This window comes from Sporosarcina sp. G11-34 (genome assembly GCF_026931025.1).
On record NZ_JAHNZW010000009.1, the window covers coordinates 115,343 to 173,013 of the forward strand.

The window sequence follows — 57,671 nt, forward strand, 5'->3', positions numbered from 1 at the left end:
ATCAAGTGGTTAATTTTATGTTATTTTGTAGCCAATTAAATTTGTCTCATTTGTGTCCTTTCAGGAATTAAAAGTCTATATAGAAAATGAACCACCCAAGGCCTAACCAAAAGCTTTCGAGCTAATAAATGAAAACCCCGATTGAGATCAGGGGGGTATTCATATTTATATCAGTGAGAGGAGATTGAACACGACCACTATGTTTCCACAATTCCGCTTCAAATTACCCTTCTTTAACAATGTGTGGGCAGTGAATGAAAGGATTTCCAAAACGTATGAAAAGTACCTGTCCTGGTGGGGTGATAAATTTAAAAGTAGGGTTCGTTGGCTGAAATTCAAAGGGGATATTCTTTCCACTGCTTAGTGTAAACTTATGAAAATAAACAAGAAAAAATATGACCGGATTGAGGATTTGTCTTTGCACGTCCTGACAGTGCAAAATGCCCGGACAAGTGTAGCAAATTCTGCTGAAGGAGAAACGCAAACTTCCCTCTCTACAGAAGGTAATTTGCCCCTACCAATAACCTAAGAGGATAAGAGTATTAAGAATATATAGATTGAGAAGGATCTCGACGTTGTATCTGTCATTCTGGTTAAAGTTATTTCGTGGGGTAAGTAATTGAATAAGTCTTTATCTAGGTGGAAAAGTTTGTGAAATGCCACAAAGGGTATGTAAAAGTAATTGAAATAAAGGTGGGTGAGTGAGATTGGGTAAGGTTAGAAAAAGGCGAATGACAAAGAGAAAACGAATGATTATGTGGACAGCTATAGGCGTATATTTTACTGTGTATATCGGCGTTATTATATATCATACATATAAGCAGTTACCGAAAGGCATTAGTTATGAAGGAGAACTTCGGAAGACGGAAGACATCGAGGTTTTTACGGATTTGACGTATGCCAAGAACCAAGATGGAGACGGTACGGTCCACGAGAATTATATATTCGATGAGGTTTATTCGATGATTGAAGCGGCAGAGGAATTTGTTGTATTGGATTTATTTTTAATGGATCATTATGTGGATCAAGATATAGAATTTCCAAAGATTGCGGAGACATTAACAACAAAGCTTCTTGATAAAAAGAAAGAAAATCCTAAGATGAAAATCGTGTTTATAACAGACCCACTTAATACGGGGTATGGATCCTATGAGTCTAAGTGGTTTAAGAAGTTAGTAGACGCAGGTGTAGAAGTTGTGTATACAGATCTTGACCAATTAAGAGATTCAATGCCACTTTATTCTGGTTTGTACAGGACATTATTCCGTTGGGGAGATATTGGTGGTAAGAGCTGGATACCAAATGCGATGTCGTCTGAAGCGCCAAAGCTTAGGCTGGCTTCTTACGTTACACTAATGAATGTTAAAGCTAACCATCGGAAAGTGATTGTGACGGAACAGGCGGGCCTTGTGAGTTCGTCCAACCCTCATGATGCCAGTGGCTTCCATGGTAATGTTGCGCTGAAAGTATCGGGGACGATTATTAATGATTTACTAGAAGCGGAAGAAGCTGTTTTTAACTATTCAACAGGTCAAACAGGTCAGACGCTTCCTCGTATTGAAGTACAAGAAACAAATGAAGGTCAATACAGAGTTCAATATGTAACTGAACAGAAGATTAAAGACGTACTTTTAAAAAATCTAACATCCGCTGAAAAAGGGGACCGGGTTCGGATTGGGATGTATTTTATTGCTGAGCCTGATGTTGTGAAAGCATTAACTAAAGCAGCAAAGCGCGGGGTTGAAATAAAACTCATTTTAGATCCAAATGAGAATTCTTTTGGGAATGACAAATCAGGTCTTCCGAATCGTCCTGTTGTTCAGAAGCTATTAGAAGACAGTGAAGAAACAATCGAAGTTCGTTGGTATAACACAGTAGTTGGCCAGTACCATACGAAGCTGATCATGATTGAAAAAGGAGAGACAGTCAATATTTTAAACGGTTCTGCAAATTTAACAGAGCGAACGCTAGATAATTATAATCTTGAAAGTGATCTACATGTGATTGCACCTAAGGATAGTGAACTAGTAAAAGAATTAGATGCCTATTTTGAACGTCTATGGAAAAATGAAGATGCCCTTTATACGCTTGATGTAAACGAATACCAAAGTGCGATGACGCGCCCACAACGTGTGATTTATGCATTGCAAGAGTGGTTAAAATTGACGTCTTATTAAGAAGTTAAATAGGAAATAAGAAATAAGAAAGACACCCTTCATGAAATATTGTGAAGGGTGTCTTTTGCTAAAAAGATAGAGATTAAGTTAGGGCGTTGTGTTATTTTTTGTTAAATTAAGTGCAAATAATAATCCCAATATGTAGCCGTAAATTATGTGACCTATCATCCAATATGAAAATGAAGGAATACTAGTAAATTCAGGTGTTCTGTCAGAAAATGTAGTTGTAGGAAATAATGCGATGCCTATTATAAAACAGACGAAGGTACTTAGGAAAATTATTTTCTTATGAGAGGAAATTTTTCGATAAACAATTAGTATGTACAAACAAACTGCTAAAGCAATCGAGACAATTTGATGGAAGCCGACTTCAATGAGTTCAGGAAAGACAAACGTCTTGACGTAAGGTATATAATCGACGTTTAATAAGAGCGTGTAAACTTTGTAATGAGTGAAGTACTCTACAACTTTTAAAAATAAAGCTAAGAATAAACCTGAAATCAGTCCATATAAAACGGCTATTTGTAACCCTTTCTTTGTTAAATGCATTCTATCACTCCTAGTGCATATTTAATTCCATTTAAGTACATGATGTTTAGATACCTTCATAATATAGGAAAGCTATAGCAGGGTAAAAAAAAGGAGTAGATACTGATGAATGAAAAAAAGATAGCACTGAAAATCCTGAAAGAGAGCGCTGTTGGAACAATGGCAACGATTCAGCAAAACAAGCCTCACACAAGGTATATGACGTTTTTCAGTGACGAGTTTACACTTTATACCGCAACATCAAAACATACTGAGAAAGTGGACGAGCTTGAAGTAAATCCGCACACACATATCTTAATCGGATACGAAGGAAAAGGTATGGGTGACGAATATCTTGAAATAGAAGGTACTGTCGCTATTTCCGACGATGAAAGTGTAAAAGAGAAAGTATGGAATAAGCATTTGGAGCCGTGGTTCAGTGGTCCTGAGGATCCCAATCTTGTCATATTGAAAGTTTCACCCGATTCAATTCGGTTGATGAATAAAAAAGGGGAGGATCCAATAGAAATTACATCGTGAGCATGGGGTCAAAGCGTTAGGGTCTAGTATATTTTAAAATTAAACACCTTACAATAATTATTGTAAGGTGTTTAATTTGTCTTCTGATTCAATTGTTATTCGGATTGTAAATTGTTGAATTCGTCGATTGCACGCAACCAATTATCCCTCATTACAGAGGAAACTGTTGCTGTGTTTCCTTCTTTCATTAAGTCAATGATCTGGTCGTGTTCTTTGATAGACTGTTGGGTCAAGACAATCGAGTTGTGGAAGAATAATCTACTCACATGAGCTTGTAGCGAAGCAATCATTGAAATAATATAGGGATTATTTGCTGTATCGACAATGATCTGATGAAATTCTTCATCTATTTTTATCGCAGAAAAATAATCTTGTGCGTGCACCGCTTCACTAAAGCGTTTATTCGTACTTTCTAGTAGTGAAATCGTCTCGTCACTGAGAAGCGGGATTGCAAGTTCTGCAGACAATGCCTGTAGTGCCGCCAGCGGAGGTAGAAGTTCAGTAATCGATTCCTTTTCTACAGCCGTTACTTGCGTCGCTTTCCCAGGGAACATTTCTACAAATCCTTGAACTTCAAGTAGTTGCAAAGATTCGCGGATAGGTGTTCTACTTACACCCAGGGCTTTTGCAAGTTCTATGTCGTTCAGTTTTTCACCAGGAAGCAACGTTCCGTCAATAATCCATTGTTGAATTTGGATGAACGCGCTTTCTTTAGCAGTTTTACGAATTGGCTTCGCATGGTCATTAGGTACTGGCATTTTTCATCACCATCCATTATAAGACATTAACTATAGTATACAGGAAAACGGGTACTGATGATATATTGCATTTCACTATTAATTTGTTAGTGAGGAATGATCTTCAGAAATAGTTATATTGCCGTCGAAATCGACTATGATTCGATTATGATTAAACAACTCTATTTCGAGTGGACATGTTATGCTCATATTTCGGGAAAAGTACCATCTTCTGTTGGGTGGTACGAGAATAATATACCAATCCTCTGCTCCTAAAAAGTTAAGTGATTCTGACTTAATGGGATTATCATTACGACTTTGTATCCCAAGCTTTGCTATCTTTTTAGCAGTATTCATTACAAACGGGGTAGTAATGCTAATTTCGCTAATATCTAAGATAGAAGAAGTACTAAAATCACCGATAACTTTCCGATATCTCCGCCCTATGAATTCAACGACATTTCCCGCAGGATCCTCGAAATAAATGGCATCTGCATCAAAGCTCTTATAATAATGTTCGTCTCTTCCATCTTCAAGGTTTAAAAATACTCGACCATCCAACCAGTTTTTTGCAGACTCCATCTGATTACCATATATGTTAAACGCAAAATGATAAGCAGCAGGCTCGTCGCTATGAATAAATGTAAGGGTAGACTCACCGCCTTGGATTGTGAAACTATTCATTGTAGATTCGAGAAGCGGAAATTCTAGATCATTCAAATAAAAGTGCTGAACTTTTTTTAGTTTGTTGGTGTACAGTATGATGGATTTAAAAATCACCTTCACCTCCTGAACTATTCTATTGAAAGGGAAGTGCCAACTCTTAATGAGGAGAGCCTTCCAAAAACGATTAAGTCGCTACCTAACATAGCTAGAAATGGTCGTCATATCTTAATTAGCTTTAAAATTATAAATTGGTTTGATAATCTCGAGTACATCGACAGTCTCGCCGATATTGCGAATAATGTCCTCCATCTTTTTGTAAGCGAAAGGGGACTCGTCAACGGTAGCTTTTGTTACGGATGTGCTCCATACATCTTTCATCGTATCTTCAAATTCAGCCACAGTTACTTCTCGCTTAGCTTGTGAGCGACTCATAGTTCTACCTGCACCGTGTGGACCTGAGTAGTTCCAATCAGGATTACCTTTTCCGCGGCAAATCAGGGAGCCGTCTCGCATGTTCATAGGGATTATTACGATTTCACCAGCTTGTGCTGAAATAGCGCCTTTACGAAGGATCATATTGTCGAGGTCCACGTAATTATGAATTGTATCGAATTCAGAAATCGTCTTCCAGCCCATAGATTCAATAATTACTTCCGCCATTGTTTTTCTGTTCAGCGCTGCATATTGTTGAGCAATATTCACATCATGCAAATAATTTTGCATGTTTTCACCTTCGACATAGGCCATATCTTTGGTCATTGCTGGCTTCTCTTTCTTTTTGAAAAGTGAATCGACCGCAACTTTTTGGTAATGGTCAGATACTAATTTTCCTGGATTACGGCTTCCAGAGTGAATGACAAGATAAATACTCCCATCTTCTCCTTCATTAAGTTCTATGAAGTGATTTCCGCCGCCTAGCGTACCAATACTTACCCGGGCTCTGTTTTCATTAATAGGTGCAATAAACTTATCAAAAGGAATACTGGCTGCGTTTATATGCGCTTTCTTACGTACGTTCATACCGCTAGGGACATTTCTTCGAATGATTTGATCGAGGTTATTGAAATTAATTTGCTCTTTATCTACATCTAATTTAACGCAAATCATGCCACAACCCAAATCTACTCCTACAAAGTTAGGGACAATTTTGTCTGTAATGGTCATAGTTGTCCCGATGGTGCAGCCCTTTCCAGCGTGAAGGTCGGGCATCATTCGAATTTTTGAGTCATTTAAAAACTCCAGATTACACAGCTCATACACTTGTTGTTTTGCTGTTTCTTCTATTTCATCTGAGAAAACAACTGCTTCATTATACTTACCTTTAATTTTAATCAATAATATCCCTCTTTCATTATATTTTACGTTTATACATAAGTGATATGTCATTATCTTTTACGGTGGACCCGTAAGATAGCACTTCAGATTGGAAAATAAAGCCGCGAGCTTCATAAAACGGTATTGCGTAATTATTTCCTTTGGCCACGGCAACCCATTGTTCTTTAGCGCCGTATTTGTGCTTTTGTATTTTCGTGAAGAAGTTGAGAAGTCTTGTGCCAATACCGGCCCCGCGCATGTCAGGATCTAAATAAAACACGTATACTTCGCCGCTATCTACCGTTATCATGCCGCCACCAATAACACCGACAATAGTGTTTCCGATTTCAGCTACCAAATATCCGTGCCATTTCTTATCAATTGAGACGATTTCCAGTTCAATGCGTTGCAAGTTGTAATATTGCTCTATTAGTTCTTGAATATAGTCTTCTGAGAACAATTTTCCATACGTAAACCACTGGCTCGCTACTAGTACGTCCGAAATTCCTTGCACGTCTCTTATAGTAGATTGCCTAATTACTATCGAATCCAAGCTGTTCACCCCGTGTCTGTAATATAACGACGATGTTCTGTAACATAAAGTGAAGATTTTTGTAATCTCCCTGTAACATGAACCTGTTATGCTCATTATAGTCTAAAAAACGTGAGGAGTAATGTATTTGAAAAAAGTATTCACAGCACTTCTAGTTGCATCAGCGGTTTTAATTGGTGGAGCAGCAGAAAGTTCAGCAGCCTCAGAGCACTCAGTAAAAAAAGGTGATTCATTATATAAGATATCAGGGATACACGGGGTTTCCGTTTCAAACTTAATGAACTGGAATAACTTGAAGTCAACTGTAATTTATCCAAATCAAAAATTGGTTGTTGGAAGTAAGACGGTTAAATCTAGTGCTAGTAAGACAACTAAGTCTAGTGCATCTGCTACAGTTTACAAGGTTAAAAGAGGAGATTCGCTCTCTAAAATAGCCAAGATGTACAAGGTATCCGTCTCAAATCTAAAATCATGGAACAACTTAACTTCAACGATTATTTATCCAAATCAAGCGTTGAGCGTTAAGGGTAGTGCAAGCGCAGCTCAGAAATCAACAGTTGCACCAAAAGCCGCTGCTAAGTCAGCACCGAAAGCAGCTGCGAAGGCTAAACCAAAAGCAACACAAAAAACACCGTCACGATCAAACGAACCTGAGGGGAAGAAATCATTTACGGTAAGTGCCACAGCATATACTGCTAGTTGTACTGGATGTTCTGGAATAACGAAAACAGGTATTAACTTAAAGAAAAATCCTGGTATGAAAGTTATTGCAGTAGATCCAAGTGTCATCAAACTAGGAACGAAAGTACATGTTGAAGGTTACGGATATGCAGTCGCAGGTGATATCGGCGGGGCAATTAAAGGAAATAAAATCGATGTATTCATTCCAACGAAAAACGCTGCCTATAAATGGGGACGTAAAAACGTGAAAATAACGATTCTAGATTAATAGTAAGAGTTAAGAGAGTTTGCTAGCCATTCAATGGTTAGCAAACTCTTTTTTTGAAATGTAATGTGTTAGGCTTATTTGTAATATAAGCGGCTTTTTGAATTACACTTATAATTTACTAGTAATCAAGCAATCTTCAGTCGAAGCGTTGATATTCAGTGAGAATTAAGCGTAATGTGTTAAATAATATTTCTTTTTTGTATTCTAACTGATACAATTGTAATAATTGAAACAAACCTCAAAAAGAAAGTGTGAAGTAGTTGAATAAAAGAAGACTTATGATAACCATCGTTGTATTAATAGGCGTTCCATTATTTATTTGGATCCAATTTTTCGAGGTTCCAAATAAAGTGAAAATTGGGGAGGCTATAACACAACAAGATCCAGAAACGCACCAGTTCCAAGATGTGACTTCATTTGAAGATCCTTATATGGGCGATAGTTCGAATATAGGGGGGCTCTTTCAGGCGTTGCCTTTAAATCAAGATAGAGGGACTTTGGAAATGGATTCCGAGTCATTCTCACTTATTGTAAATTATAATACAACGACTGCTGATCTTGGGATTAAAGCAGAGCAAGGCGTAATCTATAACACAACTGCAGCCTTTACACTTATCGGAAATCTACAAACAGTCGAGATGCGTTTTGAAGACAAGTCATATACTGTAACGCGAGAGAATGTTGAAAAGTGGTTCGGGACAACTCTTGTAGACTTTAAGGATCCTGAAATGTTTAAGGAGAAGGTTCAAGACAAACTTAAACAAGCAAGTATTGATGATTGGATAATGGTTTATACAGAAGGAGAATCATAATTGGATATCGTTATTGTGACAGGTGCTTCGAAAGGGATTGGGTTTGAAATTTCGCAACAGTTGGAAGCAAAAGGAAAGAAAGTGATTGGGATTGCAAGGACTATGCCGGAAGATAGGGCTGGTTTTGTTAGTGCGGACCTTTCTGATACGGATTGTCTTGAAAATCTAATTACATCAATAATTGATGAGCATATTGAAATTGCCACTTCGTTTACACTTATTAATAACGCAGGAATCGTCGATCCAATTGGATTGATAGGTTCTGTTCAAGCGGAAGTAATTGCAAAAGCAATTGCAGTTAATTTAACCGCACCAATGCTAATTACCAATGCGTTTATTTCAAGACTCGAGAACTTCGAGAACAAGAAGCGAATCGTTAACATTTCCTCAGGAGCAGGACGTAACGCATATGAAGGTTGGGGAACTTATTGCACAACGAAAGCAGGGCTAGACCATTTTAGCCGTGTGGTCGCACTCGAACAAGCAACTGCAAAGTATCCAATTGAAATCGTTGCAATCGCACCCGGTATTATAGACACAGGTATGCAAGAAACGATTCGTGCAAGTGGTGCAGATGCATTCCCACTTCTAGACCGGTTTATTGACTATAAAGAAAAAGGTCTACTAAGTAGTGCAGAAGAAACGGCACAGAAACTCATTGCATTTATGGAAAATGAAGACTTCAAAGCGGTAGGACCAATTGTTGATATTAGAGATTATTAAAAACGTATGGGCAATAGAATGATAGAAATCGTTTATTTAATATTAAAATAAAAAACAGACAGCCAATTCAACTGGAATTGGCTGTTTGTTTTCGTATATTTATTTGAATTTATTTTTTAAAATAAAATCAAGACTGGGACACCATTGAGTTTTTACATAAAGTCTACCTATTTCGTTAGCCTTGGCTCTTCGAATGCTCTCATCTTTTCAAGTGCAATAAGAAATGGAGGGTTATTTTGTTGATTTAGAACTTCATATTTAGCGACGTTAACATCTGCTTGATGAAGGGTTTTTACATAGTCAAGAAGTGCGTCTCCTTCAGTTTTTCCACCATCATGTCCAGTGTACACTGAAATTGCGATGGTGCCACTTTTTCTCAACATACCTAGTAGTGTATGTACGGCTTTAATGGTTGTTTCTGGTTTGGTGACGATTGATGAATCAATACCATGTGGTAAATAGCCAAGATTGAAAATTGCGCCGCTGATTGGTTTGTTTACATATTTTTGAACGTTATCATGGCTGTCCAAAATCAGTGACACGCGGCTTGTTAATTCGCCAAGACGTTCTGCCGTCGATTCGAGCGCAGCCTTTTGAATGTCAAAAGCATAAACATGACCTTTTTCACCGACATGTTCTGCTAAGAAAAGTGTATCGACACCATTACCTGCAGTCGCATCGACTACAAGTTCACCGGGTTTTATTGTTTCCGCAAGTACTTGTCTTGCGAAAGGGAGGACTCTCAAAATTTTCATGTTAAACTTGCTGCTCCTTTAAAGTATTTTCCTTGCCAGCTGTTGCGTCGTTCTAGTTCTTTATCAATCCCGTTTAATACTTCCCACTTTGTGACACTCCACATAGGGCCAATCATGAGTTCAATTGGACCATCGCCTGTAATTCGGTGAACAATCATATCGGGTGGAAGTATTTCGAGTTGATCTGCAACTAGGCTAATGTACTCGTCTTTTTCAAGAAATTCTAGCACGCCTTTTTCGTATTGCTTTACCATTGGCGTCCCTTTTAATAAGTGAAGTAAATGGATTTTAATCCCTTGCACATCAAGTTTCGCAACTTCGCGTGCGGTTTCCATCATCATGTCATGATCTTCCATTGGAAGTCCATTAATAATATGGCTACAAACGCGAATCCCATGTTTTCGAAGTTTATTGACGCCTTCAACATAAGTTGGATAGTCATGTGCTCGATTTATTAGATTGGCTGTTTTTTCGTGTACGGTTTGTAGGCCAAGTTCAACCCATAAATATGTACGCTCATTTAATTCTGCTAAATATTCAACGACATCATCTGGTAAACAGTCGGGTCGTGTGGCAATCGAAATGCCGATAACATCATCTTGCGCAAGGGCAGCTTCAAATTTCTCTTTTAATTTAGCAAGTGGTGCATGTGTATTTGTGTAAGCTTGGAAATAGGCCATTGGTTTACCGTCTTTCCATTTCTTATGCATCCGCTCACGAATTTCCGCAAACTGTACATCAATGGGGTCTACTCGGTCTCCCGCGAAATCTCCAGATCCTGCAACACTACAAAATGTACAACCACCAAATGCGACAGTACCGTCACGATTCGGGCAGTCAAAACCTGCATCTAATGCGACTTTGAAAACCTTGAAACCAAATTCATCTTTTAAATAACGTGACCATGTATAATATCGTTTTCCTTCAGTTGGAAATGGCAGATTTAACTTGTCCAATTTATTCACTCCTCTAAAGGGACATTGTATCATGTTTAATGATGGGTATACCATTAGATTGGTGTTTTAAGACTCCTGAACTGAATTGAAAGTTGTTCAGAGTTTTGAGTAAAATATTCAGATGTGTTCCTTTCATTGCAAGATTGAGAGAACTTTGTTTTAATTGAGTAGAGAATAGTAAGAAAAAAGATTCGAGGGGGGCATTACTAATGAAACCAATATATACATCTGCAAAGGAAGCGATTGCAGAAATTCAGGATGGCGCGACAATAATGGTTGGAGGATTCGGGCTCGTTGGGATTCCGGAACAGCTTATATTGGCGTTAGTTGAAAAAGGTGTGAAAGACCTAACCGTAATATCTAATAATTGTGGAGTCGATGAGTGGGGACTTGGACTTCTATTAAAAGAAAAACAAATTAAAAAAATGATAGGTTCTTATGTTGGTGAAAACAAAGAGTTTGAGCGGCAAGTCCTTTCGGGCGAAATCGAAGTCGACTTAACACCACAAGGGACGCTTGCTGAAAAAATTCGTGCAGGTGGAGCTGGAATACCAGCATTTTATACGCCCGCGGGTGTTGGAACGACAGTTGCAGATGGGAAAGAAATCCGTGTGTTTGACGGGAAAGAATATGTTCTTGAAGAAGCACTTCGAGCGGAATTTTCATTAATTCGCGCGGCAAAGGCTGATAAGTTCGGAAACCTAATTTATAATAAAACAGCACAAAACTTTAACCCGATGATGGCTGCGGCGGGGGCTATTACCATTGCAGAAGTTGAGGAGATTGTCGAAACCGGCGATCTAGATCCACAAACGATTCATACACCAAGTATTTACGTTCAAGGGCTTTTACAAGCGAAGCAAGAAAAACGAATTGAGCGTCTAACGACTCGAAAGTGAATGGAAAGGGGACTGCTTACAATGGGACAAGTTAATTTTAGGGAACGAATCGCAAAGCGCGCGGAAAAAGAAATTGAAGATGGGAACTATGTCAACCTCGGAATTGGTATGCCGACGCTTGTCGCGAATTATATTTCTGATGATAAAACGGTGGTACTTCAGTCGGAAAATGGGCTTCTAGGAATTGGGCCATTCCCGACAGAAGATGAAGTGGACCCTGATTTAATAAATGCGGGGAAAGAAACAGTCACATCCATTCCTGGTTCAGCATTCTTTACTAGTGCTGAATCATTTGCGATGATTCGCGGGGGACATGTTGACGTTGCAATTCTTGGCGCAATGGAAGTATCCGAAAAGGGTGACCTTGCGAACTGGATGATTCCGGGGAAGATGATAAAAGGTATGGGCGGCGCGATGGACCTTGTTCACGGTGCTAAAAAAATCATCGTAATTATGGATCATGTTGCAAGAGATGGATCTGCTAAAATTAAGAGAGAATGTGAACTGCCGTTAACAGGGAAAGGGGTCGTGCACAAGATTATTACGGAACGTGCATCGATTGAAATCACTCCTGAGGGAATGATACTAAAAGAAGTGTTTGAAGGATTCACTGTGCAAGATGTGATTGATTCGACAGATGTCGATTTAATTACGAAGGATGTTGTTGAAAACGTTAAGTTGTAGTTGTGAAATGTCGTATATTCGGGTAAGCTAGAATAAATAGTAATGGCAGTGATGAGGAGTAGTAATCTATAGGCGTCACATTTAGAGAGTCGGCGGGTGGTGCAAGCCGATTGTGACGTATTGAGATGAACTCACCTCAGAGCCTGTATGAGTGAAATTTAGTAGCTTATACCGTTTTCCGCGTTAAGGTTACAAGTTGGACGGTTTACCGTCAATTTGGGTGGCACCGCGGGAGTTTGTAGACAAATCTCGTCCCTTAGATTATTAAGGGACGGGATTTTTTCTTTATAACGTCCCAAATTGTAAATTTAAGGATGACCTTATAAGCGCAACTACGGCTCTGCTGTCACCTAGAGGCTCGGCAATCACCGAGTTTTCTTTATTTTGAAGGAGGAGTTTTTGTTGGGTTATAATCATGGACAAATTGAGAAGAAATGGCAAAACTATTGGAAAGAAAATAAAACGTATAAAATGATTGATAATCCGTCACAACCAAAGTTTTATGCACTGGATATGTTCCCATACCCATCAGGTTCAGGACTACATGTTGGGCATCCGCTTGGTTACATCGCGACGGACATTATTAGTTCATTCAAAAGGAAACAAGGGTATAATGTGCTCCATCCAATGGGGTGGGATGCATTCGGTTTACCAGCGGAGCAGTACGCAATCGACACGGGTAATGACCCCGCTGAATTTACGGCTAAAAACATCGCAACATTTAAAAGACAAATGCAGGATCTCGGATTTTCCTATGACTGGGATCGTGAAATAAATACGACAGATCCATCTTATTATAAATGGACACAATGGATTTTCATTCAGCTTTATAATAAAGGGCTTGCGTATATTGATGAAGTTGATGTCAATTGGTGTCCGGCGCTCGGAACTGTACTTGCGAACGAAGAAATCATCGACGGTTTATCTGAACGGGGTGGACATCCAGTTGAACGCCGTCCGATGCGTCAATGGGTGTTGCGTATAACGAATTATGCAGATCGTCTACTTGAGGATTTAGAAGACCTTGATTGGCCTGAGAGTTTGAAGGATATGCAACGCAACTGGATTGGACGTTCTGAGGGGGCGCAGCTCACTTTTGAAGTAGAAGGTACAGATTATTCTTTTGAAGCGTTTACGACACGTCCAGACACGATTTTCGGCGCAACGTATGCAGTGCTTGCTCCTGAACATAAGTTAGTTGCTAAGATTACGACACCTGAGCAAAAAGAAGCGGTTGCTGCGTATTTAGATGAAGTAAAACTGAAAAGTGATTTAGAAAGAACTGATCTTGCAGACGAGAAAACGGGTGTATTCACAGGTTGTTACGCCATTAACCCTGCAAGTGGCGAGAAAATGCCGATTTGGATTGCTGATTACGTTTTAGTGTCATACGGAACTGGCGCGATTATGGCTGTACCTGCGCATGATGAGCGTGACTATGAGTTTGCGACGAAGTTCGAGCTTCCGATTGTTGAAGTTGTTTCGGGCGGAGATATTTCTAAAGAAGCTTATGTCGGTAATGGTACTCATATTAACTCAGGTTTCCTAGATGGCCTTGGGCAAGATGAAGCGATTGAAAAAGCAATTGCTTGGTTTGTAGAAAAAGGAACAGGTGAAAAGAAAGTAACGTACCGTCTTCGCGATTGGTTATTTTCAAGACAGCGTTATTGGGGAGAGCCGATTCCGATTATTCACTGGGAAGATGGCACGATGACTACTGTAGATGAAGCTGATTTACCACTTGAATTGCCAGTGACTGACAATATTAAACCGAGTGGAACAGGTGAATCACCTTTAGCAAATATCGAAGAGTGGATCAATGTAACTGATCCTGAAACAGGAATGAAAGGTCGTCGTGAAACAAATACGATGCCGCAGTGGGCTGGAAGCTGCTGGTATTACCTTCGCTATATAGATCCACATAACGATGAAATGGTGATTGACCCTGAATTAGCAAAACGCTGGTTACCGGTAGATACATACGTCGGCGGTGCAGAACACGCGGTACTTCACTTACTGTACGCACGTTTTTGGCACAAAGTGCTATATGATATCGGTGTAGTTCACACGAAAGAACCGTTCCAGAAATTGTTCAACCAAGGTATGATACTTGGGGAAGGCAATGAAAAAATGTCGAAATCAATTGGTAACGTTGTTAACCCGGATGATATTGTATTTTCACACGGAGCTGATTCACTTCGTCTTTATGAAATGTTCATGGGGCCGTTGGAATCATCGAAGGCGTGGACGACAAATGGCCTTGACGGAGCACGTCGTTTCCTAGATCGTATTTGGAGATTATTTGTTGATGAAGAAGGAAAACTAAGTTCGAAAATTAACGGAGAATCTGGCGGAGAACTTGAAAAGGTTTACCACCAAACTGTTAAGAAAGTGACGGAAGACTACGAGGGAATGCGTAATAATACTGCCATTTCTCAGCTTATGGTATTCATTAACGAAAGTTATAAAGCAGAGTCTGTCCCAACGGAATATGCTGAAGGATTCCTGAAGATGCTTTCACCAGTTGTGCCACATATTGCGGAAGAACTGTGGGAGTTGCTAGGTCATAACGAAACAATCACATATGAAGCTTGGCCTACGTATGAAGAATCGAAACTTGTTGATGAGACAGTTGAAATCGCTGTTCAAATTAACGGAAAAGTTCGTGCTAGAATAGTCGTTGATAAAGATAGCACAAAAGCAGAACTTGAAAAAATTGCGCTAGAAGATGATGAAGTGAAAGCATTTTTAGCAGGTAAACAAGTGAAGAAAGTCATCGGAATTCCAGGAAGGCTCGTGAACATCGTAGCACCTGGTTAAGAAGAGGAAAACCGCGGAAGAGCTAAGGGCTCTCCCGCGGTTTTTTTGTTTGAAATGATGAGTCAAAGGTCCTCGCTTGCAAGCGAACATGTTCTGGGTGCAAGGAATGGACAAGTGGGTGCAAGCAAAATCCAGTCGAGTGCAAGCGAATCAGGTTTAAACGTGAGTCGCAAATTCCGCTGCATTCATGCCGGCAATTCTTCCGGTTACCAAGGCGGAGGTAATGTTGTAACCGCCAGTATAGCCGTGGATGTCTAAAATTTCTCCACAGAAATAGAGACCATCTTTTTTACGTGAGGCCATCGTTTTCGGCACAATCTCTTTAACAGAAACGCCACCCCCCGTAACGAAAGCACGTTCCATTGGCTGCGTTCCGTTAACAGTCATCGTGAATGCTTTCAACAATTTGGCAAGCGCACGTAATTTTTCTGCCAACATTGTAGCGCCTAATTCAGATTGTGAAATCCCAGCACGGTCAAATAAAAAGTGTAGCCAGCGCTCAGGCACAACGCCCTTTAATGAATTATTGACTTGTTTTTTCGGGTCGTCCCGTACTGTTTTATTAAGCAATTGAAACACTTCTTCCTCGTTCATAGAGGGGAGCGAGTCGATTTTCATATCGACAGGTGCATTGCCATTTTTCATCCGTTCTTTGACGACAAACTGGCTACAGCGTAAAATAGCAGGACCACTAAGTCCAAAGTGGGTAAAGAGCATGTCCATTTGGTGAGTGATTAATGGTTTACCTTTGGCGTTCAAAACGGAAACGGCCACATCGCGTAGCGCAAACCCTTGTAACTCCTTTGAAAGGATAAACTGTTCGTCTGATAACAAAGGTACTTCAGTGGGATAAAGTGTAGTGATTGTATGGCCTGCACGTTCAGCCCATGGATAGCCATCACCTGTAGAACCTGTTTGAGGAACGGCTTTTCCACCAACAGCTAAGATAACGGAGTGCGCGTGAATCTCTTCGCCCGAAGTTAATCGAACACCAAGAATTTTTTCATCATCCATTAATAATCTTTCTACTCGCGTCTCGAGTTTCATGACCACGTTCAAGCGGTCCATTTCAGTAAGCAAAGCGTCGACAACATCCTTTGCCTTGTCGGTTACGGGAAACATACGCCCGTGATCTTCTTCTTTGAGTGCTACGCCAAGGCCTTCAAAGAAATTAATGATATCCTCATTATTGAACACAGAAAACGGGCCGTAAAGAAAGCGACCGTTTCCGGGAATGTTTTTTATGATTTCTTCCTGTGACAATCGATTCGTTACGTTACATCGTCCGCCCCCTGAGATGGCAAGTTTATTGCCGGGCCTTTTCCCTTTTTCAAGGACAAGAACTTTTCTTCCATTTTCAGCGGCGGCAATAGAGGCCATCAATCCAGATGGCCCAGCACCAATTACAACAACATCATACATATATGAAACCACTCTTCCGTTTTTCTTTCATTATACACAACTAGCGGTTAATCGTTGTGAAAAACGGTGTTCGAGGGTAAACTATTAAATAGAATTACGGAGATTGGAAGGATTAAATATGTCGTCTAAACTTGTTCAAGGCACTGCAATATTAACGATAGGGCTCTTTCTTTCAAAGGCACTTGGTCTTTTATATTTGATACCACTCTATGCAATTGTTGGGAAAGAGAGTATGGGGTTGTATCAATACGCCTACATACCGTACAACATAGCGCTTGCTATAGCGATTTCAGGCGCACCGCTCGCAGTGTCTAGATTTGTTGCGAGATATAATGCGCTCGGCGATTATGCCACGGGTAGGAAGTTAATGAAGTCGGGCATGTATGTAATGGCAGCATCAGGCGTACTTTCATTTCTTGCACTATTTTTCTTAGCCGAACCGATTGCGCATATGGTTATTAGTTCAGAAGAACAAATCTATACGGTTAGTCAAATTACGACTGTAATAAAATGGGTCAGCTTTGCTTTACTTGTCGTTCCATTAATGAGTATTGTACGAGGTTTTCTTCAAGGATATCAAAAAATGGAGCCAACCGCGGTATCTCAATTAATTGAACAAATTGTTCGTATAATTGCGGTCCTTGTCGGGGCGTACATCGTCGTTAACTTCATGGGAGAATCCCCGGAAAAAGCGATAAACTTTGCAGTATTCGCAGCGTTTATTGGCGCAATGGCGGGACTTGTGGTTCTTTACAGGTATTGGAGAAAATATAAGCCAGAGTTTGATTATTTGTTGGAAAATAGTGTGTCACCAGATGAAACACCTTCATTTCTGAAGATGTATAAAGAGCTATTTGGTTATCTGTTGCCATTTATTTTGGTTGGTGTTATCAATCCACTTTATCAATTCGTTGATATGGTTACATTTAACGGAGCAATGTTTTCGATTGGATTAGCAGATGTTTCTGATACATATTTAGCAATGCTGAATCTACTTACGCATAAGTTTGTTATGATACCTGTGATGGTAGCGACAGGGTTTTCAATGGCGTTAATTCCTGTATTGACAACGTATTTTACAAAAAATGATCGACAAGGGATTACGCGTTCCCTAGATCAAACTTATCAAATTATGATGTATTTAACGATTCCGCTTGTCATAGGTCTTATTGTATTATCGAATGAGTTTTACGAACTTCTTTATGAAAAAGATGCCATGGGTGCAGAAATTCTTGCAAACTATGCACCGGTCGCAATACTCTTTGGTTTGTTCACGGTAAGTGCTGCAATATTGCAGGGAATAGACCGACACAAGTGGATTATATTCAACTCGTTAACAGGCCTACTCATTAAGTTAGCAATCAATATTCCACTCATTAAATTATTTGAAACAAACGGGGCGATACTTGCAACTGCTATTGGCTATTCGGTGGCTGTTGGTCTGAATATCGCAGTTGTTACTCGTGTACTTGAGTACAAATCAAAAGTGGTGTTTAGAAGACTTATATTAATTAGTATTTTAAATTTCATTATGTTTGTTGTCGTTTATTACCTTCTGAAAGGTTTAACGGCCTTTAGTGCAGTGGATGGGAAAATGCATGCGCTATTATATATTTTAATCTGTGCATTTGTTGGTGGAGCTATTTACGCTTATCTTTCACTCAAGACGGGTCTAGCTCAAAAACTGTTTGGTGAACGATTGACGAGATTTACGAAGAAGCTAGGTTTTTAGGAGGAAGTATGAATGCGTTTAGATAAATTATTATCGAATATGGGATATGGATCGCGAAAAGAGGTGCGTCAGTATTTAAAAAATGGCGCAGTTCGGGTAAACGATGAAACAGAAAAGAAGTCCGGTGCGATTATTAATACCGATAAGGATAGTGTTACACTTTTAGGTGAGCCTGTCGTATATCGTGAATTTATTTACCTCATGATGAACAAGCCACAGGGAGTTCTTTCAGCGACAGAAGATTCGCGAGACAAGACGGTAGTTGATTTACTGAGTGAAGACTTTACTCATTTCAATCCATTCCCAGTAGGGCGACTAGATAAAGATACTGAAGGCTTTTTACTCTTAACAAATGACGGAAAGCTAGCTCATAACTTGCTTTCTCCGAAGAAAAACGTGCCGAAAACCTATTATGCACATATTTCGGGAGAAGTTACGAACCAAGATGCAGAAGACTTTCAAAACGGGGTCGTTCTCGACGATGGCTATAAGACAAAAGCAGGGGAACTTCATATTTTAAAATCTGGTGAAACTTCGGAAATTGAATTAACGATTACCGAGGGGAAATTTCATCAAGTAAAGCGAATGTTTGAAGCCGTTGACAAGAAGGTTGTTTATTTAAAGCGCTTGTCGATGGGGCCCCTTTCGCTGGACGAAGCATTGCCACTAGGCACATACCGCGAATTAACAAATGAAGAAGTTGAGATGCTCTTTCGTACCTCAACAACATAAGAAAAGGGCTGAATCGCATCTAGGGATTCAGCCCTCTTGAAATAGCAGTTACGTAATTATTTTTTTGATGTTGTTGTCCACTTACCCCGGACGGGACTTGTAACAAGGTCATTATACTCAAGGACGTTTAAATCCCTCTGTGCGGTCCGGGACGTGACATCAAATTCTTCAACTATATCTTGAGTCGATACTGTGCCCTGATCCAAAATGAACATGTAGACGCCCTTTACGCGGGTTAACATGCGTTCAGTAGTAGAATTCACTTGTGCAATCACTCCTTTGTCATCATATTCCAAGAAAATGTTGGTCATGAGATTTCTGAATGGTGCTGTGGGTACGTTGAAATTGATCCTGAGTCGCACATCCTTCCCGTAGTAAGTTGCGTCATCAGTGAAAGTATTCTGATAATATAATTATACCTTATAATAGACTTGTGTGCACGAATATTCAATTAAATTGAATGATTAAAGACTTTAGTTGTATTTTTTAAAAAATATATAGGGGGATTACAATTATGCTTTATTTTATGGATGGGAATTTTACGAAGAAAGAGCACTTGGAAATTTCGATTGATGACCGAGGGTATTATTTCGGGGATGGCGTTTACGAGGTCGTGAAGGTTTACAATGATGAATTGTTCACAGCGGAAGAACATTTTAGCAGGTTATTTGAAAGTGCAAGAAAAATAAAGTTGACAATTCCGTACACTGAGCAAGAATTGATTGATGTGGCTCGTGAATTAATCAAAAAAAATAAAGTGTCCAATGGTCATGTTTATATGCAGGTTACACGGGGCTCAGCAGGAAGGCAGCATAACTTTCCAACACCGGCGGTTCCTGCGATTGTCACAGCGTATGCAGTAAATGGAGCCAGACCACTAGGCGATATGGAAAAAGGTGTTTCGGTTAAGTCCGTTGACGACATTCGCTGGTTACGATGCGATATAAAAAGTTTGAATCTGTTAGCAAGTGTTCTAGCAAAGGAAGAAGCTAAAGAAGCAGGGTGCTCGGAGGCAATTCTTCATAGGGATGGTATAGTGACAGAAGGTTCTTCAACAAATATGTTTGCTGTAAAAGACGGTGTCGTATATACGCACCCTGCTACAAATCTTATTCTTGAAGGAATTACACGAAAAGTCGTTGTTCAGTTGTGCCAACAATTGGGTATCCCGGTTGTAGAAGAAGCATTTGCACTTAAAGAAGCATTTGCTATGGATGAGATGTTCTATACCTCAACGACTATGGAAGTTATGCCGGTAACGACTATAGATGGACATGAAATCGGAAGTGGCAAACGCGGGGCGATAACAGAGAAGTTGCAAATCGCATTCACGGCGCAAATTCCTAAGTAACGATTGATTGAGCTTGGATACTATCATTTGAAAAGCTATTCACAACGTAAAGTAGCGTCATGTTTTATACTTTTTAGCGAGAAGGAAGTCCGTTTTCCAGCAAAGAAATACTTGCTGTCTTAAATCGGTTATATTGATTATCCAGTCTGTCCATTTGATGTTGGACAAACGAGCGCAATAAGTCGACTTCTTGAGGACGACGGGGAGAAAGTAGAATGTTAAATTAAGCAATAGGGGGAGTATAATTTTGGATAACTTTAAATTTCACGCGATGCAAATGACTTGGTTAAATGGGGGACTCAACTATTTAGATGGGGGCACGATGTTTGGGCCCGTTCCAAAAGTACTCTGGTCTCGGAGATACGATGTGGATAAAAATAACTTAATTGAACTCGCCACGGATCCTATACTTATTCAATATAACGGTAAAAATATATTGATAGATACTGGGCTTAGTAATGGAAAACTGGATGAAAAATTGAAACGTAATCTCGGAGTAGTTGAAGAGTCTAGCGTGGAAGAAGATCTAGACAAACTTGGACTTACACCAGCAGACATCGATATTATATTAATGACACACTTACATAATGACCATGCGGCGGGATTAACGAAGTGGCAAGATGGGGAACTAATATCGGTCTTTTCAAACGCCGAAATTTATACTTCGCAAGTTGAATGGGATGAAATGCGCGACCCAAATATTCGTTCTAAGAATACATATTGGAAAGAAAACTGGGAACCTGTACAAGACCAAGTAAAGACTTTTGAAGAAAGATTAACAGTTGTTCCTGGAATTGAAATGATTCATACAGGTGGCCATAGTAATGGCCACAGTGTTATTAAGCTAACTCAAAATGGCGAGACGATTCTTCATATGGGTGATTTGATGCCGACGCATGCGCATAGTAACCCCCTATGGGTTCTGTCATATGATGACTATCCAATGGATTCCATTGCCGCAAAAGAATCGCTGATGAAAGAAGCCCTTGCTGGGAACTACTGGTTTAGTTTTTATCATGACGCAATTTATAGGCTTGTAAAATGGGATGAGCCAGGCAAAGAAATTGTTGAAAGTGTAAAAAGGACAAAGCTCTCGAACGAATGAGGCATGAAAAAACCGTTACTCAACTGGATGTTTTCAGTTAAGTAACGGTTTTTCTTTATTATTTTTTTAGGTAGTGTTTATTTTCAAATCGCGGAACTATTTATTAAACTCTAAGGAGTTCGACTACGGTTCCGGTCTTAGCATCTGCGGAAAATTCGAACTGCTCTAACTCGCCGTTCATAATGCGTGAGATGCCGCCACGGTAAACGTCCATATGAATCATTTTCTTGCTGAATGGTTCGGTTTTCATAACGATCCACGAGCCATCAATTGGACCTTCTTCATTAAAGGATTGCTTAATATTTTTTAATACGGCTTCAGCCGATACGTTTGGATCAACCTGGTCAATTACTTTACTAACGACAATCCCTGCTGCTACGCCTGTTAGGATACCAGCTGCGAAATCTTTTATATTCATTTTTAATAAAACCTCCAATATATGACTTTAATTTAGTGTATCACAATATTTAAATAATCCGTAGACAAGCACTTAATCAAAATCATTTATTAGCTAAAGAAGATGGAAGTTTTTAAAATAATCGTCTACACTGAATAGTATACATATTTAATTGGGAGGCTATATTTGTGAATCGTGAAACTTTAGAGATGTTTAAAACACTAACCGAACTTCCTGGGGCACCGGGTAATGAACATGCAGTCCGTAATTATATGCGGGACGAGCTAGGAAAGTATTCGGATGAATTAATCCAGGATAATCTTGGCGGAATTTTTGGTGTAAGAAAAGGGCCAGAGGATAGTCCCCGTATTATGGTTGCGGGTCATATGGATGAAGTTGGATTTATGGTAACTGCAATTACCGATAACGGAATGATTCGTTTTCAACCGCTTGGAGGTTGGTGGAACCAAGTTCTTCTTGCACAACGCGTTGAGCTAATCACTGAAAAAGGACCAGTAATTGGGGTCATAGGTTCAATTCCACCCCATTTGTTAAGTGATGAGATGCGCAACAAACCGATGGATATAAAAAATATGCTCATTGATATTGGTGCAGATGATAAAGAAGATGCAATAAAAATAGGCATTCGACCAGGTCAACAAATTGTGCCGATATGTCCGTTCACGCCAATGGCTAATGATAAAAAGATTTTGGCAAAAGCTTGGGATAATCGTTATGGTTGCGGTCTGGCAATAGACCTTTTAAAGGAAGTACATGGTAAAGAATTGCCGAACACTGTCTATTCTGGTGCAAACGTATTAGAAGAGGTAGGTTTGCGCGGTGCGCAGGCGGCTGCAACGATGATTAACCCCGATATATTTTTTGCGCTAGATGCAAGTCCCGCAAATGATGCGTCAGGTGATAAAAATGAATTTGGCCAACTGGGTAAAGGAACGCTTCTACGAATTATGGACCGTTCGATGATTACACATCGTGGGATGCGTGAATTCATTCTTGATACGGCAGAAACGCATAACATACCTTATCAGTATTTTATTTCTCAAGGAGGAACTGATGCAGGACGTGTTCACATGGCAAACGAAGGGGTACCAAGTGCGGTTATTGGTATTTGTTCCCGTTATATTCATACAGCAGCATCAATTATTCATACCGATGATTACGCAGCGGCCAAAGAACTACTTGTTAAACTCGTAACTTCATGCGATAAAACAACAGTAGAAACGATTATGAGCAACGTATAATATTCTTGCCGCCTTGCACGTCATGTGCGGGGCGGTTTTGATGTTAATGGAGGAAGATAAGTGATGAATTTTATTATTGGATCAGCAAATGAAGCAAAGATACGTGCAACAAAAAATGTAGTGTTGCAATACTTCCCAGAAGCAAAGTTTTCGAGCGTAGATATAGGTTCAGGTGTTTCCAATCAACCATACGGGGATGAAGAAACGCGTCTTGGTGCCATAAATCGAGCATTTAAGGCCAGCAGTTTAAATGGCAGTGCTATCGGAATTGGGCTGGAAGGCGGCGTCAGGCAACTCGATGAGAAGCTGTATATTTGTAACTGGGGCGCATTAATTTTGCCAGATGGCACAAGATTTACGGCAGCTGGAGCACAGATTCCGTTACCTGATTATATAGCTGAAGAAATTAAAAAAGGAAAAGAGTTAGGTCCCGTGATTGAAAATTACTACGGTGGGGAAGGATTACGACATAAAGAAGGTGCGGTGGGTCTCTTGACGAATGGTGCGGTGAGTAGAGATGAACTCTTTTCGCACATCTTGCACTTGTTAATTGGTCAGTGGCAATATTCATTAATTGAGACGTCATAAAAACACTATGAAACCGCTAAGTTGCAACTATTGTCAAAGAGCCTTAAAATAGTAATGGAGTTCAATTTAACGAATGGAGGAACTCGAATGTTCCACTCCTGGAAAAACATATTACTAATCATGCTGTCCACGTTATTTCTAACTGCATGTGGACAATCACTTGAGGATCGAACCGCAAAAGGTTTGAAATCAGCAGAAGAAGCATTTTATGCTAATAATAAAGCGGGAACCGAAGAATTTGATGGTGTTAAACTATACAAGCCAATGGGGTTCACAATAAAAGAAGATTCAGATGCACAAAACATCCTATTTAATAAGAATGATGACACTTTTATTTTGTTCATTAATCCAAACGAGGAAGCAAACAGTCGCCTTTTTTATGACCTTCTCATAGAGGATGAAACAAAAGAAACAGTTGCAATCGAAACTTTCATAGAAAATCGTACATTTGGATTCGTTGCGGTAGTAGAAAGTGGCAATAACCAAGTAGAGTTAATTGTTAGTGTGGGTGGAGCAAAAATAACAACAATTACAAAAGAAAAGAATATCGATACACATTTAAGAATGATGATGGAAATCGTCCGTTCGATCAGTAAACAAGAGTGATTTTAGGTAGATATATATTGGACGGATGGTTTGCCATAGTGGAAACCATTCGTTTTTAGTATGAATGGAGGAGTTTAGTTAATGAAATCGAGAGAGCTAGTGAAAATCTTGAAAGAACGTCTTCCCTCAGAAAACTTTGATTGGAAGTTTGATGAAAAAGCAGATAGGGTTCGCTTAGATCATAAGTTGTTGAATAAAGGAATGGATATTTCCCTTCCTGACATACTCCGCCAATATAGCGAGAAAAAAGAAGCAGCTATTGATGAAGTGGTTTATACAATTGATATGACATTTAAAGCAATGGAACTTGAGCACACTGAAGGGTTTCAAGGTGGCCGCCCAATATATCCTGTTATCCGCTCAACCTCATTTGCGGAGGAAACAGCAGATGGTAATCGGTTTGTCATGAAAGATCATACGGCGGAAACGCGTATTTATTATGCGTTGGATTTGGATACTACTTATCGTCTAATTGATGAGAGTATGCTAGATGCGATTGGCCAAACCGCGCCACAATTAATGGAAGCTGCACAATTTCGAGTGAAATCATTGCCAACGAAGATGAAGAAAGATGAAGTGGATGGCAACTTATTCTACTTTATTAATAATAACGATGGATACGATGCAAGCCGAATTTTGAACACTGCATTTTTAAAGGAAATGAAAGAGAAAGTCGAAGGAGATATGACTGTATCAGTTCCTCATCAAGATGTGTTAATAATTGGTGATATTAGGAATAAAACAGGGTATGATGTACTCGCACAAATGACGATGCACTTCTTCACAAAAGGGAATGTGCCTGTCACGTCGCTGTCATTCATTTATGAAAAAGATGAATTGGAACCAATATTTATTATGGCGAAAAATCGTGTTACACGAAAGAAGGGAAAGTAATTCAATGAATATATTTTATAATGAAAATGGTGTTGGGGAAGTATTGTTAGTCCAAATCGCGTTGACAAAACCTGAAACAGTAGCAGTTGAAACCAAAGGTGATGTGGCTTTAGTTCAAAATGAAGAAACAAAAGAAGTAGTGGCATTCAATATGTTTAACGCTTCGTCGTATGTAGAACTTGTAGATAATGGTGAAGTTAAATTAACTGAAGAACTTGTTGACCAAATACAAAAGGCACTTGTAAAAAATAATGTTGAACTTGAGCTTGATGCAGACTTCACGCCAAAGTTTGTTGTCGGTCATGTCTTATCGATAGAGGGACATCCTAATGCGGATCGTCTAAACGTTTGTTCAATAGATGTTGGGAACGAAACGCTTCAGATTGTTTGCGGAGCTTCGAATATCGCCGCGGGTCAAAAGGTTGTCGTAGCAAAAGTGGGTGCCGTAATGCCGTCGGGTATGGTCATTCGAGATGCGGAACTCCGTGGAGTTGCTTCTTCTGGAATGGTTTGTTCAGCTACTGAACTATCATTACCAGATGCAGTAGAAAACACGGGTATACTTGTGCTAGATGACAAGTTTGTCGTAGGGGAATCGTTTGTAAAGTAAGGCTACAGCTTAAGTGTTCCGCATTCTGCGGGCACTGCTGCAAGCTTATATGGTCTAGGTCTAAAAACGTGCCGAGTGGTACGTTTTTCTTATTTTAGGATATAATTTGATTTCAACTCACTGTAACTGCTAAAATAGAGTAATCGACACGAAATGAGTGATTGTCTTGAATTGGTTTAACCGATTAAAGAACCGTTTTTTTGCAGAAGAAAATGAAAGTAGTGAAAATCCACCACAGCTAGATAATGAATTGATGGAACATGAAGCCGAAAAAGTCGGTACTGTGGAAAAACCAGTATTTCGTTTTCCAATCATTACTGACTCCGAAATTTATGGCTGGGATGAGGATGAAGTAGGTAAACAACGTGAACACCCGGAACTATCGGCAGATCTAGAAGAAGATGATTATGAACCGATTCCATTTTACCAAAACGAGAGATGGCCTAAAAATGACATTCCAACAAACATATATAGGGCGAATTCAACTACAGAAAATCCAAATAATGTGGAACGTAGACACGACTTTGGCGTAAGTAAAGTTGAAAAATCCAAGGAGAAAATAGAACAGATTCAGTCCGTTGAAAAAATGGGGACAAAAAAGTTTAATCCGACCAAAGTGCCTTCACCAATTTTTGGATTCTCGAACCGAGAAAAGCTATCGGAATTGTCGAGTAGGGCCGAAAGTACATTACTACCCAAACCAAAGCGAACAATAGAAACGGGATTAACTTCTATTGAATTAAAGCCTGCTGAGACATCGATTGTAAACGAGTCTATTGGCCGAAGTAACGAACCTACTAAACTAGATGATAATGAACAAAGCTATGAAAAAGTGCAAGAGGAATTAGAGGTTGTACAGCAACAAGTAGTAGTGCAACCAGAGATTGAGCCTGATGTAGTGCTAGAAACAGAGTCTGAAAATGAGTTAGACCCTAAACTACAGCCTGAAGCTGCGCCAGTGTCAATACAAGAACTAGAGCAAGAGCAAGAACAAGTACAAGAGGCGGTACAAGAGGCGGTACAAGAGTTAGAACACGAGCTAGTACAAGATCCAGTTCATGAGTTAGAACAAGAGCTAGTACAAGAGCCAGTACAAGAGCCAGTACAAGAACCAGTACAAGAACCAGTACAAGAACAAGAGCCAGTACAAGAACCAATACAAGAACCAATACAAGAGTTAGTACCAGAACTAGTACCAGAACTAGTACCAGAACAAGAATCAGTAGAACTCGAAGAAAAAGAAGAGAAGAAAAAAGAAAGAATTGTTCCGTTTAATGTACTGATGTTGAAAACGGACAAAGAAAAATTAAGAAAAGCAGCACAACAACTACCAAATGCTGAACTGGATAAAAAAAAGCCCGAAAATACTAGGGAAGAACCCCTAGTAGAATTGGTGGCTTCTGAAGAAGTGGTTGAAGAAGTCGATGAAGAGCCGCATTATGTTTTTCCGTCATTAGATTATCTGATTCCACCCGAACTACATATTGAGGATACAGAGTGGCTTCAGAAACAATCTGAGAAACTAGAAGAATCGTTATCACATTTTGGAATCCAGGCAACAGTTATTGATGCTGTGCAAGGACCGACAGTAACTCGCTTTGAGTTAACTGTAGGGCAGGGGACAAAAGTGAGTCGTGTTAGAAATTTAACGGATGATTTAAAACTTACACTTGCTGCGAAAGAAATTCGTATTCAAGCACCGATTCCTGGAGAAAGTTCCATAGGGATTGAGATTCCCAACAGGCAGACAAGACCGGTTCGTATTTCTGAAGTGATTGGAACGGAAGCATTTAAGGCCTCTGATTCTCCGCTTGAAGCGGTACTTGGACTAGGTTTAACAGGAGAACCCGAGACACTTGATCTCAGAAAGATGCCACATGGTCTAATTGCCGGTGCGACTGGATCAGGAAAATCGGTCTGTATTAATTCAATTCTAGTAAGCCTTCTGTATAAGGCGTCTCCGACGGATCTTAAGATGATGCTAATTGATCCTAAAATGGTGGAACTTGCGCCATTTAATGGAATTCCACATCTCATAAGCCCGGTCATTACTGACGTGAAGGCCGCAACCGCTGCACTTAAATGGGCAGTTAAGGAAATGGAACGTCGCTATGAATTATTAGCACATGCTGGTGTTAGGGATATTGAAAGGTACAATAAAGTAGTCTTGGAGAATCGCAGATTTTCATTGAAGATGCCATACCTACTAATCGTTATCGATGAGCTCTCCGATTTAATGATGATGTCACCGGCGGATGTTGAAGTATCCATTATTAGAATTGCCCAGAAAGCACGTGCGTGTGGAATACATCTTATTATTGCTACGCAACGTCCTTCAGTAGATGTAATTACAGGTACAATAAAGGCAAATATTCCTACGCGTATTGCATTTTCTGTATCGTCTCAAATAGATTCGAGAACAATTATTGATACGGCCGGTGCTGAGCGTTTGCTTGGTAAGGGGGATATGTTGTATCTTGGTAATGGGCAATCTTCATCTACTCGTTTACAAGGGACATTTGTCACGGATGACGAGATTGAACGTATAATAGAACACGTTCGTCACGAAGCTTCCCCAAATTATTTGTTTGGGCAAGAGGAGCTATTGAAAAGTGCAGTTGAAGAGGAAGAAACAGATCCATTGTTTGAAGAGGCTTGTCTCTTTATTTATGAGCAAGGGAGTGCGTCAACGTCCTTATTACAACGCAATTTCAGCATAGGCTATAACCGTGCTGCAAAGCTCATGGATCGAATTGAGAAGCATGGCTTTATTTCCGAACAAAGGGGAAGTAGGGCACGCGAAGTTTACATGACACAAGCAGATATAGACCAATTAACAGAATCAGTATTTTAACGTTTAGACCTATAATTAATTGCATAATTTATTGTGAAATAGGGAATAGATAGTTGAGTATAAAGGGAACCAAAAAGGTCCCGGGAGGTTACCAAATGACATTGTATCATTTTATAGGAATCAAAGGAGCAGGCATGAGTTCGCTTGCACAAATTCTTCATGATTCTGGACATAACGTACAGGGTTCTGATGTGGAGACATATTTTTTCACTGAAGACTCTTTGCTTGAGAGAAATATACCAATCTTTTCATTTGATGAAAATAATATTAAAGAAGGCATGACGGTTATCGCGGGAAATGCTTTTCCGGACAGTCATCCTGAAATTGAAAAAACACGCGAACTAGAAATTGAGCTAATTCGTTACCACGAATTTCTGGCAAGTTATATGCAAGACTTTATATCAATAGGCGTTACAGGAACGCATGGGAAAACATCAACAACTGGACTTCTTTCACATGTGATTTCCGGTTATTCACCGACATCATATTTAATAGGTGATGGTACGGGAAAAGGGCTTGAAGACGCAAAGTACTTTGCTTTTGAAGCATGTGAATATAAGCGACATTTTCTCGCGTATGAACCTGATTATGCGATAATAACAAATATCGATTTTGACCATCCAGATTATTTCAAAGACCTAGCCGATGTACTTGATGCATTTGGTGACATGGCATTACGAGTGAAAAAAGCGATAATTGCTTGTGGAGATGATCCACATTTGCAGGAAATTCAAGCAAATGTACCTGTCGTATATTACGGATTTGACGAGTCAAACGATTTTGCGGCGAAAAACATTGTAAAAAATGCAGAAGGCTCAACATTTGATGTTTATGTCCGTAGTGAATTGTATTATACATTTAATATTCCACTTACGGGAGATCATGCGATTCTAAACGCGCTTGGCGTTATTGCACTTTGTCATTATGAGGGGATACCCGCGTCAATCGTTCAAGATGGGCTATTGAGTTTCGATGGTGTTAAAAGACGGTTTACAGTTATGGAAAGCAATGATCGAGTAATTATAGATGATTACGCGCATCATCCGACGGAAATTAAGGCGACGTTACAATCAACCCAGCAAAAGTACCCGACTAAAGAAGTGGTTGCGATTTTCCAGCCCCACACATTTACTCGTACAGCTGCGTTGCTTGATGAATTTGCGCATAGTTTGGAAACTGCTGATCATGTTTATCTATGTGATATTTTCAGTTCAGCACGCGAACAGGCTGGCAAAATAACGATTGATGAGCTCCTTAAAAAGATGCCGGGTGCAGTACATCTGGAACTTGATAATATTGAGGTACTTGAAAAACATGGAAGCGCAGTCTACCTCTTTATGGGTGCAGGCGATGTGCAAAAGTATTTAAATAAATTTAAATTAATGTTAGATAAAGAGGAAACAGCTTAAACTTCTATTGTTTAGCTGTTTCTTTTTTTCTAGAAAATTAAATCTTTCCAAGTTATTATCAAAAACTCTTCTTGAAAAGAAGGGATTTTAAGACAGGCAACGAATAGGTTATACAGACATAACGTTTAAGTCCTGATGAAAAAGGGTAAACAATGTTATGACAGTTAATAATTGGGAGGACATGTCTTTGGATAGTTTATTGTATATAGCGGCTATCGTCGCTGCACTTGCATTTTTAATTTTATGTGTAAGTCTTGCTATGACACTGTTCTCATTAAAGAACACATTGCAAAGCGTTTCTGAAACTATGGACGGTTTATCTGTTCAGTTGGAAGGTGTTACAAAAGAAACAACCGAACTACTTCAGAAGACAAATACTTTGGCCGATGATATTAAACAAAAATCGGACAAATTAAATTCTGTTGTTGATGCGGTGAAGGGTGTCGGTGATTCTGTCACCGGAATTAATACATCCGTTCGTCGTGTGACCAATACGGTCGTGCAGGAAGCGGATAAAAACAGCGATAAGGTGGCTCAAGTGATGCAGTGGAGTCATGTGGCCATAGAAATTATGGACAAGATGAAGGAGCGTAAACGAAGCACCCGAGGTTGGAAAAGTTACGAACCAAGATAAGAGTTGACCATTTAAATTTTATAGGAGGAATAAATATGAGTGAAAACAACAATAATGAAATGAGAAATAGCCACGAGTTTGATCCTGGACAAGAGCCAAGCATAAACACAGACGGACAATCATCATATCAGCCAGATCAATATAATTTTAATGATCGTGGATATACGGATTCATTTTATGAAGATGATTATGAAGATTCAGGAGCTGGGAGTTTCCTCCTTGGTGCGGTTATCGGCGGCGTAATAGGTGCGGCTGCAGCACTATTCCTTGCACCGAAAACAGGTAAGGAAATGCGTGAAGATATATCAACACAAGCAGTTCATTTGAAAGAAAAAGGTATTGAAATTTCTACTGTTGCAAAGGACAAGGCGACTGAGTATTCAACAGTTGCAAAAGACAAAGCATCTGAGTATTCATCAGTTGCAAAAGACAAAGCATCTGAATATACGTCAGCTGCAAAAGACAAAGCATCTGAATATACATCAGCTGCAAAAGACAAAGCATCTGAATATACATCAGCTGCAAAAGACAAAGCGTCTGAATATAAATCAGTTGCTAAGGACAAGGCATCTGAATTTACTTCAGTTGCAAAGGGAAAGACAGAAGAGGTAACAAAATCGATACAAGAACAATCTGGTCAATTCGTAGATAAAGTGAAATCTATGACTTCGAAAACTTCAGTACCAATGGATGATGGGACTGCTTCATTAGAAGGCGAAGAGGCTATTGAGTTTGTTGAGAAAACAGAGAATATCATTCAAGAAAAATTAGAAGAAGCAGAACAACTCACTACATCAACAGCAGATGCAATGAAAAAAGCGGTTGTAAAAGCTGACTAATAGTAAAAAAAGCTAGTAAAATGCCCGAAAGTTGGAGTTAACCGACTTTCGGGCATTTTTATGTTTTGGCAATGGTGTGTTTAAGTAGCCTCATAAACAAGGCGATGCAGCAAGGAAAAAATTTTGAGGTTTCACCGCCGTAAATTGGATAGCTGAATTCAGCATGAGAGTTATTTATTAGAAGTTGACATATTCCAATTAAATCATGAGAAGAAGTATCGTCATTCTCAACAATGAATTTGAAAGTATTTATACTTGGCTTCGGTTACATCACAACCGACTAGCAGTACGGTCTTATATGCAATGCCTTTGCTGTGCTCTGTGAGTTCAGTGTCTGGTGTTCAGGCAACAATATGGGCTAGAGCGTCGTGCAGCCTTCCTATGGATGAGGGACAAGGCCTTGGATTGACGTATCGATTTAAGTTTAACTCCTCCATTTCAATTCCAGCAGCGTTAGGAGGATGCATAGAAGTTCTGCAACAACCTGGGTATCGAAGTCGCAATAACTTTCATCGAGGGGAGTGATTTGTTAGGTCTCTCAGATTTCCAATTATTTCGATGTCCAAATTGTGATGACGTACAGAATATGCGATACAGTAGTAATAATTATTAACAGGGCTTTTGTTAAATTGGTCATCATAATTACTAGTTGTCTTACGGCTAGACCAATCGATTCTATTCATCAACTAAAATTAATAATTGAATAAATCGTGCTTGATTTCTAATCAATCTTTAGTTTCAAGAATACTATTTGTTAAACTTAAAATATTATGTATTTGGCAAACATTCATAGATCTATCACTTTGCTCATTGGAAAATAAACTGGCATAGTGGTAAGAATCTTTTCTTCTATTAAATTAAAACTAACATCGGATTATGTTCTAATACCGTGTCCGAATAATGTTAAAGTTATGAATTCCACTCTTTTTAACGAAAATAGCGATATTTGTATGAAATATTAGGACTTTGCGTGACTTTTCTAAAAGTACTCTCTATAATAAGTCTATTCACAAAAAATGTAACATACATTCTAGGCTAATGAATAAGAATAGTATGTACGGGAGGAGATGGACATATGGGACACCTTAATCTTGATGAATTAAGAGACCATGTAAACGGATTGAATACGAAAATTTTGGATTTGATTAACGAAAGAACGGAACTTGTTCAAGAGATTGGAAAAGTAAAAGAAAAACAAGGTGTTAATCGGTATGACCCTATCCGCGAACGTGAAATGTTAAATGAACTTAAAGCATATAATAAAGGACCACTACCAGACGGGGTAATGGAACATATTTTCAAAGGAATATTCATGTCGGCACTTGAAATACAAGAAGACGACCAACGAAATGCTTTACTTGTTTCTCGGAAGAAGAAAGCAGAAGATACGATTGTTGACGTTAACGGAGCCAAAATTGGGAATGGATTGCCTACATTTATTTTTGGGCCGTGTGCAGTAGAATCATACGAACAAGTGCTAGCAGTTGCAGAAGCTGTTAAAGCAAAAGGCCAAAAGTTTTTACGGGGTGGCGCGTACAAACCTAGAACATCGCCTTATGATTTCCAAGGTCTTGGACTAGAAGGATTACAAATTTTGAAGAGAGTATCTAACGAAACTGGATTATCAATTGTCAGTGAAATTATTACACCTTCACATTTGGAAGAAGCATTAGAATACGTAGATGTTATTCAAATAGGTGCACGTAACATGCATAACTTTGAATTATTGAAAGAAGTAGGTGCTGTTAATAAACCAGTCCTATTGAAACGTGGATTTGCAGCAACAATTGATGAATTTATTAATGCAGCTGAATATATTATGGCGCAAGGGAATGACCAAATCATTCTTTGTGAGCGAGGAATCCGTACATACGAGCGCGCTACTCGTAACACGCTCGATATCTCTGCAGTTCCAATTCTTAAGCAGGAAACACATTTACCGGTGTTTGTCGATGTCACCCACTCAACTGGAAGACGCGACCTGCTCATTCCAACAGCTAAGGCAGCACTTGCAGTAGGCGCAGATGGCGTAATGGCAGAAGTGCATCCGGATCCGGCAGTAGCCTTATCTGATGCGGCTCAACAAATGGATCTTACTCAATTTGATGAGTTCTATTCATCTATGATGGACTTTATGAAGATTCATGCGTAAAATAGTATAATGGACGCCGGACCTTAATTGGTTCCGGCGTTTTGAATCGTTTACAACTATGAATTTGAATAAAGGAGGGGAAAACGATGGCGGTCACAATTTATGATGTAGCACGTGTTGCCAATGTTTCGATGGCAACGGTTTCACGCGTCGTCAATGGCAACCCAAATGTTAAACCGTCAACAAGAAGACGGGTACTTGACTGTATAGAGGAGCTAGGATACCGACCGAATGCGGTCGCTAGGGGTCTGGCTAGTAAAAAGACGACAACAATTGGTGTCATAATTCCGGATATTTCAGCTCACTTTTACGGAGAACTTTCCCGAGGGATTGCTGACGTGGCAACGATGTATGAATATAATATTATTATATCCAATTCTGATGAACGGCCAGAACGAGAACTAGAATTGCTTGTCGATCTTTTTGGAAAACAAGTGGATGGCCTCATTTTCATGAGTGATTCAGTGTCGGATGAAGTTCGAAAAGAAATGTCGCGAGGCACTGTTCCGATTGTTTTTGCGGGAACAGTAGACAAGGAGAACCAATTCGCAACTGTTAATATTGATTACGAACAGGCATCTTTTGAGGCTGTGTCAAAGCTTGTAGCGAACGGGCATAAGAAGATTGCATTTATAACAGGACCACAGACACGGGATATTAATCGTGACTATAAGAAGGTTGGTTATGAACGTGCATTAAAAGAGGCGGGAATCTCTCTAGAAGATGATTATATCATTGAGATTGACGACAATTATGATAGTGCATATGAAGGTTGGAAAAAAGTTGAAAGTCTCGAAGATGGACCGACTGCATTATTTGCAGGCAATGACCAGCTAGCTGTGGGTATTTTGAATGGTTTGCGAGATGCAGGATATTCAGTTCCGGACGATTATGAACTCATTTGTTTTGAGCATTCAATTCTCGCTCGTATCGTGAGGCCGCAACTTTCAACTGTAGCAGTTCCACTATACGATTTAGGGGCAGTCGCAATGCGCTTACTAACAAAATTAATGAACAAAGAAGAAATAGAAGAAAAGAAAGTGCTTTTACCGTATAGATTTGTAGAAAGAGATTCCGTGAAATAAAGAACTCTAGTTGCGCTTATAAGCCCATCTACGAGCTTAAAATTATTTGAAGTTATAAAGAAGAGCTGCCTTTTTAATCGGAAAAATCCGGTTATAAAGCAGCTCTTTTTTATTATGTTGAAAATTGGGTTCGACTAAAGTTAGTCGTTTGAGTTTTCTGCACGAATGATATGTAATGATTGGCTGAGCATTTGTGCATTCTTTTCAGTAATCTCATCTTTTCTTGGAATCGCTTTATACAAAGGCAATGGATCTTCCCAAGTATTGATAAGAGGAATCGGAGCCTCTTTCTGCCAAGTTTCTAGCCAGTTCTTTGGCAATGGACCTCTAGGTACCTCTTGACCGCTCATGGCCACCCAAAGATGCGACCAGGCACGTGGGACGACTCGCCATATATCATAACCACCACCACCGACAGCTATCCATCGACCTTCACAATACTTGTTCGCCATTTCACGTGCAACACGAGGGATTTCCTCAAAAATTTTCATAGTCCCATATAGATGTGTAAGCGGATCAAAGTAATGCGCATCCGCCCCATTTTGGGTAAGAATTACATCAGGTTTAAAAAACTCCATTACTTCAGTCATTGCTGTTCGATAGATATCGAGAAATGAATCATCTTCTGTAAAAGCATCAATAGGGAAATTAAAAGAGGTTCCATACCCTTGACCATTGCCACGTTCGGCGATACTTCCGGTGCCCGGGAACAGATAGCGTCCTGTTTCATGAATAGATAGAGTGCAAACTTCAGGGTCGTCGTAAAAACTCCACTGAACTCCATCGCCGTGATGCGCATCTGTGTCTATGTAAAGAACTCTAGCTTTGTATTTTTTTTGTAAATATTTAATAGCAACAGAACTGTCATTGTAAACGCAAAATCCGGATGCTCTTCCACTGAATCCGTGGTGAAGACCGCCGCCTAGATTAAGAGCGTGGCGTGCACGTCCACTCATCACTTCATCAACGGCAGTAAGTGTACCGCCAACAAGCATTGCACTTGCTTCGTGCATATTCGGAAAAATGGGTGTATCCTCGGTTCCAATTCCGTACATTTCACCGACGGAATCAGTTATTTCACCTTTACTTGCTTTTTTTACGATGTCGACAAATTTCGCATCATGCGCGAGAAGGAGTTCCTCATCCGTCGCCATTCGTGGGGGAATAATGTCCGAATCCTCTAGTAAACCGGCCTTCTTTAATAAGTCAACAGTTAGTACAATCCTTTTTTGGTTAAATGGGTGGGTCTCAGAGAAAGAGTAATTAAGTTGATCGTCCGAATAAATAAAGACGGCCTCTTTACTCATCGCTCTAATCCTGGAAAGTTTGGCCAAAGAACCTCAAAGCCACCCGCTTTAAGTCCCTCGATGATGTTTATCGGATTCATCGTTTTAATTCGTATGACAAGAATTTTGCTTGAAATATTTTGTTTGTCAGGATAAACAAGAACACTTAGTACGTTTGTTTTTTGTTCATGGAAGACCTTTGAAACTTCAAAAAGAATACCCGGCGTATCAGGTACGCGAATTTCAAGCTGCGAACCTGGCTGATGTGCACCAGTCAGCTCGATATATTTGTATAGCAAGTCTGTTTCAGTAATAATTCCAACGAGCTTATTGTTTGAAACAATTGGGAGTGATCCGATTTTGTTACGGTAAAAAATAACTGCAGATTCTTCAACGAAATCCATAGGATGACCGATGATTGGGTTTTTGGTCATTATCGTAGAAATCTCAATATCATAGATATCGATGGCCTTATGATCTGAAAGGATAGACGGTACTACTTCTTTTAAATCGCGATCTGTAATAATACCCACAACCGTCCGATCTTCGGTAATGATAGGTAAATGTCGAATCTTTTTATCGCGCATGACTTCAAGTGCATCTCTAACGGTATTTGTCGGTTGCAATGTGATAACATCTGTGGCCATAATTTCTTCAATTAACATTTATTATTACCTACTTTCGTGTTAATACATAAATCGATTTTGGAACCGAAGATTGTCAAACTGTTGAACAGATTCTGGACTAACTCTTTTGCCGATTCTCGCCATTAAACAGTTTGCTGGATGTGAACTAATTTCAGGCTCATCAGTGGCATAATATTCAAGACCGCCAACCTTCATCATTTTCTCCATGATCTTTCTGTATTCCCAAACGTTTAGACCGGTCCCTTTTAAATCCCAATGCCAATAGTATTCAGTTGTTAGAATGATGTAATCCTCCATAGCATCATCCATCATTGACACTTGTAGTAGAGCTTTACCTACTCCACCTGCTCGAAACTTAGGGGCAACTTCAATTGCTCCAAGTTCTATTAAATCAGTCATGTTTCCCTCTGACCACCGCTCTAAAGGATCAGGGTACAGGTAGGTGACATATCCCACGACTTTGTTTAATTCTCTGACGATAATAATCCTGCCTTCAGGAAGTTTAGCAATTTCGATTAATGCTTTGTGTTGCTGCGCAGGAAGTCTAAATGCTGTTAAGTCTTCGTGGAAATCAAGTCTTGCCAATTCTTCAGAAGAAATGGGGCCTTCAACGATAATATCGCCATTTTTATGTTTGATTTCCATCGCATTATACGTTTTAACATGTTTCAAAAAATCACCGCCTCACTTATCTGTAACTATCTATATAGTATACAACAAAAGCACGGATACAAGACGTCAAATTCTAACATTGCTAAAAACAGAGTAAAAAAATGAATTACTCACATATTTCAGTCAGGTTATTGTAGAATAGAGTTATGTACTCGCTTGAGAAAGGATGATATTAGTGGGATTGAAAACGCTACCAGTTATAAAAGGGGATTATGAATTAAAAAATTATGAACTTACCAAAACCGAATTCACTTGGACAGATGCGGAAAAAGAATTCAGTTGGCATGAAAGCGGAAAAATGAACATTGCTTACGAAGCGGTTGATCGACATGCGGATTCTTTTAGGAAAAACAAAGTCGCGCTATACTATAAAGATAGCGAACGAAAAGAAGCATATACATATAATGAAATGAAAAAGATGACGAATAAAACGGCGAACGTGTTGCGCAATCAGTCATCTTTAGAAAAAGGGGACAGGCTTTTCATATTTATGCCGCGTTCTCCGGAGCTGTACTTTTCGGTGCTTGGCGCTCTGAAACTTGGCGTTATCGTAGGGCCTCTATTTGAGGCGTTTATGGAAGACGCGGTTTATGACAGGCTATATGACAGTGAAGCGAAAGCAATTGTCACGACACCTGAACTACTGAAACGCGTCCCGTTAGATAGATTGCCCAAATTAGAAACCGTATTCCTTGTAGGCGAAGATATCCAAGAAGACGAAAAAGTGATTGACTTTTCAACTCATTTAAAGAATGCATCAAGGCATTTTCAAATCGAGTGGATGGAAAAGGGAGATCCGACTCTTCTTCACTATACTTCGGGTTCTACAGGAAAACTAAAAGGGATTGCACTCGTTCAGGAAGCGATGGTTCAACAACTGCAAACGACACGTTGGGTCCTTGATTTGAATGACGAAGATATTTATTGGTGCACGGCAGATCCAGGGTGGGTGACAGGTACCGTATATGGTGTTTTTGGCCCTATGCTAGCAGGTGCAACGAATCTTGTACTTGGGGGTAGATTTTCACCTGAAAGTTGGTACGGGGCAATCGAAGATTATGGCGTTACGGTTTGGTACAGTGCTCCAACTGCATTTCGAATGCTTATGGGCGCAGGGGAAGGCCAATTACGTGGGTTTGATTTGACAACACTTCGCCATGTCCTTTCTGTAGGCGAGCCATTGAATCCCGAGGTTATCCGGTGGGGAACCGACTCGTTTAAATTAAGAATACATGACACGTGGTGGAAGACGGAAACCGGTGGACATATAATTTGTAACTTCAATTGCCTTCCAATTAAAGTAGGTTCTATGGGGAAAGCGGTGCCTGGAATTGAGGTAGCAATTATTGACCGCCAAGGAAATGTGTTACCGCCAAAGGAAATGGGCAATTTAGCAATTAAAAAGGGTTGGCCAGGGATGATGAGCAAAATCTGGAACAACGAAACTGCATATGAATCAAGTTTTATAAACGATGAATGGTATATTTCGGGAGATTCTGCCTATATAGATGAAGACGGGTATTTTTGGTTCCAAGGTCGGATAGATGATGTAATTATGACAAGTGGGGAAAGGGTTGACCCATTCGAAGTTGAAAGCAAGCTTCTTGAGCACCCTGCGATCGTTGAGGCTGGTGTAATTGGAAAACCAGACCCTGTACACGGAGAAGTTATTAAAGCTTTTGTGGCGCTTCATGAAGGTTATGATTGCTCTAATGAATTAAAAGAGGATATTCAGCAATTTGTGAGAAAAGGGCTTGCGGCATATGCGGCTCCTAGGGAAATTGAGTTTAAGGAAAAGCTTCCGAAAACGCGAAGCGGAAAAATTATGCGCCGCGTGTTGAAATCATGGGAACTCGAACTATAGTCTGTAGATACCGACAAAAAAAGCTTGCACATCAATCTAACGATTGTGTGCAAGCTTTTATTTAATCTTTATCTTCCTTCTCTTTATCCTCTTCTGGAGGAGTCTTGTCTTTATCTTTGTCTTTCTCTTTATCTTTATCTTTCTCTTTATCTTTTTCTTTTTCTTTTTCATCCTCTTTAGGTGGAGGGGTCTTATCTTTGTCCTTATCCTTGTCTACTTTAACCTCTTCCTTTTCGGTATCCTCTTTCTCTTTCTCTTTCTCGCTTTCCCTATCTTTCTCAACTTCCACAGGTTTTTCTACTTCTAGTGTTACTGTATTCGAAGGGTTTGATAGTTTACCTGTGATATCAACGGCGGTAACGTAGAAGGAACCAGCACCAATAGAATAAGAATTTCCTTGGCCACTACGAATCGTACCAATTTTCTTGCCGTCTTTCGAATGAACGTAATAACCAATTACATCATTAGAAGCCGAATTCCCCCAAGTTATTTTTTTATCAGTTATTGAAACGCTAACCGGTTGCGGTGCAACATTATCCGCTTGGAACTCTGAGGTAGATACAATACTCTTTGAAAAAGGTGAATTCTGAGGGAATAGATATGCTGGATCCCCTCCGAGCGGGCTCAGTATTCGATCAATATATTTTTGTGTAATACCAGACGATCCTCCTGATGAAACAAACTCGGATGGTGTCGATGGTAGTGCATTGTACTTTTTCCCGTTTATTAGAACATATGAAGATGATGAACCGAGACTGTCATCGGGTTTGGTCGGTAAGAAAACACTTGCATTGAATAAGTCCGACTTGACAAGTCCAGCAGCAGAGCATGCCGGGGAAGGAGCAAGTCCGGAAATTCCGCAAAACGAGCGGGTTACAACGCCTTCAGGGACTTTGAAACGTTCCCCTGCATTTACAATTTCGGGCTTAACCTTGTTCATCCCATTCATTAGTTGTGCAAACAACATATTGACACGTGTACTTGGTTCACCGTATTGGTTTGAACCACTCTTAAGCGATGTAGTCCGAGATTCATATCCGAGCCATACTCCCAGGGAAATATCTGGGTTATAGCCAACGAGCCATACATCACCAAAATTATCTGTTGTCCCTGTTTTTGCTGCAAGGTCGATATTGAAATTCAAGTTTTTCTTCATAGTTTGCGCGGTACCTCTATGATTTGTCAACACATCCCGTAGCATATCTGTAACAATGTAAGATGTTTGTGGACTAAATACGTCAACAGGCTCGACCTTATGCTCGAAAACGATATTCCCATCCATATCTTCAATTCTGTCAATCATTTGTGCATCGATGAATTTACCGCCATTGGCAAAAGTAGCAAACGCATTTGTGTTTTCTTCAACAGTTGTTTCAACTGTTCCCAAGGCATCTGCAAGACCGCCTCCACCGGTGTTTGTGAATCCCATTTTCGTTAAAAATTGGAATGGGTTCTTGTCTAATATTTGTGCGTATAGCCGAGCAGCCGCAACGTTTTGTGAAGAGGCTAGAGCTTGACGGGCTGAAATGATGCCCATTTGCTCAGTTGGAATAAAGTTTTTTGGCCATATAGAGCCATTATTTCCTTTGAACCAAACATCTGCAATGGGGCTACCAGCACTTGCTACGCCAAATTCTATAGCAGGAGCATAAACGAGCAGTGGTTTCATGGAAGAACCGTTGTGGCGGAACTCCTGTGTGGCATGATTCCAAATTTTCTCCTTTGGGTCTCTTCCTCCAACAAAGGCAAGAATTCTACCTGTGCTATTTTCAATAGCCATCGCGCCTACTTGGACGGGACTAGGTGTTGCTATCTCTTTTCCAGTTTCTTTATCTATGCTTACTGGCATAAGGGTTGGCCCATAATTGGGAAAGTTATTTTTTATTTTCTGGAATTCGTCATAAATATCTTTATCAATTGTTGAATATATTCGATAGCCATCGGTAGTCATAGAGCGGCGAGCTAAAATTAAATATTTATCTTCAAGCTTCTTTTCGTTATCAAGTCGTTCCGGGTCAATGTTATCCTTTTCCGCCAAAACTTTCGCAAGAACTTGAACGGTTCTATTTTGAATTTCTTGTGTTAAAAAAGGGTAACGTTCATTTGTGCGCTGGGTTGGTTTACGGAAATCTTTTTTAATATCATAAGCCAGCGCATCGTTATATTCTTTCTCGGTAATATATTCTGTTTCTTTCATTCGGTATAGCACTGTTTTCATTCGATCAATGCCGGGTTTTAATTGTTCGTCCTCTTTTAATCTCTCGTTATTGTTATTAAGAGGCTTGTTATAAAAAGGCGTGTAAGCAAAAGGTGCTTGGGGAACACCGGCAATAAATGCAGCTTGTGGTAATGTTAAATCCTTCGCCTTCACATTAAAAATACCTTGAGAAGCAGCTTCGATTCCAGCAATGTTATCGCCATTAGAATTACGACCATAGGGAATGATATTTAAGTAAGCCTCCAAAATTTCTTCCTTGTCCATAAAGTGTTCTAGTCGCATGGCGAGTAAAATTTCTTTGGCTTTACGCTCGTAAGACACCTCATTAGTTAAAATTTGTATCTTTATTAATTGCTGAGTTAATGTCGAGCCGCCCGTTTGACTATCAGAGTTTGTCACGTCTTGGAAAATTCCACGGAAAATAGCTTTGGGAACAACACCTTTATGCGTCTCGAAATATTCATCCTCTGTAGCAAGGACTGCATCGATAACATAGGGTGAGACATTTTCAAGCTTAGTTTCTGTTCGGGCGATATCAGCACTAATTTGCCCGAGATAAACATTGTTTGCCAAGTAAATTTCAGACGTTTCTTCATAAGAGAAAATTTGGTTTCTCATTTCATCTTTTGAACGAAGCGGTTCTTTGGCTACAAGTGAGGCAAAATAGCCCGCACCCACGGAAGCCCCGAATACAGTCAAGGTTGCTACAAATACTAAAGATAGTAAAAATAAGTTCCAAGCAACACCAGATGTGATTCGTAAGCGTTTTGCCCACATTGTTTTGGTTAACGACTCTAGCCTTTCTTCTATTAATTGAATACGATTTTTATTTTGTTTTGACAACTCAATCAACCTCCTTAAATCGTTCCTATTATAACACAATTTTTTAGACTTCAATCAATTTTGATTGACAATCTTTCGTAATACGATATTCTTAATAGTATATAGTATTTCCGCATTATGAAAAAGTCGAAGTAGTGTCAGAGGAACCGTTTAGAGAGGCAGCGGCAGGTGAAAGCTGTTCGGTAGACTGTACATGAATTACAACTTTGGAGTGTGGCGCACACGTAGCGTTATTACGTTTCGAGCGGAGAATTTTTATTCTCAAGCTGGGTGGTACCGCGTTACTTTAAAACTAGCGTCCCTGCATGATTTTTTTAATCGTGTGGGGATTTTTTGTGTTCAGTTTTAAGTGTTCGCTTTATGATTTTTAGATAATAGGAGGAGTTCAAATGACAAACGCATTAATGGAAGATCTAAAGTGGAGAGGCTTGTTATACCAACAAACCGACGAAAAGGGTCTTGAAGAATTATTATCAAACGAAAAGATTTCACTATACTGTGGTGTGGATCCAACGGCTGACAGCATGCATATTGGTCATATCGTTCCACTTTTAACGCTACGCCGGTTCCAAAATCACGGGCATCGTCCAATGTTACTTGTTGGCGGAGCGACGGGTATGATCGGAGATCCATCTGGTCGTTCGGAAGAGAGAATACTTCAAACGACTGATCAAATTGACGATAACGTTGTTGGTATTACGAAGCAGATGGAAAGAATATTTGACTTCAATGCTGAAAATGGCGCAAAAATGGTGAACAATAATGACTGGATTGGCTCATTAAGCATCATTGAATTTCTACGTGATTACGGAAAACTATTAGGCGTTAACTACATGCTGGCTAAAGATAATGTCGCATCACGTCTGGAAGATGGCATTTCATTCACGGAGTTTTCTTACATGCTGATTCAAGCAATCGATTTTAATCACCTTTATAATAACTACGGTTGTCGTGTTCAAATTGGTGGCTCGGATCAGTGGGGGAATATTACGACTGGACTTGAAATTATCCGCAAAACACATGAGGAAGAAACGAAAGCATTTGGAATTACGATTCCACTTGTTACTAAAGCGGACGGCACAAAGTTCGGGAAATCAGCGGGTGGTGCTGTATGGCTCGATGCGAAAAAGACATCTCCATATGAGTTTTACCAATTCTGGATTAATACAGCAGACGCCGATGTCATCAAGTACATGAAAATCTTCACATTTATTGAACGTGAAGAAATTGAAGCGCTAGAAGTCTCTGTCCAAGAAGAGCCGCATTTACGAATTGGACAGAAAACACTTGCTGAAGAAATGACGCGACTTGTTCACGGACAAGAGGCATTAGACCAGGCGATTCGCATATCTCAAGCGTTATTTAGCGGAGATTTAAAAACACTTTCTGCGGATGAAATGCGCGATGCTTTCAAAGACGTACCTTCATCTGAAATGGCGAAAGAAGATAAGAATATTGTAGACTTCATCGTTGAAGCGGGTATTTCATCATCTAAACGCCAGGGAAGAGAAGATGTAAAGAACGGTGCGATTTCATTGAACGGAGAAAGAGTAACAGATACAGCTTATGAAGTGAGTGCCGAAGATCGTTTGGAAGATCAATTTACAATTGTTCGCCGCGGAAGAAGAAACTATTCGATGGTGAAGTTCGTTTAAAATATTAGTTAACGTATTTTTGCCTTGTGGTGCATAAATTGTACGTGTTACGCATAAATAGTTGTAGCGGCGCATAAACTGTTTTTCCGGCGCATAACTCTTGGCGAGGGCGCATAAATTCGTACACGCGCGAATAAGTGCTATAAATATGCATAAAAAGTAACTAATTAAAGACTGCTACCCATTATTGTGGATAGCAGTCTTTTTTGAAATCAAATAGTTACTACCCATTCTGGTAGTGATAAATCTTCATAAACATCTGGATGAATCATTTTGCCTAACTTCAATGCGCCTTCCAAAAGACGTGGGGAAGGGCGACAGTATAGTTCTTCTTCCATAATTGGAAAACGGTTGTTTTGAATTGCAGATAGCTCTTTCCAACCTGGTCTTTTCAAAACGACTTCTTTTTTTACTTTATCGGTCCGTACACCGACCCAAGCGAGTAAGATATAATCAGGGGCTCTTTCCAACACATCGTCCCAGTCAGTCTGGACATTTGCAAGTTCTACGTCGCGAAATTCATTTAAACCACCAGCGATTTCGCTAATTTCGGTCAGCCAGTTTATGCGGCCGGGTGTGAATATCGGTTTAGGCCACCATTCCCAATAAAGCGTAGGCGTTTCAGCAACAGTGCCTGCACGTTTTTTCATTTCATCAATGAAAGATAAATATTCTGATGCAACCTTTTTAGCATGATCCTCGATACCACATGCTTTACCAACAGTTAAAAGATCTTCTGCGATATTATCAAGACTTTGTGGATCTAGTATAAGATGAGGAATTTGTCGTCTTTCAAGTTCAGCAATATTCTTTTCCATCCCGGGTACACTAAGCGATGCTAACACTAAATCGGGTTTAAATGATTCCAGTTTATCGATATCAATTGAAAGGTCAGGTCCCAATTTAGGTAAATTATTGATAGACGCTGGCCAGTCGGAAAAGTCATCGATTGCAACAAGTTGGTCGATTAACCCAAGGTAGGCGAGTAGTTCTGTATTACTTGGGCAAATTGAAATAAGTTTCATATATAGCACCCCTTAATTATTTATGAGCCGTTTAGCATAAAGAAATTGTTTTCACTACAGAACACATAAAAGTTATAGCTCTTGTAGTTTGTAATTTCGTAAGTCCACCGAGAAATCTTTCCTAAACGAGTAAAGCTGAGCGTTAACAAATTACCAAACGATGTTAGGACTCTTCTTTCGGTATTATGTAGGATTGTTCATTAACTTATTTTGTTTGTTGTTGGTTAGTATTAATGAACGAGCCTTGCGAAGGGCGCTTTTTACTCGGTATAATTTTCTTTTTTGACGTTTTCAAAATCGCTATAATCGCATCAATTTCTCTTTCGTTCAATTCATCTAATCGGTCCATTTGTCCCTTCATATAAGCGATGGTCGGGTCTTCTTTTTCCGCACCATTTATAAAGTATGTTGCAATAGAACCTGTGATCATTCCAAGTAACCCTATGCCTACAATCATTAGTACCGCAGCAATCAAACGACCAACGACAGTTTCCGCAGCTTCATAGCCAATTGCAGTTGCAGTGACTGAGCTCCACCAAATCGCGTCTGCATACGTATTGATAGACGGCTCAACAAAACGAATCGGTACAGCTGCAATTAAAATTAATATGGCACTTGCGGCTATGACCTTTTCTAAACCATTTGTTTTCAATATGCCGAAGAATGGTCCTGCAAATCGTTTTGCGATAGTTAGGGCACGGATCACTCGAATTAATCTTACCAGTCTTGCCAACCTGAATATAGAATCAAAGGGAATGATTGCAATGATATCGAACGGGTTTTTCTTTATGTATTCTAATTTGCTTTCACTTTTTATGAAGCGAGCAGATACATCGATTACAAATATCACCCAAATTGCTGTATCGACAAATTTCAGTGATGCGTTTTCAACCCAGATGAAAGAGACGGATATAATAGCTAGGGTGAACATAACAGCTTCGTAAATTAACGTTAATCTATTTCTAACCAAAGAATAAATCACCCCTTTTCATCACCATTCGACAAAAGAAGAAAGAGTCCTTCTTTATATCTCTAAGTCACAATCGACTAAATCAATCAAAACTATCATTGCATTTAGAAATAGTGAAAGCTCATAGTGAATGGTTCCATCATTATCCGAAGAACCAAATTATATAAATCATCTACCACAAGCTCATAAATTTAAACAAAAAAACCCTTGAAGTTGATTTACTCAACTTCAAGGGTTTAGAATGATTCAGTATTACTTCCTGCTGTAGAATTCAACGATAAGTTGTTCGTTAATTTCTGCTGCAAGTTCACTACGTTCAGCCATACGAACGAATTGACCTTTTTTAGTTTCAGCGTCGAATGTAACATATTCAGGAACAAAGCTGTTCACTGAAAGTGCTTCGTTTACAACGTCAAGGTTTTGAGATTTCTCGCGAAGAGAAATTTCTTGTCCTGGTTTAACGCTGAATGAAGGGATGTCAACACGTTTGCCATCAACCAAAATGTGACCGTGGTTAACGAGTTGGCGTGAAGCACGACGAGTGCGTGCAAGACCCATGCGGTATACTACGTTATCTAGGCGAGTTTCAAGAAGAATCATGAAGTTTTCACCGTGTTTACCTGGCATTTTACCAGCTTTGTTGAATAGTGTTCTAAATTGACGTTCGTTTACACCGAACATGAAACGAAGTTTTTGTTTTTCTTGTAATTGCATTCCGTACTCAGAAAGCTTAATGCGTTGAGTAGGACCGTGTTGTCCTGGTGCGTACGGACGTTTTTCAATTTCTTTACCTGTACCTGAAAGTGAAATGCCGAGTCGGCGGGATAATTTCCATGCTGGACCTGTATAGCGAGCCATAATTGACTCCTCCTCTGATTTGGTTTTATTTTATGGTAACCTGTTTCCAAAACAAGGTACGTTTTGGAAAAGCTTTGTTGTAAAATAAGACCAGATATGTTCAATTCGGTAGTCATTCTATAATCTTGCAACTTCGCCTCCGCAGCCAGGAGGTTACGCGGTGCACCTATTAAAAGGAATAGACTGAACAGACCGAAACACATAACTGCTGCAACTATTTTACACAAAGAACAGCATAACAATTTAAAAGAGAAGAGTCAAGCAACAACTTTAGATGGAACATTTAAAGCAATTTAAATGTAGCACTGCTAGAAACGCATTACTTATGAAACCTGGGTTATGCTCTTTTCCTTTTAACAGAAAAGTAGTACAATAGAAATAAGTGTTAGCGTTTACAGGAGATAAGGGGTGCTTTAAATGACAGAGAACAGGTTACACAAAGATACGTTAGTCGTTCACGAAGGGTACGATAGTAAATCGCATCAAGGAAGTTTAGCAGTTCCGCTCTACCAAACGTCTACATTTGAGTTCGAAACAGCTAAACAAGGTGAAAACCGTTTTTCAGGTGTGGAAGAAGGGCCGATTTACTCAAGGCTTGGAAACCCAACTGTTAGAGTCTTGGAAGATAGGATGACGGCTCTTGAGCATGGGAAAGGGACATTGGCGTTTGGCTCAGGCATGGCCGCTGTGAGTTCAATCCTCGTTCATTTAACAAAGACTGGGGATCATATACTTTGTTCACGCGGAATATATGGTTGCACATTCGGATTACTTTCTACTATGGAAGAGAAGTATAATATTACACACGATTTGATTCAAATGAGGACCGAAGAAGAGATTGAAAAAGCGATTAGACCGGAAACTGTTTGTATATATATAGAAACACCAATAAACCCAACAATGGAACTAGTAGATCTTTATGCAGTTGCAGCTGTTGCGAAACGACACGGATTACGTGTTGTTGTGGATAACACGTTTTCATCACCATATTTACAAAATCCATTAACAATCGGAGCAGATTTTGTTCTGCATAGTGCGACTAAGTATATCAATGGACACGGCGATGTCATCGCAGGTTTATTAGTTGGGAATGATAAAGAAGAAATTGAACAAATTCGTATGTCTATTCAAAAAGACTATGGAGGAATCATCTCACCATTTGACGCGTGGCTTTTAATACGTGGTTTAAAAACAATGTCTGTCCGAATGGAACGTCATACTTCCAATGCGGAAAAACTAGTGAACTATATCAAGGGGCATCCATTGGTAGAGGAGACTTTTTATCCGTTCGATGTAGACAATCCACAATATGATATTGCGAAACGTCAAATGAGCGCCGGCGGTGGGTTAATTTCGTTTACGATTAAAGGTGGACAAGAGAGTGCACAGCTGTTTATGGATAGTTTGTCGCTCATTAAGATTGCAGTTAGCTTGGGTGATGCTGAAACGCTCATTCAACACCCGGCAACAATGACGCATTCAGTTGTCCCTGAAGACGATCGTTTGGCTATGGGCATTTCAAACTCCTTATTACGTTTATCCGTTGGTCTTGAATATGCCGATGATCTAATCAAGGATTTAGAAGGTGCATTTGAAAAGTTAGAAAAGGTAAATGATGGGAAGAAAATAAAGTAAAAACTGCCCTAGCATCCGATATCATAAAGGATGCAGGGCAGTTTTTATTATTTAGATATGTTTAATAAGTACCTGAATTACTTCTTCAAGGCCAATACGGTCATCTTCTGAAAAACGATTAAGCTCGGGACTATCAATATCAAGTACACCGAGTACGACTCCGTCTTTTATTAGAGGAATAACAATTTCTGATTGGGAAGCCGCATCGCAAACGATGTGTCCGGGGAATTCGTCGACGTCAGGAACAATAATTGATTGTTTCTTGGCCACAGCGGTACCGCAGACGCCTTTGCCGACAGGAATCCGTATACAGGCTGGTAGTCCCTGGAATGGTCCAAGAACGAGTTCTCCGTCTTCCATTAAATAAAAGCCAACCCAGTTAATACGATCGAAAAATTGGTTTAACAAAGCTGAAGCATTGCTTAAATTAGCAACGACATTGCTTTCACCCGTTAGTAACGCATCTAGCTGACTAGAAAGTTGACTGTACCTTTTAGTCGTGTCATTAATTTGATTGTCTTTGGTTAACAAGGTAACACCCCTTAGATATGGTAGGTTGATAATTAAGTATACAATTGACAACAATCATTTACAAATAACGCATGCTTATTCGACAAAATAAGTGTGATATACCTAAAGTTTTTTATTTTTCGAGTTAACGGTGTTCAAATTCGTTTAGTTATGGGATAATATAAGCATATAGTTATTTTCAAACAGGAGGGCCACGATGACTAATTATTATTATTTTATCATTCCAATTATTGCACTTATTATACTGACAATCATAGCCTTCTTATTAAGACGGAAGCACATACGTCAAATCGCAAAGCTTGAACAGAATAAGTTGCAAATACAACACAAACCAATATTTGAAGAAATGACGAAAATTAAACAATTAAATATGACTGGTGAAACTGAAGAGAAGTTTGAACGCTGGAGATATGAATGGACTGAGGTAATGGACCTTCATATGATTGAAATTGATTCGCTTTTATTTGATGCCGAAGAGTTTGTAGATCGCTTTCATTATGGGAAAGCGACAAAGGTAGAGGCAGTCATAGAAGAGAAAATTGAATACTGCAATACGAAGATGAGTGAGATTCTGTCGGAGTTAGATGAGCTTGTCGGTAGTGAAGAAAAGAACCGTGTTGAAATTGAGGTGTTGAAAGACGAACACCGAACAGCAAGAAAAAAGGTTCTTGCCCGACAACATTCCTTTGGCAAAGCCGTCAGACCGTTAGAATCTGAACTTGATTCTTTCAATGCGTTATTTGAAGAGTATGATGAGTTAACGGAGAACGGAAATTACTTGCAAGCGCGCGAAATTGTAATTGCTTTGACGGAAAAGGGCCAAACTATTTTCCCGTTGATTGATCAAATTCCAATACTTCTAACAGAGCTACAAAATAAAATTCCAGCTTCTATCCGTGAATTAAGAAACGGTACAAGAGAAATGGAAGAGCAGTCATACTATTTAGGGCACTTGAGTATACCAAGCAAACTCAATAAAATGGAAAACGAAATTGAGGACCTCATTGGAAAACTGAGCGTGTTACAAATGGAATTACTCCATGAGGAAACAGAAAAGCTCCACAATCAATTGGAATCCTTTTATGATGCTTTGGAAAATGAAGTAATTGCAAGGAATTTTGTCGAAAATTATTATCAAACAACCGCCGATAAATTAAGTGACGTAGCGAAGTCAATCAGAGAAACATCTAAAGAGGCGACATTTGTTCAGCAAAGTTATAGATTGAATGAAGAGGAAGCCAAAATTCCAAATGAATCAGTAGAGAAACTAGAGCAGTTAGAAAAGAGATTCGAACAACTATCCTCAGTGCTTGAAGAAGAGAAGTCAGCTTATTCTAGTTTACAAGAAGAACTCCAAACTATGACAATCGAGCTTGAACAAATTGCTGAGGTTAGCGATAGTTTCGTGGAGCGAATAAAAAGCTTACGAAACGATGAAAATAGTGTAAGAGTGGAAATCGAAAAATTAACACGGAAATTACAGGATACAGATCGTTCGCTTTCCAGGGGGAATATACCTGGAATACCTGCTGATATGGACGTTCGACTAGAAGAGGCAGAAGAGCAAATCTACATAGTAAGGCAAAGTTTAGAAGAAGTGCCGCTGAATATGAATCTTGTAAATAGTTATTTAGAAAACGCAAAAAGTTCCATTGAAGATGTAAGCAATAAGGTTGAAGAATTACTTGAAAATGTTATGCTCATCGAAAGAATTATTCAATATGGCAACCGCTACAGAACTACAAATCAAGAAGTACATATGCAACTATTAGAAGCAGAAGAATCCTTTAGGGAATTCAGGTATACTAAAGCACTTGAAGAGGCTGCAATAGCTGTTGAAGCTGTTGAGCCAGGTGCTATGAAACGCATTGAAGAACTTGTGCAGGAGAATAGTTGAAGTTGGTTTTAGTAAACAAAGCCACCGCACGTTGCGTGCAGGTGGCTTTGTCACGCTTATTAATGAAAAAATGAGAGGGACGGTTTTATGATATATTTAGACAACAGTGCAACGACAGCTCCTAGTGAGGAAGTGCTGTCATCTTTTTCTGAGGTAAATAGAAGGTTCTATGCAAACCCAGCTTCATTACACCGCGCCGGAAAAGACGCGGAATCGTTGCTAGACAGATCACGCGAACAAATATTATCGATAGTTGGTGCTTCAGATGGTGAAGTAATTTTCACTTCTGGTGGAACGGAAGCAAATAATTTAGCGTTGTTCGGTTTCGCACGTAAACTTGTTTCAAGAGGGATGCATATTATTACGACAATAATTGAACATCCATCAATACTTTACGCTGCACAGCAACTAGAGAAGGAAGGATTCGAAGTTGATTACTTATCAGTCGATGAGGATGGACTAATTTCAATTGATGAACTTCGAAACAAACTTCGAGAAGACACAACAGTAGTCAGTATTATGCATGTAAATAATGAGGTTGGGACAATTCAGCCGATAGAAGAATGTGCAAAAGTAATAAAAGAAAATTCTAGGGCATTATTTCATTCGGATACAATTCAAAGTTTTGGAAAACTGTCAGTAACACTAGGAGAAGGTGGACCAGACGCAATCAGTGTTTCCGCTCATAAAATACATGGACTAAAAGCTTCTGGCGCATTGATTACGCGAAAAAGACTGAAACCAATGGCTATCAATTACGGTGGTGGACAAGAGTTTGGAATCCGAAGTGGAACGGTATCGGTGCCAGATGCAGCAGCACTTGCACGTGCCATGCGATTGGTTAATGAGAATAATAAGGCGGAGCAATATGAGCAATGGAGAAATCGATTGATTAACTACATAAAAGGCACGAAAGATGTCATTATCATTTCTAAAGAGAATAGTGCTCCCCATATTTTATCTATCGCATTCCATCATATAAAAGGTGAAGTCGCAGTAAATTACTTTCAAGAAAATGGAATAATTATTTCGACGTCCAGTGCTTGCTCTTCAAAAAGCGGTCGAGCTGGACATGTGATTGATGCAATTCGATTATCGGAAAAATACAAACACGGCGTTATAAGAATCAGTTTTGGAAACAATACAACAGACGAGCATATTGAAGAATTTGAAAAAGTATTTACAGACTTTACAAATTTGCTCGAAAGGGGAAAGACATATGAAATGGAATGAATTATTAATACGATACGGTGAACTATCATTAAAAGGTCGAAATCGAAGTCATTTTGTAAGAAGATTAAAGAAAAATATAGAAACCGCATTAATTGATCTTCAATCAGTAGTAATTAAACCTGAACGTGACCGTATGTATCTGTTCGCGGATGACTATGATGATATGGAAGAAGCAATCAAGCGATTACCACATGTTTTTGGTATTCAATCATTTAGCCCAGTAGCTAAATGTGAAACGACTATGGATGATATTTATAAAACTGCGATTGATGTAGTCGGTTCAGATGAAACTGAAGGAAAAACTTTTAAAGTGGAAATTAGAAGAACAGATAAATCCTTCCCATATGTGACACATGAATTACAACAAATGATTGGTGCACAAGTGTTACGTACTTTTCCAGGTCTAAGTGTAAATTTGCAAAATCCAGATATTTTATTGCTCGTGGAAATAAGAAGTGAAGGTGCTTTCCTTACGTCTAAAGTATATCCAGGTGCAACAGGTATGCCCGTTGGATCGAACGGAAAATCACTTCTCATGTTATCAGGAGGAATTGACAGCCCGGTTGCAGGCTACCTTATGATGAAGCGCGGAGTTGCAATTGATGCAATTCATTTTGAAAGTCCGCCTTTTACGAGCGAACTTGCAAAACAGAAGGTTATTGACCTTGCAGAAAAATTAAGTTCGTTCGGTGCGTCGGTACGACTTCATGTTATTCCGTTTACTGAAATTCAACAAACAATTGTCAATAAAATTCCAGACGGTGCTTCCATGACGACAACACGAAGAATTATGATGCAAATTGCTGATAAAGTCCGTGTTGAAACAGAAGCTTTGGGTATTATTTCAGGAGAAAGTCTCGGGCAAGTAGCGAGTCAGACGTTAGAAAGTTTAACTGCTATTAATGCAGTTACATCAACGCCGATTCTACGCCCGCTTATTTCTTCCGATAAACTTGAAATTATCGATATCGCAAAAGAAATTGGAACTTATGAGATATCCATTCGCCCGTACGAGGATTGCTGCACAATTTTCACGCCATCAAAGCCTAAAACGAAGCCGAAATTAAGTAAAATTACGCATTATGAAAGTTTTACTGATTTTGATCCGATGATTGAGGAAGCAGTAAAAAATCGAACAATCTATGATTTACCGCGTCAACAGAAGGATGAATTTGAAGACTATCTTTAATTATTGGGGTTTGAAAAGCACATGAATATTTTACCACTATTACAGTCCGCATGATTTTTTCATTCCGGTGCATTCTACATGTCACAAGGAGGTGTTAATCATGCCTAACAATTCAAACCAGTTAGTTGTTCCAGGAGTAAGACAGGCACTCGATCAAATGAAGAACGAAATCGCAGCAGAATTTGGCGTACAGCTAGGACCCGATTCTACATCACGTTCCAACGGATCTGTCGGCGGAGAAATAACTAAGCGATTAGTTCGTCAAGCTCAGCAACAAATGAACGGAAATCAACAACAATACTAAGTAGTTCCGTTGTAAGAAGATCTGAATTTGTCATTTGAACAGGATATACCATTAATACCTTAGTATGAATTTGACAATATGGAGCATTCTATATTTCACAAGGAGGTGTTATCATGCCGAACAATTCAAATCAGTTAGTTGTTCCAGGAGTAAGACAGGCGCTTGATCAAATGAAAAATGAAATAGCAAATGAATTTGGTGTCCAAATGGGACCTGATGCAACATCGCGTGCCAACGGTTCCGTCGGCGGAGAAATAACTAAGCGATTAGTGCGCCAAGCCCAACAACAAATGAACGGAAATCAACAAAAATAAATAAAATTAGTTAAATGAAAAGCTGTTCCGAGTATTCTTCGGAACAGCTTTTCTATTTTTTATTGATAAAATACAGAAGTGAAATAAACAGTTTTTTGAAAACTGTTGAAGTCCTTAGTATAATGAATTAATAATGATAAGGGGGAGTTATTATGAATCGACAAGAGCTAATTGCACCTGCGCAATATAATGTGGTAAGTGAATTTGAAAAGTATGCAACAGGAGAAAACATGAAGGCGCTTATATATATAAATGCGGATGGAACAAAGAAAGAGATTACTTACGATACATTAATGGAGAAAGCTAACAAGGCGGCCAATGTGTTTAAAGAGAATGGACTCGAAAAAGGTGATGTCGTATTAGTCATGGTTCCGCGATTAATTGAGGCTTATGTTACATATATCGGTGCGCTCAAAGCAGGACTCGTAGTTATTCCGAGTTCGGAAATGTTGAGACCGTCTGACATCGACTATCGTTTAGTACATAGTAATGCAAAAGCCGTTGTTTCATATGAAGCATTTTCAAGCCAGTTTGACGATGTTCAAAATATGGACGGGGTTCAACTATTTGTCATTGGACAAGCTGTAAAAAATGAAAAATCATTAACAGAACTAATGATTGATGCGTCGCCGGAATACAAGGGCACTGTAACGAAGAGTTCTGACATTGCATTTTTATCCTATACATCAGGAACTACAGGTGCGCCAAAAGGAGTCGTGCACACACACGGCTGGGGATATGCCCATTTAAAAACAACGGGCGCTAATTGGCTTGGAATTGAAGAAAGTGACGTAGTCTGGGCAACTGCAGCTCCGGGATGGCAAAAATGGATTTGGACACCATTCCTATCGGTTCTTGGCAGTGGTGCAACTGGATTGGTCTACGATGGAAAATTTGATGCTAAAAGGTATTTCGAATTAATTAAAGAAAATAATGTTAATGTGATCTGTTGTACACCGACTGAATATCGATTTATGGCAATTGCCGAGAATATCGCGCAATATGATTTGTCATCCATTCGAAGCGCAGTGTCAGCAGGAGAACCGCTTAACCGTGAGGTGGTTGATACATTTAAAGATATGTTTTCACTAGAGGTAAGAGACGGCTATGGTCAAACTGAAAATACGTTACTTGTTGGAACGATGCTTGGTATGGAATCACGTTCCGGTTCGATGGGCAAACCGACACCCGGAAATCGTGTTGAGATTATTGACGATCACGGAAATCCAGCACCAGCCGGTGAGGTAGGGGATATTGCTGTACATATTTCTACACCTGCATTATTTAAGGAATACCTAAATGATCCAGAAAGGACACGTATGCAGTTTCGTGGGGATTATTATGTAACGGGTGATCGGGCAAAGATGGATGAGGATGGTTACTTCTGGTTTGAAGGCCGTGGTGATGACATTATTATAAGTTCAGGTTATACAATAGGGCCCTTTGAAGTAGAAGAGGCATTGCTGCAACATGGGGCTATTCGAGAGTGTGCCGTTGTGGCGAGTCCGGATGAGGTCAGAGGAAATGTTGTTAAGGCATTTATCGTACTTCGGGACCCTAGCAGAGTAAATGAAGAAGGTTTAATTAAAGAGATACAAGATCATGTAAAAGCTTTGACTGCACCTTATAAATACCCGCGTAAAATTGAATTTATCGACGAGATGCCCAAGACTGCGTCGGGAAAAGTAATGCGTGTTGAACTGCGTAAAAGAGACCAGTGAGCACTTGGTGAGACAAACTAAATTGGGGGCGTCGTAATGGGACGGGAAAGAAACGGTGTCCTCATGGCAATATCAGCATATGTTATTTGGGGATTCTTGCCAATATATTGGAAGAACCTAAGTAATGTGGGAAGTGCTGAAATACTTGTAAGTCGTATTTTTTGGGCATTTATAACAACACTGCTATTCGTGTTGCTTATGAAAAACGGTCGATATTTGAAAGAAGATTTGAAAAAGTTGTGGCAATCACAACGAAGTTTTTGGTCGCTCTTCGTGGCCTCCTTACTCATATCGGGGAACTGGCTTCTATATATATGGGCTGTGAATCAAGGCTATCTGGTCCAAACGAGCCTTGGTTATTATATAAATCCACTTGTTTCCGTACTTTTTGGTATATTTTTCTTGAAAGAGAAATTATCAGACGCTCAAAAAGTAGCATTTTTACTGGCAGCAATAGGTGTTGCTATTTTGACGATTTCATACGGGAAATTTCCATGGCTTTCATTCGCGCTTGCGATGAGCTTTGCAGTATATGGTCTTGTGAAGAAGCAGATTCAGTTGGATGCATTACGTGGCCTAACTATTGAAACGTTCTTTATTACGCCGATTGCTTTAGGTTTTTATATTTGGCTATTCGTAAGTGATCGTGCGGTGTTTCTTCAATCGGACATGAAAACCGATGTGTTGCTCATCTTCACGGGGATCGCAACGGCATTGCCGCTTGTGTTATTTGCGAAAGCCTCACAAATAATGCCGTTATATATGGTTGGATTCCTTCAATATATTGCACCGACAATAATGCTTTTTCTTGGCGTGATAATCTACGGGGAAACGTTCGGAAAAGTTCATTTACTTTCATTTGCATTCATCTGGTCGGCGTTAATATTATTTGCGGGGTCGAAATTATTTGAAGTTGTAAGGTCGAAAAAAGCCGTCAATTTATTATAGACGGCTTTTTTCATTCAAGTTCAGAGGTTATAAAAAGATACGTTGGACTTTCTCCCAAAAAGAATTGTTTTTTAACTTTACGGTTTTAATTGTTTTCTTACTTAACTGTATATCGATATTTTCGACTTGCCTTATACCTTGGGCTTCGTTGTCGGCAGCCATTAACGGGAAATCGTTGCCGTCTTGATGGACGCGTAACCGTAATTTTCTATCTCCACTTAAAATAAATGAAGAGCCTAGTGTTCGGTATTTGTTATTGTTCACCGAGGCGAGCTCTGTGACCTGATAACATTCAAGAAGTGGGTCAACTACTGCACCATTTACAGATTTGTTGTAGGCGGTGCTACCTGTTGGCGTGGAAATGATAAGGCCGTCACCGAGAAATACTTCAAACAATCGGCCATCAATGATAACATCAAGTACGAAAGTCCGAATGATATTGGAGCGAATACTAAATTCGTTTAAACAATAAAATGGACGATGTTCATCAATCGTTACTTCAAGGAGGGGATACCGTCTTACTTCAAGTTCAGCGTTGCGAATAGTCTGGGTCATTTCGTAAAGATTATTATACTCAAAGTCGCAATAAAGACTCTGTTTACCTGTAACCGAAATACCAGCGTAAAGGCAGTCTTGTCTGAAACCAGTTTTTTGAACCGCTTGTAAAAAAGATCCGTCGCTACCTACGCTGAGAATAATGTTGGCATCCTTATGATCAGCCGACATTTTAAAACCCTCATGAATAAGTGCTTCTTCAATCATGGACTTTTTGTTAAGTGAATCTTCATCATGTTTGCTGTAAATATAAATATTCATTCGTTCAGTCATATTACTCACCCCTTGTATAAATTTTAACAGATACTGATTATTTTATCATGAAATGAAACATTTAGACGTACATACACGTATGAGAGTATGGTAAGAAATAAAGGAGGAAATATTAATGACAACTAAACGATGGGTTGCGATATTGGTCGCATCCGTACTACTAGCGTTATCGCTGGGTATTAACACGCTTTCGTATGTTTTTTCACAGGACTTTTCTAGTATATTTGATGACCTGACGGATACTTCTT

The 57,671-nt window shown here is 39.5% G+C and carries 53 protein-coding genes and 2 other annotated features (1 of these 55 cut by a window edge); of the genes, 34 read left to right on the forward strand and 19 right to left on the reverse strand.

What is annotated here, in order from left to right:
- Window positions 1–731 precede the first annotated feature (731 nt).
- Window positions 732–2,177: a phospholipase D family protein gene (locus KSU66_RS14410; protein ID WP_269052166.1), complete on the forward strand. Its 1,446-nt coding sequence runs from the start codon at window positions 732–734 to the stop codon at window positions 2,175–2,177.
- A gap of 87 nt (window positions 2,178–2,264) precedes the next feature.
- Here the strand turns inward: KSU66_RS14410 and KSU66_RS14415 are convergent, their stop codons facing one another.
- Window positions 2,265–2,726: a hypothetical protein gene (locus tag KSU66_RS14415; RefSeq protein WP_269052167.1), complete on the reverse strand. Its 462-nt coding sequence runs from the start codon at window positions 2,724–2,726 to the stop codon at window positions 2,265–2,267.
- 105 nt (window positions 2,727–2,831) lie between these two features.
- Here KSU66_RS14415 and KSU66_RS14420 point away from each other — a divergent pair, with 105 nt between their 5' ends.
- Window positions 2,832–3,245 carry a pyridoxamine 5'-phosphate oxidase family protein gene (locus tag KSU66_RS14420; RefSeq protein ID WP_269052168.1) on the forward strand — a complete coding sequence of 138 codons (414 nt, stop codon included), beginning with the start codon at window positions 2,832–2,834 and terminating at the stop codon, window positions 3,243–3,245.
- A gap of 95 nt (window positions 3,246–3,340) precedes the next feature.
- Here KSU66_RS14420 and KSU66_RS14425 read toward each other — a convergent pair whose 3' ends face one another.
- From KSU66_RS14425 to KSU66_RS14440, 4 genes are all read right to left on the reverse strand, one after another.
- Window positions 3,341–4,003 (reverse strand): GntR family transcriptional regulator, encoded by a 663-nt coding sequence (locus KSU66_RS14425; RefSeq protein WP_269052169.1) that lies wholly within the window; start codon window positions 4,001–4,003, stop codon window positions 3,341–3,343.
- 78 nt (window positions 4,004–4,081) lie between these two features.
- Window positions 4,082–4,666, reverse strand: coding sequence for a hypothetical protein (locus KSU66_RS14430; protein ID WP_269052170.1), 585 nt, complete (start codon window positions 4,664–4,666; stop codon window positions 4,082–4,084).
- A gap of 207 nt (window positions 4,667–4,873) precedes the next feature.
- Window positions 4,874–5,983 (reverse strand): RtcB family protein, encoded by a 1,110-nt coding sequence (locus KSU66_RS14435; RefSeq protein ID WP_269052171.1) that lies wholly within the window; start codon window positions 5,981–5,983, stop codon window positions 4,874–4,876.
- A 16-nt stretch (window positions 5,984–5,999) separates the two neighbouring features.
- Complete coding sequence (locus KSU66_RS14440; RefSeq protein WP_269052172.1) at window positions 6,000–6,515, reverse strand: GNAT family N-acetyltransferase; 516 nt, start codon at window positions 6,513–6,515, stop codon at window positions 6,000–6,002.
- Window positions 6,516–6,636: 121 nt separating this feature from the next.
- Here KSU66_RS14440 and KSU66_RS14445 point away from each other — a divergent pair, with 121 nt between their 5' ends.
- The 3 genes from KSU66_RS14445 to KSU66_RS14455 all read left to right on the forward strand — a co-directional run bounded on the left by KSU66_RS14445 (window position 6,637) and on the right by KSU66_RS14455 (window position 8,999).
- Window positions 6,637–7,464 (forward strand): LysM peptidoglycan-binding domain-containing protein, encoded by an 828-nt coding sequence (locus tag KSU66_RS14445; RefSeq protein WP_443028980.1) that lies wholly within the window; start codon window positions 6,637–6,639, stop codon window positions 7,462–7,464.
- A gap of 260 nt (window positions 7,465–7,724) precedes the next feature.
- Entirely contained in the window at window positions 7,725–8,276 is a 552-nt protein-coding gene (locus tag KSU66_RS14450; RefSeq protein WP_269052174.1) for a DUF4825 domain-containing protein, read from the forward strand.
- The gene (locus KSU66_RS14455; RefSeq protein WP_269052175.1) at window positions 8,277–8,999 is read left to right on the forward strand and encodes an SDR family NAD(P)-dependent oxidoreductase; all 723 of its coding nucleotides are present in this window, start codon (window positions 8,277–8,279) and stop codon (window positions 8,997–8,999) included.
- 167 nt (window positions 9,000–9,166) lie between these two features.
- On the opposite strand, the gene KSU66_RS14460 is transcribed toward KSU66_RS14455, so the two are convergent.
- Together KSU66_RS14460 and KSU66_RS14465 are read right to left on the reverse strand one after the other, a co-directional pair.
- The gene (locus KSU66_RS14460; RefSeq protein WP_269052176.1) at window positions 9,167–9,754 is read right to left on the reverse strand and encodes a class I SAM-dependent methyltransferase; all 588 of its coding nucleotides are present in this window, start codon (window positions 9,752–9,754) and stop codon (window positions 9,167–9,169) included.
- Entirely contained in the window at window positions 9,751–10,743 is a 993-nt protein-coding gene (locus KSU66_RS14465) for a TIGR01212 family radical SAM protein (RefSeq protein WP_443028981.1), read from the reverse strand. The genes KSU66_RS14460 and KSU66_RS14465 overlap by 4 nt, the downstream gene beginning before the upstream one ends.
- Before the next feature lie 176 nt (window positions 10,744–10,919).
- Here KSU66_RS14465 and KSU66_RS14470 point away from each other — a divergent pair, with 176 nt between their 5' ends.
- From KSU66_RS14470 to leuS, 3 genes are all read left to right on the forward strand, one after another.
- Window positions 10,920–11,609, forward strand: coding sequence for a CoA transferase subunit A (locus KSU66_RS14470; protein ID WP_269052178.1), 690 nt, complete (start codon window positions 10,920–10,922; stop codon window positions 11,607–11,609).
- A 21-nt stretch (window positions 11,610–11,630) separates the two neighbouring features.
- Window positions 11,631–12,293 carry a 3-oxoacid CoA-transferase subunit B gene (locus tag KSU66_RS14475; protein WP_269052179.1) on the forward strand — a complete coding sequence of 221 codons (663 nt, stop codon included), beginning with the start codon at window positions 11,631–11,633 and terminating at the stop codon, window positions 12,291–12,293.
- 39 nt (window positions 12,294–12,332) lie between these two features.
- Window positions 12,333–12,553 (forward strand) — a binding site (T-box leader).
- 142 nt (window positions 12,554–12,695) lie between these two features.
- A complete protein-coding gene (gene leuS / locus KSU66_RS14480; protein WP_269052180.1) occupies window positions 12,696–15,113 on the forward strand; it encodes a leucine--tRNA ligase in 2,418 nt (805 codons plus the stop codon).
- Window positions 15,114–15,269: 156 nt separating this feature from the next.
- Here the strand turns inward: leuS and KSU66_RS14485 are convergent, their stop codons facing one another.
- Entirely contained in the window at window positions 15,270–16,535 is a 1,266-nt protein-coding gene (locus KSU66_RS14485) for an NAD(P)/FAD-dependent oxidoreductase (RefSeq protein WP_269052181.1), read from the reverse strand.
- A 118-nt stretch (window positions 16,536–16,653) separates the two neighbouring features.
- Here KSU66_RS14485 and KSU66_RS14490 point away from each other — a divergent pair, with 118 nt between their 5' ends.
- Both KSU66_RS14490 and KSU66_RS14495 read left to right on the forward strand, forming a co-directional pair.
- Window positions 16,654–18,267 (forward strand): putative polysaccharide biosynthesis protein, encoded by a 1,614-nt coding sequence (locus KSU66_RS14490; RefSeq protein ID WP_269052182.1) that lies wholly within the window; start codon window positions 16,654–16,656, stop codon window positions 18,265–18,267.
- Between the two features lie 12 nt (window positions 18,268–18,279).
- Window positions 18,280–18,999: a pseudouridine synthase gene (locus KSU66_RS14495; protein ID WP_269052183.1), complete on the forward strand. Its 720-nt coding sequence runs from the start codon at window positions 18,280–18,282 to the stop codon at window positions 18,997–18,999.
- Window positions 19,000–19,055: 56 nt separating this feature from the next.
- Here the strand turns inward: KSU66_RS14495 and KSU66_RS14500 are convergent, their stop codons facing one another.
- Complete coding sequence (locus KSU66_RS14500; protein WP_443028982.1) at window positions 19,056–19,310, reverse strand: DeoR family transcriptional regulator; 255 nt, start codon at window positions 19,308–19,310, stop codon at window positions 19,056–19,058.
- A gap of 203 nt (window positions 19,311–19,513) precedes the next feature.
- Here KSU66_RS14500 and dat point away from each other — a divergent pair, with 203 nt between their 5' ends.
- Together dat and KSU66_RS14510 are read left to right on the forward strand one after the other, a co-directional pair.
- Window positions 19,514–20,350, forward strand: a complete 837-nt coding sequence (dat, locus tag KSU66_RS14505) for a D-amino-acid transaminase (protein ID WP_269052184.1) — start codon at window positions 19,514–19,516, stop codon at window positions 20,348–20,350.
- A gap of 247 nt (window positions 20,351–20,597) precedes the next feature.
- Window positions 20,598–21,455 carry a YtnP family quorum-quenching lactonase gene (locus KSU66_RS14510; protein WP_269052185.1) on the forward strand — a complete coding sequence of 286 codons (858 nt, stop codon included), beginning with the start codon at window positions 20,598–20,600 and terminating at the stop codon, window positions 21,453–21,455.
- A 103-nt stretch (window positions 21,456–21,558) separates the two neighbouring features.
- Here the strand turns inward: KSU66_RS14510 and KSU66_RS14515 are convergent, their stop codons facing one another.
- Window positions 21,559–21,873, reverse strand: coding sequence for a hypothetical protein (locus KSU66_RS14515; RefSeq protein WP_269052186.1), 315 nt, complete (start codon window positions 21,871–21,873; stop codon window positions 21,559–21,561).
- Between the two features lie 167 nt (window positions 21,874–22,040).
- On the opposite strand from KSU66_RS14515, the gene KSU66_RS14520 reads away from it, so the two are divergent.
- From KSU66_RS14520 to ccpA, 11 genes are all read left to right on the forward strand, one after another.
- On the forward strand, window positions 22,041–23,114 hold the full coding sequence (locus KSU66_RS14520; protein ID WP_269052187.1) for a M42 family metallopeptidase: 1,074 nt from the start codon (window positions 22,041–22,043) through the stop codon (window positions 23,112–23,114).
- 63 nt (window positions 23,115–23,177) lie between these two features.
- Window positions 23,178–23,702: a DUF84 family protein gene (locus KSU66_RS14525; RefSeq protein ID WP_269052226.1), complete on the forward strand. Its 525-nt coding sequence runs from the start codon at window positions 23,178–23,180 to the stop codon at window positions 23,700–23,702.
- A gap of 87 nt (window positions 23,703–23,789) precedes the next feature.
- The gene (locus tag KSU66_RS14530) at window positions 23,790–24,308 is read left to right on the forward strand and encodes a hypothetical protein (RefSeq protein ID WP_269052188.1); all 519 of its coding nucleotides are present in this window, start codon (window positions 23,790–23,792) and stop codon (window positions 24,306–24,308) included.
- Window positions 24,309–24,389: 81 nt separating this feature from the next.
- Window positions 24,390–25,202: a DUF1444 family protein gene (locus tag KSU66_RS14535; RefSeq protein ID WP_269052189.1), complete on the forward strand. Its 813-nt coding sequence runs from the start codon at window positions 24,390–24,392 to the stop codon at window positions 25,200–25,202.
- Window positions 25,203–25,206: 4 nt separating this feature from the next.
- Window positions 25,207–25,812, forward strand: coding sequence for a YtpR family tRNA-binding protein (ytpR, locus tag KSU66_RS14540; RefSeq protein WP_269052190.1), 606 nt, complete (start codon window positions 25,207–25,209; stop codon window positions 25,810–25,812).
- 166 nt (window positions 25,813–25,978) lie between these two features.
- Window positions 25,979–28,666, forward strand: coding sequence for a DNA translocase FtsK (locus KSU66_RS14545; RefSeq protein ID WP_269052191.1), 2,688 nt, complete (start codon window positions 25,979–25,981; stop codon window positions 28,664–28,666).
- Between the two features lie 95 nt (window positions 28,667–28,761).
- Entirely contained in the window at window positions 28,762–30,075 is a 1,314-nt protein-coding gene (gene murC / locus KSU66_RS14550; RefSeq protein WP_269052192.1) for a UDP-N-acetylmuramate--L-alanine ligase, read from the forward strand.
- Between the two features lie 181 nt (window positions 30,076–30,256).
- Window positions 30,257–30,709 (forward strand): DUF948 domain-containing protein, encoded by a 453-nt coding sequence (locus KSU66_RS14555; RefSeq protein WP_443028983.1) that lies wholly within the window; start codon window positions 30,257–30,259, stop codon window positions 30,707–30,709.
- Window positions 30,710–30,744: 35 nt separating this feature from the next.
- Window positions 30,745–31,548 carry a YtxH domain-containing protein gene (locus KSU66_RS14560; RefSeq protein WP_269052193.1) on the forward strand — a complete coding sequence of 268 codons (804 nt, stop codon included), beginning with the start codon at window positions 30,745–30,747 and terminating at the stop codon, window positions 31,546–31,548.
- 1,075 nt (window positions 31,549–32,623) lie between these two features.
- Window positions 32,624–33,700: a bifunctional 3-deoxy-7-phosphoheptulonate synthase/chorismate mutase gene (locus KSU66_RS14565; RefSeq protein ID WP_269052194.1), complete on the forward strand. Its 1,077-nt coding sequence runs from the start codon at window positions 32,624–32,626 to the stop codon at window positions 33,698–33,700.
- A gap of 86 nt (window positions 33,701–33,786) precedes the next feature.
- Window positions 33,787–34,785: a catabolite control protein A gene (gene ccpA, locus KSU66_RS14570; protein ID WP_269052195.1), complete on the forward strand. Its 999-nt coding sequence runs from the start codon at window positions 33,787–33,789 to the stop codon at window positions 34,783–34,785.
- A gap of 140 nt (window positions 34,786–34,925) precedes the next feature.
- On the opposite strand, the gene KSU66_RS14575 is transcribed toward ccpA, so the two are convergent.
- From KSU66_RS14575 to KSU66_RS14585, 3 genes are read right to left on the reverse strand one after another with little or no spacing between them, the layout of a single operon-like run.
- Window positions 34,926–36,092: an acetoin utilization protein AcuC gene (locus KSU66_RS14575; RefSeq protein ID WP_269052196.1), complete on the reverse strand. Its 1,167-nt coding sequence runs from the start codon at window positions 36,090–36,092 to the stop codon at window positions 34,926–34,928.
- The gene (locus tag KSU66_RS14580) at window positions 36,089–36,736 is read right to left on the reverse strand and encodes an acetoin utilization AcuB family protein (RefSeq protein ID WP_269052197.1); all 648 of its coding nucleotides are present in this window, start codon (window positions 36,734–36,736) and stop codon (window positions 36,089–36,091) included. Before KSU66_RS14580 ends, KSU66_RS14575 begins: the two co-directional genes overlap by 4 nt.
- Before the next feature lie 21 nt (window positions 36,737–36,757).
- The gene (locus KSU66_RS14585) at window positions 36,758–37,390 is read right to left on the reverse strand and encodes a GNAT family N-acetyltransferase (protein WP_269052198.1); all 633 of its coding nucleotides are present in this window, start codon (window positions 37,388–37,390) and stop codon (window positions 36,758–36,760) included.
- A gap of 175 nt (window positions 37,391–37,565) precedes the next feature.
- Here KSU66_RS14585 and acsA point away from each other — a divergent pair, with 175 nt between their 5' ends.
- Complete coding sequence (acsA, locus tag KSU66_RS14590; protein WP_443028984.1) at window positions 37,566–39,254, forward strand: acetate--CoA ligase; 1,689 nt, start codon at window positions 37,566–37,568, stop codon at window positions 39,252–39,254.
- Between the two features lie 61 nt (window positions 39,255–39,315).
- Here the strand turns inward: acsA and KSU66_RS14595 are convergent, their stop codons facing one another.
- Window positions 39,316–42,315, reverse strand: coding sequence for a transglycosylase domain-containing protein (locus tag KSU66_RS14595; protein ID WP_269052200.1), 3,000 nt, complete (start codon window positions 42,313–42,315; stop codon window positions 39,316–39,318).
- 108 nt (window positions 42,316–42,423) lie between these two features.
- Window positions 42,424–42,621: a binding site (T-box leader), on the forward strand.
- 83 nt (window positions 42,622–42,704) lie between these two features.
- Here KSU66_RS14595 and tyrS point away from each other — a divergent pair.
- Window positions 42,705–43,970, forward strand: a complete 1,266-nt coding sequence (gene tyrS, locus KSU66_RS14600) for a tyrosine--tRNA ligase (RefSeq protein WP_269052201.1) — start codon at window positions 42,705–42,707, stop codon at window positions 43,968–43,970.
- 212 nt (window positions 43,971–44,182) lie between these two features.
- Here tyrS and KSU66_RS14605 read toward each other — a convergent pair whose 3' ends face one another.
- The 3 genes from KSU66_RS14605 to rpsD all read right to left on the reverse strand — a co-directional run bounded on the left by KSU66_RS14605 (window position 44,183) and on the right by rpsD (window position 46,823).
- A complete protein-coding gene (locus KSU66_RS14605; RefSeq protein WP_269052202.1) occupies window positions 44,183–44,995 on the reverse strand; it encodes a cobalamin-binding protein in 813 nt (270 codons plus the stop codon).
- 205 nt (window positions 44,996–45,200) lie between these two features.
- On the reverse strand, window positions 45,201–45,965 hold the full coding sequence (locus KSU66_RS14610) for a potassium channel family protein (RefSeq protein WP_269052203.1): 765 nt from the start codon (window positions 45,963–45,965) through the stop codon (window positions 45,201–45,203).
- A 252-nt stretch (window positions 45,966–46,217) separates the two neighbouring features.
- On the reverse strand, window positions 46,218–46,823 hold the full coding sequence (gene rpsD / locus KSU66_RS14615; protein ID WP_269052204.1) for a 30S ribosomal protein S4: 606 nt from the start codon (window positions 46,821–46,823) through the stop codon (window positions 46,218–46,220).
- Between the two features lie 417 nt (window positions 46,824–47,240).
- Between rpsD and megL the strand changes: the two genes are divergently transcribed.
- Complete coding sequence (megL, locus tag KSU66_RS14620) at window positions 47,241–48,458, forward strand: methionine gamma-lyase (protein WP_269052205.1); 1,218 nt, start codon at window positions 47,241–47,243, stop codon at window positions 48,456–48,458.
- Between the two features lie 51 nt (window positions 48,459–48,509).
- On the opposite strand, the gene KSU66_RS14625 is transcribed toward megL, so the two are convergent.
- Window positions 48,510–48,989: a GAF domain-containing protein gene (locus KSU66_RS14625; RefSeq protein WP_269052206.1), complete on the reverse strand. Its 480-nt coding sequence runs from the start codon at window positions 48,987–48,989 to the stop codon at window positions 48,510–48,512.
- 196 nt (window positions 48,990–49,185) lie between these two features.
- Between KSU66_RS14625 and ezrA the strand changes: the two genes are divergently transcribed.
- The 7 genes from ezrA (at window position 49,186) to rarD (ending at window position 56,595) form a co-directional block, all read left to right on the forward strand.
- A complete protein-coding gene (gene ezrA / locus KSU66_RS14630) occupies window positions 49,186–50,886 on the forward strand; it encodes a septation ring formation regulator EzrA (protein WP_269052207.1) in 1,701 nt (566 codons plus the stop codon).
- An 87-nt stretch (window positions 50,887–50,973) separates the two neighbouring features.
- Window positions 50,974–52,119 (forward strand): cysteine desulfurase family protein, encoded by a 1,146-nt coding sequence (locus KSU66_RS14635; RefSeq protein ID WP_269052208.1) that lies wholly within the window; start codon window positions 50,974–50,976, stop codon window positions 52,117–52,119.
- Window positions 52,106–53,308, forward strand: coding sequence for a tRNA uracil 4-sulfurtransferase ThiI (thiI, locus tag KSU66_RS14640; protein WP_269052209.1), 1,203 nt, complete (start codon window positions 52,106–52,108; stop codon window positions 53,306–53,308). Before KSU66_RS14635 ends, thiI begins: the two co-directional genes overlap by 14 nt.
- A gap of 100 nt (window positions 53,309–53,408) precedes the next feature.
- The gene (locus tag KSU66_RS14645) at window positions 53,409–53,612 is read left to right on the forward strand and encodes an alpha/beta-type small acid-soluble spore protein (RefSeq protein WP_269052210.1); all 204 of its coding nucleotides are present in this window, start codon (window positions 53,409–53,411) and stop codon (window positions 53,610–53,612) included.
- A gap of 113 nt (window positions 53,613–53,725) precedes the next feature.
- A complete protein-coding gene (locus tag KSU66_RS14650; RefSeq protein WP_269052211.1) occupies window positions 53,726–53,926 on the forward strand; it encodes an alpha/beta-type small acid-soluble spore protein in 201 nt (66 codons plus the stop codon).
- A gap of 152 nt (window positions 53,927–54,078) precedes the next feature.
- Window positions 54,079–55,647 (forward strand): acyl-CoA synthetase MbcS, encoded by a 1,569-nt coding sequence (mbcS, locus tag KSU66_RS14655; RefSeq protein WP_269052212.1) that lies wholly within the window; start codon window positions 54,079–54,081, stop codon window positions 55,645–55,647.
- A 36-nt stretch (window positions 55,648–55,683) separates the two neighbouring features.
- Entirely contained in the window at window positions 55,684–56,595 is a 912-nt protein-coding gene (gene rarD / locus KSU66_RS14660; RefSeq protein ID WP_269052213.1) for an EamA family transporter RarD, read from the forward strand.
- A 27-nt stretch (window positions 56,596–56,622) separates the two neighbouring features.
- On the opposite strand, the gene KSU66_RS14665 is transcribed toward rarD, so the two are convergent.
- Window positions 56,623–57,423 carry an NAD kinase gene (locus KSU66_RS14665; protein WP_269052214.1) on the reverse strand — a complete coding sequence of 267 codons (801 nt, stop codon included), beginning with the start codon at window positions 57,421–57,423 and terminating at the stop codon, window positions 56,623–56,625.
- Window positions 57,424–57,538: 115 nt separating this feature from the next.
- On the opposite strand from KSU66_RS14665, the gene sppA reads away from it, so the two are divergent.
- Window positions 57,539–57,671 carry the 5' portion of a signal peptide peptidase SppA gene (gene sppA, locus KSU66_RS14670; RefSeq protein ID WP_269052215.1) on the forward strand. It continues 878 nt past the right edge of the window, so only the first 133 of its 1,011 coding nucleotides appear in the window; it begins with the start codon at window positions 57,539–57,541; the stop codon falls past the right edge of the window.

What these genes read in the sequence shown, in the direction of transcription:
- KSU66_RS14530 (WP_269052188.1), top strand. Translation starts at nt 23,790, where the DNA reads ATGTTCCACTCCTGGAAAAACATATTACTAATCATGCTGTCCACGTTA.
- thiI (WP_269052209.1), top strand. Translation starts at nt 52,106, where the DNA reads ATGAAATGGAATGAATTATTAATACGATACGGTGAACTATCATTAAAA.
- KSU66_RS14650 (WP_269052211.1), top strand. Translation starts at nt 53,726, where the DNA reads ATGCCGAACAATTCAAATCAGTTAGTTGTTCCAGGAGTAAGACAGGCG.
- KSU66_RS14645 (WP_269052210.1), top strand. Translation starts at nt 53,409, where the DNA reads ATGCCTAACAATTCAAACCAGTTAGTTGTTCCAGGAGTAAGACAGGCA.
- KSU66_RS14635 (WP_269052208.1), top strand. Translation starts at nt 50,974, where the DNA reads ATGATATATTTAGACAACAGTGCAACGACAGCTCCTAGTGAGGAAGTG.
- KSU66_RS14565 (WP_269052194.1), top strand. Translation starts at nt 32,624, where the DNA reads ATGGGACACCTTAATCTTGATGAATTAAGAGACCATGTAAACGGATTG.
- rarD (WP_269052213.1), top strand. Translation starts at nt 55,684, where the DNA reads ATGGGACGGGAAAGAAACGGTGTCCTCATGGCAATATCAGCATATGTT.
- KSU66_RS14575 (WP_269052196.1), bottom strand. Translation starts at nt 36,092, where the DNA reads ATGAGTAAAGAGGCCGTCTTTATTTATTCGGACGATCAACTTAATTAC.
- KSU66_RS14605 (WP_269052202.1), bottom strand. Translation starts at nt 44,995, where the DNA reads ATGAAACTTATTTCAATTTGCCCAAGTAATACAGAACTACTCGCCTAC.
- ytpR (WP_269052190.1), top strand. Translation starts at nt 25,207, where the DNA reads ATGAATATATTTTATAATGAAAATGGTGTTGGGGAAGTATTGTTAGTC.
- KSU66_RS14485 (WP_269052181.1), bottom strand. Translation starts at nt 16,535, where the DNA reads ATGTATGATGTTGTTGTAATTGGTGCTGGGCCATCTGGATTGATGGCC.
- KSU66_RS14430 (WP_269052170.1), bottom strand. Translation starts at nt 4,666, where the DNA reads ATGAATAGTTTCACAATCCAAGGCGGTGAGTCTACCCTTACATTTATT.
- KSU66_RS14425 (WP_269052169.1), bottom strand. Translation starts at nt 4,003, where the DNA reads ATGCCAGTACCTAATGACCATGCGAAGCCAATTCGTAAAACTGCTAAA.
- KSU66_RS14500 (WP_443028982.1), bottom strand. Translation starts at nt 19,310, where the DNA reads ATGACCAACATTTTCTTGGAATATGATGACAAAGGAGTGATTGCACAA.
- rpsD (WP_269052204.1), bottom strand. Translation starts at nt 46,823, where the DNA reads ATGGCTCGCTATACAGGTCCAGCATGGAAATTATCCCGCCGACTCGGC.
- KSU66_RS14535 (WP_269052189.1), top strand. Translation starts at nt 24,390, where the DNA reads ATGAAATCGAGAGAGCTAGTGAAAATCTTGAAAGAACGTCTTCCCTCA.
- KSU66_RS14475 (WP_269052179.1), top strand. Translation starts at nt 11,631, where the DNA reads ATGGGACAAGTTAATTTTAGGGAACGAATCGCAAAGCGCGCGGAAAAA.
- KSU66_RS14665 (WP_269052214.1), bottom strand. Translation starts at nt 57,423, where the DNA reads ATGACTGAACGAATGAATATTTATATTTACAGCAAACATGATGAAGAT.
- mbcS (WP_269052212.1), top strand. Translation starts at nt 54,079, where the DNA reads ATGAATCGACAAGAGCTAATTGCACCTGCGCAATATAATGTGGTAAGT.
- KSU66_RS14420 (WP_269052168.1), top strand. Translation starts at nt 2,832, where the DNA reads ATGAATGAAAAAAAGATAGCACTGAAAATCCTGAAAGAGAGCGCTGTT.
- KSU66_RS14465 (WP_443028981.1), bottom strand. Translation starts at nt 10,743, where the DNA reads ATGATACAATGTCCCTTTAGAGGAGTGAATAAATTGGACAAGTTAAAT.
- KSU66_RS14445 (WP_443028980.1), top strand. Translation starts at nt 6,637, where the DNA reads ATGTATTTGAAAAAAGTATTCACAGCACTTCTAGTTGCATCAGCGGTT.
- KSU66_RS14410 (WP_269052166.1), top strand. Translation starts at nt 732, where the DNA reads ATGACAAAGAGAAAACGAATGATTATGTGGACAGCTATAGGCGTATAT.
- KSU66_RS14515 (WP_269052186.1), bottom strand. Translation starts at nt 21,873, where the DNA reads ATGAATATAAAAGATTTCGCAGCTGGTATCCTAACAGGCGTAGCAGCA.
- KSU66_RS14580 (WP_269052197.1), bottom strand. Translation starts at nt 36,736, where the DNA reads ATGTTAATTGAAGAAATTATGGCCACAGATGTTATCACATTGCAACCG.
- KSU66_RS14470 (WP_269052178.1), top strand. Translation starts at nt 10,920, where the DNA reads ATGAAACCAATATATACATCTGCAAAGGAAGCGATTGCAGAAATTCAG.
- KSU66_RS14560 (WP_269052193.1), top strand. Translation starts at nt 30,745, where the DNA reads ATGAGTGAAAACAACAATAATGAAATGAGAAATAGCCACGAGTTTGAT.
- megL (WP_269052205.1), top strand. Translation starts at nt 47,241, where the DNA reads ATGACAGAGAACAGGTTACACAAAGATACGTTAGTCGTTCACGAAGGG.
- ccpA (WP_269052195.1), top strand. Translation starts at nt 33,787, where the DNA reads ATGGCGGTCACAATTTATGATGTAGCACGTGTTGCCAATGTTTCGATG.
- KSU66_RS14525 (WP_269052226.1), top strand. Translation starts at nt 23,178, where the DNA reads ATGAATTTTATTATTGGATCAGCAAATGAAGCAAAGATACGTGCAACA.
- KSU66_RS14555 (WP_443028983.1), top strand. Translation starts at nt 30,257, where the DNA reads ATGTCTTTGGATAGTTTATTGTATATAGCGGCTATCGTCGCTGCACTT.
- KSU66_RS14415 (WP_269052167.1), bottom strand. Translation starts at nt 2,726, where the DNA reads ATGCATTTAACAAAGAAAGGGTTACAAATAGCCGTTTTATATGGACTG.
- tyrS (WP_269052201.1), top strand. Translation starts at nt 42,705, where the DNA reads ATGACAAACGCATTAATGGAAGATCTAAAGTGGAGAGGCTTGTTATAC.
- KSU66_RS14490 (WP_269052182.1), top strand. Translation starts at nt 16,654, where the DNA reads ATGTCGTCTAAACTTGTTCAAGGCACTGCAATATTAACGATAGGGCTC.
- KSU66_RS14495 (WP_269052183.1), top strand. Translation starts at nt 18,280, where the DNA reads ATGCGTTTAGATAAATTATTATCGAATATGGGATATGGATCGCGAAAA.
- murC (WP_269052192.1), top strand. Translation starts at nt 28,762, where the DNA reads ATGACATTGTATCATTTTATAGGAATCAAAGGAGCAGGCATGAGTTCG.
- ezrA (WP_269052207.1), top strand. Translation starts at nt 49,186, where the DNA reads ATGACTAATTATTATTATTTTATCATTCCAATTATTGCACTTATTATA.
- dat (WP_269052184.1), top strand. Translation starts at nt 19,514, where the DNA reads ATGCTTTATTTTATGGATGGGAATTTTACGAAGAAAGAGCACTTGGAA.
- KSU66_RS14460 (WP_269052176.1), bottom strand. Translation starts at nt 9,754, where the DNA reads ATGAAAATTTTGAGAGTCCTCCCTTTCGCAAGACAAGTACTTGCGGAA.